This window comes from Allomuricauda sp. MMSF_3307 (assembly GCF_030733585.1).
Classification (GTDB): Bacteria; Bacteroidota; Bacteroidia; order Flavobacteriales; family Flavobacteriaceae; genus Flagellimonas.
Map to the genome: position 1 here is coordinate 344751 of NZ_JASHIQ010000002.1, position 57671 is coordinate 402421.

At 43.5% G+C, this 57671-nt stretch carries 52 protein-coding genes (1 of these 52 only partly in view); 36 read left to right on the forward strand and 16 right to left on the reverse strand.

Going from position 1 to position 57671, the window contains the following annotated elements; all coding sequences use genetic code 11:
• From RBB12_RS05960 to RBB12_RS06015, 12 genes are all read left to right on the forward strand, one after another.
• Window positions 1-1828 carry the 3' portion of a multicopper oxidase domain-containing protein gene (locus RBB12_RS05960; RefSeq protein ID WP_036385870.1) on the forward strand. The gene continues 629 nt to the left of window position 1, outside the view, so the window shows 1828 of its 2457 coding nt (coding positions 630-2457); its start codon lies off the left edge, out of view; the stop codon is at window positions 1826-1828.
• Window positions 1829-3136, forward strand: a complete 1308-nt coding sequence (locus RBB12_RS05965; RefSeq protein WP_036385867.1) for an APC family permease — start codon at window positions 1829-1831, stop codon at window positions 3134-3136.
• A 131-nt stretch (window positions 3137-3267) separates the two neighbouring features.
• On the forward strand, window positions 3268-3897 hold the full coding sequence (locus RBB12_RS05970; RefSeq protein WP_207037063.1) for a DUF3347 domain-containing protein: 630 nt from the start codon (window positions 3268-3270) through the stop codon (window positions 3895-3897).
• Window positions 3898-4356: a heme-binding domain-containing protein gene (locus tag RBB12_RS05975; RefSeq protein ID WP_036385864.1), complete on the forward strand. Its 459-nt coding sequence runs from the start codon at window positions 3898-3900 to the stop codon at window positions 4354-4356.
• 339 nt (window positions 4357-4695) lie between these two features.
• The gene (locus RBB12_RS05980; protein WP_136565995.1) at window positions 4696-5193 is read left to right on the forward strand and encodes a YybH family protein; all 498 of its coding nucleotides are present in this window, start codon (window positions 4696-4698) and stop codon (window positions 5191-5193) included.
• Entirely contained in the window at window positions 5193-5894 is a 702-nt protein-coding gene (locus RBB12_RS05985; protein ID WP_067035945.1) for a PepSY domain-containing protein, read from the forward strand. Before RBB12_RS05980 ends, RBB12_RS05985 begins: the two co-directional genes overlap by 1 nt.
• Before the next feature lie 321 nt (window positions 5895-6215).
• Window positions 6216-6755 carry a helix-turn-helix domain-containing protein gene (locus RBB12_RS05990; RefSeq protein ID WP_081894514.1) on the forward strand — a complete coding sequence of 180 codons (540 nt, stop codon included), beginning with the start codon at window positions 6216-6218 and terminating at the stop codon, window positions 6753-6755.
• A 204-nt stretch (window positions 6756-6959) separates the two neighbouring features.
• Window positions 6960-7184, forward strand: coding sequence for a heavy-metal-associated domain-containing protein (locus tag RBB12_RS05995; RefSeq protein WP_288978077.1), 225 nt, complete (start codon window positions 6960-6962; stop codon window positions 7182-7184).
• Window positions 7185-7295: 111 nt separating this feature from the next.
• Window positions 7296-7859 (forward strand): DUF305 domain-containing protein, encoded by a 564-nt coding sequence (locus RBB12_RS06000; protein ID WP_036383513.1) that lies wholly within the window; start codon window positions 7296-7298, stop codon window positions 7857-7859.
• A gap of 297 nt (window positions 7860-8156) precedes the next feature.
• Window positions 8157-10415 (forward strand): cation-translocating P-type ATPase, encoded by a 2259-nt coding sequence (locus tag RBB12_RS06005; RefSeq protein ID WP_306013263.1) that lies wholly within the window; start codon window positions 8157-8159, stop codon window positions 10413-10415.
• 27 nt (window positions 10416-10442) lie between these two features.
• The gene (locus tag RBB12_RS06010) at window positions 10443-10652 is read left to right on the forward strand and encodes a heavy-metal-associated domain-containing protein (RefSeq protein ID WP_051947607.1); all 210 of its coding nucleotides are present in this window, start codon (window positions 10443-10445) and stop codon (window positions 10650-10652) included.
• Window positions 10653-11631: 979 nt separating this feature from the next.
• Entirely contained in the window at window positions 11632-13908 is a 2277-nt protein-coding gene (locus RBB12_RS06015) for a hypothetical protein (RefSeq protein ID WP_306013262.1), read from the forward strand.
• A 149-nt stretch (window positions 13909-14057) separates the two neighbouring features.
• Here RBB12_RS06015 and RBB12_RS06020 read toward each other — a convergent pair whose 3' ends face one another.
• The 5 genes from RBB12_RS06020 to RBB12_RS06040 form a co-directional block, all read right to left on the reverse strand.
• The gene (locus RBB12_RS06020) at window positions 14058-14735 is read right to left on the reverse strand and encodes an ABC transporter ATP-binding protein (protein WP_306013261.1); all 678 of its coding nucleotides are present in this window, start codon (window positions 14733-14735) and stop codon (window positions 14058-14060) included.
• 10 nt (window positions 14736-14745) lie between these two features.
• Complete coding sequence (locus RBB12_RS06025) at window positions 14746-16008, reverse strand: FtsX-like permease family protein (protein WP_306013260.1); 1263 nt, start codon at window positions 16006-16008, stop codon at window positions 14746-14748.
• The gene (locus RBB12_RS06030) at window positions 16005-17090 is read right to left on the reverse strand and encodes an efflux RND transporter periplasmic adaptor subunit (protein ID WP_306013259.1); all 1086 of its coding nucleotides are present in this window, start codon (window positions 17088-17090) and stop codon (window positions 16005-16007) included. Before RBB12_RS06030 ends, RBB12_RS06025 begins: the two co-directional genes overlap by 4 nt.
• Window positions 17091-17198: 108 nt before the next feature.
• A complete protein-coding gene (locus tag RBB12_RS06035; protein WP_306013258.1) occupies window positions 17199-17612 on the reverse strand; it encodes a response regulator in 414 nt (137 codons plus the stop codon).
• A gap of 9 nt (window positions 17613-17621) precedes the next feature.
• A complete protein-coding gene (locus RBB12_RS06040) occupies window positions 17622-19433 on the reverse strand; it encodes a sensor histidine kinase (protein ID WP_306013257.1) in 1812 nt (603 codons plus the stop codon).
• A 509-nt stretch (window positions 19434-19942) separates the two neighbouring features.
• Here RBB12_RS06040 and RBB12_RS06045 point away from each other — a divergent pair.
• The 10 genes from RBB12_RS06045 to RBB12_RS06090 all read left to right on the forward strand — a co-directional run bounded on the left by RBB12_RS06045 (window position 19943) and on the right by RBB12_RS06090 (window position 31365).
• Window positions 19943-20932: an AraC family transcriptional regulator gene (locus RBB12_RS06045; RefSeq protein WP_306013256.1), complete on the forward strand. Its 990-nt coding sequence runs from the start codon at window positions 19943-19945 to the stop codon at window positions 20930-20932.
• A gap of 103 nt (window positions 20933-21035) precedes the next feature.
• Window positions 21036-21536, forward strand: a complete 501-nt coding sequence (locus RBB12_RS06050; RefSeq protein WP_306013255.1) for a DUF1772 domain-containing protein — start codon at window positions 21036-21038, stop codon at window positions 21534-21536.
• A 20-nt stretch (window positions 21537-21556) separates the two neighbouring features.
• The gene (locus RBB12_RS06055) at window positions 21557-21958 is read left to right on the forward strand and encodes a DUF5367 family protein (RefSeq protein WP_306013254.1); all 402 of its coding nucleotides are present in this window, start codon (window positions 21557-21559) and stop codon (window positions 21956-21958) included.
• A 54-nt stretch (window positions 21959-22012) separates the two neighbouring features.
• A complete protein-coding gene (locus tag RBB12_RS06060; RefSeq protein WP_306013253.1) occupies window positions 22013-22858 on the forward strand; it encodes an NmrA family NAD(P)-binding protein in 846 nt (281 codons plus the stop codon).
• A 93-nt stretch (window positions 22859-22951) separates the two neighbouring features.
• Window positions 22952-23251, forward strand: a complete 300-nt coding sequence (locus tag RBB12_RS06065) for a hypothetical protein (protein ID WP_306013252.1) — start codon at window positions 22952-22954, stop codon at window positions 23249-23251.
• An 8-nt stretch (window positions 23252-23259) separates the two neighbouring features.
• On the forward strand, window positions 23260-24951 hold the full coding sequence (locus RBB12_RS06070; RefSeq protein ID WP_306013251.1) for a serine hydrolase: 1692 nt from the start codon (window positions 23260-23262) through the stop codon (window positions 24949-24951).
• Window positions 24948-26726 (forward strand): hypothetical protein, encoded by a 1779-nt coding sequence (locus RBB12_RS06075; RefSeq protein WP_306013250.1) that lies wholly within the window; start codon window positions 24948-24950, stop codon window positions 26724-26726. The genes RBB12_RS06070 and RBB12_RS06075 overlap by 4 nt, the downstream gene beginning before the upstream one ends.
• Window positions 26727-26732: 6 nt before the next feature.
• Window positions 26733-27677, forward strand: a complete 945-nt coding sequence (locus RBB12_RS06080; RefSeq protein ID WP_306013249.1) for a hypothetical protein — start codon at window positions 26733-26735, stop codon at window positions 27675-27677.
• A 35-nt stretch (window positions 27678-27712) separates the two neighbouring features.
• Window positions 27713-28168 (forward strand): GNAT family N-acetyltransferase, encoded by a 456-nt coding sequence (locus RBB12_RS06085; RefSeq protein ID WP_306013248.1) that lies wholly within the window; start codon window positions 27713-27715, stop codon window positions 28166-28168.
• 185 nt (window positions 28169-28353) lie between these two features.
• Window positions 28354-31365 carry a VPS10 domain-containing protein gene (locus tag RBB12_RS06090; protein ID WP_306013247.1) on the forward strand — a complete coding sequence of 1004 codons (3012 nt, stop codon included), beginning with the start codon at window positions 28354-28356 and terminating at the stop codon, window positions 31363-31365.
• 77 nt (window positions 31366-31442) lie between these two features.
• Here the strand turns inward: RBB12_RS06090 and RBB12_RS06095 are convergent, their stop codons facing one another.
• Together RBB12_RS06095 and RBB12_RS06100 are read right to left on the reverse strand one after the other, a co-directional pair.
• Window positions 31443-31661, reverse strand: a complete 219-nt coding sequence (locus RBB12_RS06095; protein ID WP_293282067.1) for a hypothetical protein — start codon at window positions 31659-31661, stop codon at window positions 31443-31445.
• Window positions 31662-31670: 9 nt separating this feature from the next.
• Window positions 31671-32168, reverse strand: a complete 498-nt coding sequence (locus tag RBB12_RS06100; RefSeq protein ID WP_306013246.1) for a DinB family protein — start codon at window positions 32166-32168, stop codon at window positions 31671-31673.
• A gap of 224 nt (window positions 32169-32392) precedes the next feature.
• Between RBB12_RS06100 and RBB12_RS06105 the strand changes: the two genes are divergently transcribed.
• From RBB12_RS06105 to trxB, 12 genes are all read left to right on the forward strand, one after another.
• On the forward strand, window positions 32393-33355 hold the full coding sequence (locus tag RBB12_RS06105; protein WP_306013471.1) for a helix-turn-helix transcriptional regulator: 963 nt from the start codon (window positions 32393-32395) through the stop codon (window positions 33353-33355).
• Between the two features lie 9 nt (window positions 33356-33364).
• Complete coding sequence (locus RBB12_RS06110) at window positions 33365-33976, forward strand: alpha-ketoglutarate-dependent dioxygenase AlkB (RefSeq protein ID WP_306013245.1); 612 nt, start codon at window positions 33365-33367, stop codon at window positions 33974-33976.
• Window positions 33977-34068: 92 nt separating this feature from the next.
• On the forward strand, window positions 34069-34899 hold the full coding sequence (locus tag RBB12_RS06115; protein WP_313882855.1) for an endonuclease/exonuclease/phosphatase family protein: 831 nt from the start codon (window positions 34069-34071) through the stop codon (window positions 34897-34899).
• Between the two features lie 183 nt (window positions 34900-35082).
• A complete protein-coding gene (locus tag RBB12_RS06120; protein ID WP_127141510.1) occupies window positions 35083-35538 on the forward strand; it encodes a (2Fe-2S)-binding protein in 456 nt (151 codons plus the stop codon).
• Window positions 35539-35556: 18 nt separating this feature from the next.
• Window positions 35557-37758, forward strand: coding sequence for a xanthine dehydrogenase family protein molybdopterin-binding subunit (locus RBB12_RS06125; RefSeq protein WP_306013244.1), 2202 nt, complete (start codon window positions 35557-35559; stop codon window positions 37756-37758).
• A gap of 467 nt (window positions 37759-38225) precedes the next feature.
• Window positions 38226-39680, forward strand: coding sequence for an arginine decarboxylase (locus RBB12_RS06130; RefSeq protein WP_179384089.1), 1455 nt, complete (start codon window positions 38226-38228; stop codon window positions 39678-39680).
• A gap of 19 nt (window positions 39681-39699) precedes the next feature.
• A complete protein-coding gene (gene speB, locus RBB12_RS06135; protein WP_179384088.1) occupies window positions 39700-40635 on the forward strand; it encodes an agmatinase in 936 nt (311 codons plus the stop codon).
• Entirely contained in the window at window positions 40628-41602 is a 975-nt protein-coding gene (locus tag RBB12_RS06140) for a deoxyhypusine synthase family protein (protein WP_293289166.1), read from the forward strand. Before speB ends, RBB12_RS06140 begins: the two co-directional genes overlap by 8 nt.
• A 2-nt stretch (window positions 41603-41604) precedes the next feature.
• Window positions 41605-41913, forward strand: coding sequence for a hypothetical protein (locus RBB12_RS06145; RefSeq protein WP_179384086.1), 309 nt, complete (start codon window positions 41605-41607; stop codon window positions 41911-41913).
• A 29-nt stretch (window positions 41914-41942) separates the two neighbouring features.
• The gene (locus tag RBB12_RS06150; protein WP_306013243.1) at window positions 41943-42728 is read left to right on the forward strand and encodes an RMD1 family protein; all 786 of its coding nucleotides are present in this window, start codon (window positions 41943-41945) and stop codon (window positions 42726-42728) included.
• 12 nt (window positions 42729-42740) lie between these two features.
• Complete coding sequence (rimK, locus tag RBB12_RS06155) at window positions 42741-44111, forward strand: 30S ribosomal protein S6--L-glutamate ligase (protein WP_179384084.1); 1371 nt, start codon at window positions 42741-42743, stop codon at window positions 44109-44111.
• A 542-nt stretch (window positions 44112-44653) separates the two neighbouring features.
• Window positions 44654-45625 carry a thioredoxin-disulfide reductase gene (trxB, locus tag RBB12_RS06160; protein ID WP_306013242.1) on the forward strand — a complete coding sequence of 324 codons (972 nt, stop codon included), beginning with the start codon at window positions 44654-44656 and terminating at the stop codon, window positions 45623-45625.
• A gap of 62 nt (window positions 45626-45687) precedes the next feature.
• Here trxB and RBB12_RS06165 read toward each other — a convergent pair whose 3' ends face one another.
• The 8 genes from RBB12_RS06165 to RBB12_RS06200 all read right to left on the reverse strand — a co-directional run bounded on the left by RBB12_RS06165 (window position 45688) and on the right by RBB12_RS06200 (window position 53230).
• On the reverse strand, window positions 45688-46131 hold the full coding sequence (locus tag RBB12_RS06165) for a hypothetical protein (RefSeq protein WP_179384082.1): 444 nt from the start codon (window positions 46129-46131) through the stop codon (window positions 45688-45690).
• Window positions 46132-46326: 195 nt separating this feature from the next.
• Window positions 46327-47373, reverse strand: a complete 1047-nt coding sequence (locus RBB12_RS06170; RefSeq protein ID WP_306013241.1) for an aminotransferase class I/II-fold pyridoxal phosphate-dependent enzyme — start codon at window positions 47371-47373, stop codon at window positions 46327-46329.
• The gene (locus RBB12_RS06175; protein WP_306013240.1) at window positions 47373-48383 is read right to left on the reverse strand and encodes a dipeptide epimerase; all 1011 of its coding nucleotides are present in this window, start codon (window positions 48381-48383) and stop codon (window positions 47373-47375) included. The genes RBB12_RS06170 and RBB12_RS06175 overlap by 1 nt, the downstream gene beginning before the upstream one ends.
• A gap of 58 nt (window positions 48384-48441) precedes the next feature.
• The gene (locus RBB12_RS06180) at window positions 48442-49389 is read right to left on the reverse strand and encodes a hypothetical protein (RefSeq protein ID WP_306013239.1); all 948 of its coding nucleotides are present in this window, start codon (window positions 49387-49389) and stop codon (window positions 48442-48444) included.
• A gap of 118 nt (window positions 49390-49507) precedes the next feature.
• Window positions 49508-50230, reverse strand: coding sequence for a head GIN domain-containing protein (locus RBB12_RS06185; RefSeq protein ID WP_306013238.1), 723 nt, complete (start codon window positions 50228-50230; stop codon window positions 49508-49510).
• A 168-nt stretch (window positions 50231-50398) separates the two neighbouring features.
• Entirely contained in the window at window positions 50399-52135 is a 1737-nt protein-coding gene (locus RBB12_RS06190; RefSeq protein WP_306013237.1) for a PspC domain-containing protein, read from the reverse strand.
• A gap of 9 nt (window positions 52136-52144) precedes the next feature.
• Window positions 52145-52474: a PadR family transcriptional regulator gene (locus RBB12_RS06195; RefSeq protein ID WP_036385693.1), complete on the reverse strand. Its 330-nt coding sequence runs from the start codon at window positions 52472-52474 to the stop codon at window positions 52145-52147.
• Window positions 52475-52747: 273 nt separating this feature from the next.
• A complete protein-coding gene (locus RBB12_RS06200; protein WP_179384077.1) occupies window positions 52748-53230 on the reverse strand; it encodes a DUF4870 domain-containing protein in 483 nt (160 codons plus the stop codon).
• A 169-nt stretch (window positions 53231-53399) separates the two neighbouring features.
• On the opposite strand from RBB12_RS06200, the gene RBB12_RS06205 reads away from it, so the two are divergent.
• Both RBB12_RS06205 and RBB12_RS06210 read left to right on the forward strand, forming a co-directional pair.
• Complete coding sequence (locus RBB12_RS06205; RefSeq protein ID WP_306013236.1) at window positions 53400-53855, forward strand: DUF4442 domain-containing protein; 456 nt, start codon at window positions 53400-53402, stop codon at window positions 53853-53855.
• A 167-nt stretch (window positions 53856-54022) separates the two neighbouring features.
• Window positions 54023-54823: a TIGR00266 family protein gene (locus RBB12_RS06210; protein ID WP_179384075.1), complete on the forward strand. Its 801-nt coding sequence runs from the start codon at window positions 54023-54025 to the stop codon at window positions 54821-54823.
• Window positions 54824-55909: 1086 nt separating this feature from the next.
• Here RBB12_RS06210 and RBB12_RS06215 read toward each other — a convergent pair.
• Window positions 55910-57646 carry a BspA family leucine-rich repeat surface protein gene (locus tag RBB12_RS06215; RefSeq protein WP_306013235.1) on the reverse strand — a complete coding sequence of 579 codons (1737 nt, stop codon included), beginning with the start codon at window positions 57644-57646 and terminating at the stop codon, window positions 55910-55912.
• Window positions 57647-57671: the final 25 nt, after the last annotated feature.

Below are 57671 nucleotides of genomic sequence, written 5' to 3' on the forward strand. Positions count from 1 at the left end.
ACTAGGTGCACAACTCAAATTTTGGCGAGATCGTATGGAAGGAGCGGATATTGCGGATATCTACTACCCCGCATTTTTGACCAATGGGAAAACATTGGCCGAATACCCTGATTTCAAACCAGGGGAAAAAGTGCGGCTCCGGTTCGTCAATGCCTCTGCCTCCACCTATTATTGGATGGATTTCGGTGGCGGTAACCCCATGGTGGTTTCCGGGGATGGTGTCGATGTGGAGCCTGTTTCCAAAAGTCGTTTTCTTTTTGGCATTGCCGAGACCTATGATGTCATCGTGACCGTTCCTGAAGGCACTTTGGAGGTAACGGCCACGGCACAGGACGGCTCCGGGCATACCTCGTTGCATTTAGGGCAGGGAACGCTTTTTCCCGCAACGACCATCGATAGGCCCGACAAAGTGGCGATGATGAAACAAATGGCCCAAATGGACATGAAAATGGGAGCTCCGGCAATGGCCGGCAACAAGAAGAAAAATACACCCGAATATTTGATGCAAAAGTATGGGATGCAGATGGACATGAAGGATGGCAGCATGGATATGGGTATGCACAATGGGATGTCGATGGATAAGACCGAAATGAGCGGTCAAAAGGATAAACCCATTGCGAAGATGGATGATAAAAGGCCTATGAATGCGAATGAAGATCATAGGCACATGGAGATGGATAAAAAGATGGGGGATATGGCAGGAATGGAAAAGGATTCAACGTCAATGAAATCCACCGGACATAAGGACAAGATGGAAAACCCTATGGTTCAGACTATGCCAATGATGCAGAAAGACACTTCAGCTTTTGATTACGATACCCGTAAAACGTATTTCAACTATGACTTCTTAAAAGCAAAGGAAAGTACTACCTATAATGCCGATCTGCCCGTCAATGACATTCTGTTGAACCTGACGGGAAATATGCAACGGTATATCTGGAGTATGAACGGTGTGCCACTTTCAGAAACCGATAAGATCAAGATCAAAGGTGGGGAAGTAACCCGGATCACCCTCAACAACCTGACCATGATGCACCATCCGATGCACCTCCATGGGCATTATTTCAGGGTCATCAATGAGAATGGTGAAAAGTCACCCTTGAAACATACGGTCAATGTGCCGCCCATGCAGAAAGTGGTCATCGAATTTTATAATGAAGAGTACGGGGATTGGTTTTTCCACTGTCATATCCTCTACCACATGATGGGGGGCATGGCCAGGGTTTTCAGTTATGATACCCCAAGGGATCTGAGGATGAAGGATTTTCCTGTTCAAAAGTTGGTAGATGAAACTGACCATTATTATGCTTGGGGTGCTGCCAGATTGGGTTCCAATTTTAATGAACTCTTCCTTGTTTCAAGTAATATCAGGAATGAATTTGGGGTACGGGCAGAATTTGACTACGACCAAAATGCCGAGGTGGAAGTCAATTATAACAGGTATCTCAATGACTGGGTACGGGTCTATGCAGGGGTAAACACGGAAACCTCCATCCCTGATTCCTATGACCGTTTCAATACAGTGGGACTGATAGGGGTCAAGTATTTTACCCCATACCGCTTTAATATGGATGTGAGTATGGACCACCAGCTGCGTCCAAGAATAAGGTTGGATAGGGAACTATTGCTTTTTCCCAGGATTTTCCTCGAGGGGGAATATGAATTTCGGGCCGATTTTGGATGGGTCAACGATTTGGGGAATTCATCCTATGAAAGTGAGACCCAATGGCTGGTAGGGGCCTCCTATATCCTTTCACGTAATTTTTCAATCCAGGCCAATTACAACAACCGATATGGTTGGGGCGGAGGCCTGCTAGCCCGTTTTTAAATGGCAGAATACAAAAAAAATAGCCTGAGTCTGACCAATACCATTGCTTTGGGAACCGGTGTGATGATCGGTGCGGGAATTTTTGCGCTCTTGGGTCAGGTTGCCGAACTCTCCGGCCAATGGTTTCCCTTTGCTTTTTTAATCGGGGCAGTCATCTCAGGTTTCAGTTCCTACACCTATGTCAAAATGTCCAATACCTACCCCTCTGCCGGGGGCATTGGCATGTACCTCAAAAAGGTTTACGGTAAAACGGCCTGGACCGCTACCGGTGCACTGCTGATGGCCCTTTCCATGGTCATCAATGAGAGTTTGGTGGCCCGGACGTTCGGGACCTACGTATTGGAGCTTTTTGATGTGGAGTCGAAAGGATTCTGGCCCCCGATCCTTGGGGTATTGTTGTTGATCACAGCCTTTATTGTCAATGTGATGGGAAACAAAGCTATCGGGGGATCGTCCTTGGTCATGGCCATACTAAAAATCGGCGGGATAGCGGTTTTTGCCATTGGTGGCCTTTGGGCAGCTGGATTTACCTTTGATCAGGTCGTTCCTTCCCAGTCCTTGACCGAGCATTCCCTGGTGGATTATTTGGGGGCATTGGCACTGTCGATATTGGCCTATAAGGGTTTTACCACCATTACCAATAGTGGGGATGAGATCGTCGATCCCAAACGTAACGTGGGACGGGCCATTGTCATTTCTTTGGTGATATGTACCCTGGTCTATCTCATGGTGGCATTTGCGGTCTCTTCCAATCTTTCCATCCAGGAAATCATTGCGGCCAAGGACTATTCGCTGGCCGAGGCATCCAGACCCGCTTTTGGAAAATATGGGGTCTGGTTCACCGTTGGTCTGGCGATCATATCCACCGTTTCCGGGGTCGTTGCCAGCATTTTTGCCGTTTCCCGGATGACCACCATGCTCACTGAAAAGGAATTGATACCACATCGACATTTTGGGATTCCCGGGGACATACAGAAACATATGTTGGTGTATACCGTGGTGATTGCCATAGGGCTCACCATGTTGTTCGATCTGAGCCGGATCGCTGCATTGGGGGCCATCTTTTATTTGATCATGGATATCGGGATCCATTGGGGGGTCCTAAACAATCTGCGAAAGGAAATCGGTGCAAATCCCATTATCCTCATTACGGCCCTTGTGCTGGATGTACTGGTGTTGGGCGCCTTTATTTGGTCAAAGGCCGGTAGTGATCTTTTGGTGGTCATTGTTGCCCTGGTATTGATGGTGCTTATTTTTTTCGGGGAACGATTGTTTTTGGGGAAAAAGCGTACGGTCGAGGAAGAATAAGGGTAGAGTGCCTGCGTGGGAGAAATGGAAAATTAGATGAAAAAATTAAAATAGCAACAATAATGGGGGATAATACAAATATGCCGACCCTGGGCAATCAAAATGAGGAATTAATCTTAAAATCAATTACAATGAAAAGAACAACAGTTACATTAAGTACAATTGCCATTGCGCTTTTGACCATTACCGTGATTTCCTGTAAGGACGGTAAGAAGGAAACAAATGACAAGGAAGGAGCCCATATGGAGATGGGAACGGAAGAGGGCCATCACCATGAGAGCACTGCAGGGGAAATGGACCACGGGACCATGGACCATGATATGGGTTCGTCCGATGCACAGGGCACATCCGTGATCGATAGCTACCTCCAACTGAAGAATGCCCTGGTGGCGGACAATAAGGATGAAGCGGCCAAATCGGGCCAAGCCTTGGCCAGTGCCTTGGGCAGCTTTGATATCAGCGGATACGATGAACAGCAACAGAAGGAGCTGTCCGATATCATTGAAGTGGCCAAGGAACATGGGGAGCATATCGCCAAAAGTGATATCGGTCACCAACGGGAACACTTTGAGGGACTGGGCAAGGATATGGTCGATTTTATTGCCATAACCGGGACTTCCAAAACCTTGTACCAACAATTCTGCCCCATGTACAACAACAACCAAGGAGGAACGTGGCTCAGCGCAAGTAGCGAAATCCAGAATCCATTTTTTGGAAGTAAGATGTTGACCTGTGGTAAGGTGCAAAAGGAAATCAATTAAATGAAAGTACTGAAAATCATAGTATTGGTAGTGCTGTTGGGATTTGTGGGCATCCAGTTTGTGCCCACAGATCCCAACTTGAGCGATGTGGTTCCCGATACGGACTTCATGTCGGTGAACCAGGTTGCCAAGGATATCGAACACGATTTGCGGGTATCTTGCTATGATTGCCACAGTAACAACACCCAATACCCGTGGTACAATAAGGTCCAACCCATCGCCTGGTTTTTGGAAGAACACATAAAAGAGGGAAAGGAAGAACTCAATTTCAATGAATGGGGCGACTATTCGGATCGAAGAAAAAGGAGCAAACTAAAGTCCATCGCAAGTCAGATCGAAGACGATAAGATGCCCCTATCTTCCTATACCCTGATCCATAAGGATGCAAAATTATCGGTGGAAGAGAAAGAACGGATATTGACCTTGGTAAATGATCTAATGGAAGAATTGGATAATTGAAAATGACATGGAAATTACCCTAAAACCGGGACAAACGATATTGCTATTGTTGTTGGTCATGTCCGGTTACTATGAATGAGGAAATAAAGTCCTGAAAGGGAGGGGAACACCCAAAGTTGATTGGTTGGTGAGTTAGTTAGTTAATCGTTCCCTTCCCTTGTCAGGCACTAATGGAAAAGAAGATGAAAGATTGTTGTCGTGACAATGGACCTGTCCAGCCGAAAAAGGCCATTTTAAAAAAATGGTTGGCCCATATCCTGTATGGGATCGTCATTTCGATTGCCCTGGGAGCCTTTATCATACAATAAATACTAACCTAAACAATGCTAAAACAAACCAATGAAACGTATTACTTTACAGATTTTTCTAATGGCCGTATTTCTCACAGGGACAAGCTTTGGCCAAACAAACCCTAACAAGGAAAACCTAGACCAGGACAGGGCCGCTGTGCTGAGGATTTTGGAAAGCTATAAAGAAGCACTGCAAAATTTGACCACGGAAGGTACCTTGGAGCTTTTTGCGGAAGATTCCGAAGTTTTTGAATCCGGGGGCGTGGAAGGCACCTATCAACATTATCTCGACCATCATATAGGTCCAGAACTTGGACATTTCAACAGTTTTAGGTTTTCGGATTATACCATTGAAGTGAAGGTGGAGCTACCCTTTGCCTTTACTACGGAAAGCTATGTCTATACCATTGGCCTAAAATCGGAAAATGGAGGTGAGGGCAAAACGATCAGCAGAAAAGGGGTTGCCACCGCCATCCTTAAAAAAACGGATGGGGAATGGAAAATTGTAAAGATGCATAACTCCTCACGAAACAACGGGAAGAACTAATGGTCGGAAGAAAAACATCGATGAAGGTCAGAAAGATACATAGATATCTTGGCCTATTTATTGGGATCCAGTTCCTAATGTGGACCATCAGTGGACTATATTTTAGTTGGACGGACATTGACGAGATCCATGGAGATCAATTCATCAAGGAGCATCCGGACCAGTCAGAATTTGGGAATTTAATTGCTCCCAATGGACACGGGAACGTTAAAATCAAATCTTTGGAAATGAGAAATATAGGGGGAAGTCCCTATTATTGGATCAATGGTGGGGTTTTGATGGATGCACAAACGGGGGAGATCAAAAAGGGTATCGATGAACAACAGGCCTTGGCCGTTGCTTCACAGTATATGTTGCCCGAACTTAAGGTCAAAAGTGTCGAAAGACTCACCCAAACAGGTGGGCAGCACGAGTATCGTGGACGTCCATTACCGGCCTATGTGATCACCTATGAAACGGATGAAAACCTAAAAGCGTATGTCTCAGAGACCGATGGGTCGTTTCAACGTGTAAGGTATCGGTCCTGGAGATGGTTCGATTTTTTGTGGATGACCCATACCATGGACTATGAGGGACGGGACGATTTTAACACCATGGTTTTACGGATTTTTTCCCTGATGGGATTGATTACCGTTTTGAGCGGATTCTTGTTGTGGTATGTCAGCTCACCAACGATCAGAAAATTATGGAAAAGGCGATAGTTCAAACACATTGACATACTTATTTGGCAAAGGACTCCTGTTAGGAGCAAATAGTTGACTATTGTGCCAGTTGAACCATTTTGGGAAAAATGAGCGAACTTAGGAGGCAAAGACGAAAGAAAAAAAGGGATCTGGCGAAAAAGAAACGGGATTCGGCCAAGAAAAGAAAGGAAAAAAGAATGAAAATCCTTGGCATATTGGCCTTGATATTGATCATTATATTGGCAGTGGTCGTCATTTTTTTGAAGGCCCTGTGGAAATTCACTGCATGATATGGAAGTTGGGTCCAGTAAATCGAAAGATGTGTTGTACATCAAAAACATGGTCTGTCCGAGATGCATCATGGCCGTCAAAGGTATTTTGGACGATGAGGGCATTCCCTATATGAATGTGTCGTTGGGTGAAATAACCCTCAATGGGAAAATCACGCCTGAAAAACGGGAAGGTCTCAACGAACGACTTGAGAAAATTGGATTTACGATCATCAACGATCGTAAAGGTCAGTTGATAGAACAGATCAAAAACCTAGTGATTGAGGCGATACACTACACCGGACCCATGGAAAAGGTCAAATGGCCCGAATACCTTTCCGATGGATTGCATCTTGACTATAAGTATCTTAGTTCGCTGTTTTCCGCGGTGGAAAGCATTACCTTGGAGCAATATATCATCAACCAAAAGATTGAAAAGATCAAAGAGTTTCTTGTTTATGACGAATTGGGCTTAAAGGAAATAGCGTTTCAATTGGACTATAGCAGCGTTGCCTATTTAAGCAACCAATTTAAAAAAGTTACTGGAATGACACCTACACAATTTAAGAAAAGTGCCATACAAAATAGAATATCGCTTGATGATATTTAACCTCTACCATTAAGGGCGCAATACCTTTCCAAGGAACCATCCTCCTAAACGCTATTTAAAAAACACCTTTCTTCGCAAATGGGTCAAGGTTTGTTTTTTTTCAAACAACGCCCTTATACAGAAAGTGTTACTTTTCCCATACGTGTTGGAACCAACATTGTTGATTCTAGGTGTAAAATTGTTAAAATAAAAAATGATCACAACATGAAAAGAAGATACCAAATAGAAGGAATGACTTGTGATGGCTGTAGGGGGCACGTTGAAGAAACTCTTTTCAATGTGGCCGGTGTAGCCGATGTAGCGGTCGATCTAAAAAACGCAGAAGCTACAGTGGAGTCGCAATTTGAGGTCCCCCTTGAAAAGCTACAAAAGGCATTGGAAAATAAGGGGGGTCAATATAAAATACAAGCGATGAACAAAGCCAATTGAACCGATATACGATAACTGGGACAGGTAAATTGTCAGGCCTACAATTGGAATGGAACAATACAATACTCGAAAGTCAAGGAATAATCACAATAACCAGATAAAATTTGCACAATGGAAGATAGTCAAAGGAAATCCAATAATTATTTAAAGTTTTTTGCGATGATTGGTACTTCAATGGTCGCCATGTTTTTTTTAATGTACACCCACTCATATCAAATCATTGATCACTTTTGGTATAGTGAGACTAGATTTTTCATGACTTTGATTATGGGGGGATCGATGATCATTATTATGCTGCTATATATGCTACAGATGTATAAAGACCGACGCAAGAACATGTCAATATTAGCCTTGGGTGTTTTGTTGATTGCAGGTGGGATATGGCTGGTCAGGAGTCAGGTCACCGTATCAGGAGTCGACTACATGGAAGGAATGATACCCCATCATTCCATTGCTATTTTGACCAGTGAACGTTCTCAAATAAAAGATGTCAGGGTACGGGAGCTTGCCAATGAAATTATCAAGGCACAACGCAGGGAGATAATGGAAATGCAGTGGTTGATAAACGACATTAAGGAAAATGGAATAGTGGAAACCGAAGCAGGAAAAGAAAAGCGGCCTATTCCTAAATTCGAGGGATCGCTTAGCGAAGAAACAAAGAATCTGGCCGAATGAGAGGCGATTATTTACTACCAATGTTCTTGTTTTGCCCCAAGTTCACTACAATGGTTTGTCCTATCGAATATATTCTAAACTGATCGGTGCAAATTCTCCAAAAAAGATTGACGTGGGCGAACCTGATCTCATAGATGTTGCCGAATTCTAAAAACCACTCACCAATTAAGGTTAAGTACTTGACGAAGAAAGGTAAAGGTTGATTTTTCGGAAAATTCTACAACTCTTTCAGTAAATAACGTAACAGTGCATTTTAGGTCTATTCTGAAATTTGTACCATACAAATCGGAGTAGAAAATGGATGCAATCGATATTATTGAGGACACCGAAAGGAAAGCGAAGATGGTGTCAAAAAAATCTTTCCCGGTCACTGGAATGACCTGTGCTGCCTGTGCATCCAGCGTGGAATCCATGCTGGGCCATACCGAAGGGGTCTACAATGCCAGTGTCAACTTTGCCAACAGTATGGTCCTTGTGGAGTATGACAGTGCTATGGACCTAAGCGATCTTCAAAATGCGGTACGTCAAATCGGTTATGATATAATTGTGGATGCCGAGGATCCTACCGAAGTACAGGAAGAGCTTTCGAAAAAGCATTATGTATCCATAAAAAAGCGAACCCTTTGGTCCGCTATTTTGACACTTCCCATTTTCCTTCTGGGGATGTTTTTTATGGATTGGGTCCTGGGTAGGTGGATTTCGTTGGTACTTGCCGTTCCTATCCTGTTCTGGTTTGGCCGAAGTTTTTTCATAAATGCCCTCAAACAGGCCAGATTCGGTAAGGCCAATATGGATACCTTGGTCGCACTCAGTACGGGCATTGCCTTTTTGTTCAGTGCATTCAATACCTTTTTTCCTGAATTTTGGCTCAGTAAAGGCATGGAACCCCATGTATATTATGAGGCGGCCACAGTGATCATCACCTTTATTTCATTGGGGAAATTATTGGAAGAAAAGGCGAAATCAAATACATCCTCCGCCATAAAGAAATTGATAGGGTTGCAGCCCAAGACCTTAAAGGTGATAGCAGATGGGGAGGAAAGGGAAATCCCTATTTCTTCGGTCAAGGTAGGTCAAACGATATTGGTCAGACCGGGAGAGAAAATCCCTGTGGATGGAACGGTGTCCAAAGGAAGTTCCTATGTTGATGAAAGTATGATCACAGGCGAACCCGTCCCTGTAGAAAAGACAAAGGATGAAAAAGTTTTTGCCGGTACCGTAAACCAAAAAGGAAGCTTTCAGTTTGTAGCTGACCGGGTGGGAGGGGAGACCCTTTTGTCCCAGATCATCAAGATGGTGCAGGAAGCACAGGGGAGCAAAGCGCCCGTACAAAAATTGGTGGACAGGATTGCCGGTATTTTTGTTCCCGTGGTAATGACGATTTCAGTGGTGACATTTATCACCTGGATGTTCCTGGGAGGTGAGGACGCTTTTACCCATGCACTGTTGACCGCAGTTGCCGTATTGGTAATAGCTTGTCCTTGTGCGCTGGGTTTGGCAACCCCCACAGCCATCATGGTGGGAATCGGCAAGGGGGCCGAACACAATATCCTCATCAAAGATGCGGAAAGTTTGGAGTTGGGTTACAAAGTGAATGCCATTGTCCTGGATAAAACGGGTACCATAACTGAAGGAAAGCCTGTGGTGACCGATATGGTCTTTGCGGACCATGTGACCGATCACAGGGCCCTGGAGCAAATTTTATATGCCATGGAAGGACAGTCCGAACATCCCTTGGCTGAAGCCGTGGTCTCCTTTTTAAAAAATAGAAAGGTAAATCCGGTCGAAATTTTGAACTTCAATAGTATTACAGGAAAAGGTGTTCGCGCTGAGGCATTGGATGGAACCCAATACCTTGTGGGCAATCATAAGTTGATGGTCGAAAAAGGAATCGCCATGGATGACAACCTGGGGCACATGGTCGAAGGGTTAGAGCAGGAGGCCAAAACGGTCATATACTTTGGCGGTGGAGGCAAGGTGAAGGCGATTTTGACCATTATGGATAGTATAAAGGAATCCTCAAAGGAAGCCATACGGGAAATGCAGGGGAATGGTATGGAAGTTTACATGATGACCGGTGATAACAAGATGACCGCCGAAGCCGTATCACAACAGGTGGGTATCAAAAGCTATGAAGCCGAAGTACTCCCATCAGAGAAAGCTGATTTTGTGAAAGGGCTTCAAGAAAGTGGAAAGGTGGTCGCCATGGTGGGCGATGGTATCAATGATTCGCAGGCACTTGCCCAAGCAGATGTCAGTATCGCGATGGGCAAAGGGTCCGACATTGCCATGGATGTCGCGAAAATGACCTTGATCACCTCTGATTTAAATGCCATTCCCAAAGCGTTGAAGCTCTCCCATAAGACCGTTATAGGTATAAGGCAAAATCTTTTTTGGGCCTTTATATACAATATCATTGGAATTCCTATAGCTGCAGGGCTGCTGTATCCGATCAATGGATTTTTGTTAGATCCGATGATAGCTGGTGCCGCTATGGCTTTTAGCAGTGTATCGGTCGTATTGAACAGTTTGAGGCTTAAAACGATTAAACTATAGTAATTTTCTAATTTAAAATCGATGAACATGAGTACATTACAATTCAAATCAAATATTAAGTGCAGTGGGTGTGCCAATACCGTAAAACCATTTTTGGATAAGGTGGATGGCGTGACCGATTGGTCTGTTGACTTTGCCTCCCAAGACAAATTGTTGACCGTACAGACTACAAGTGCTACGGAAGAGGAAATCACTTCTGCTGTTGAATCGGCTGGATATCATTTGACCAAGAAATAAAGGAATGTCCAGAAGAATATATTAAATGGTTCGAATAGGGTTGGGGGTTACCTTAATCCTATTCGGGTTGTATAAGTTTATTGGATTTTTCTACACAACTTCGGTATAGGCATGGTCATTGGTAGTATTGAAAACATCGTAAGATTCAGGTATCACTGCAATCAAAACCTCTAAACTTGATTGTGTCCATCATGTAAGGTGGACCAGTAATGGCTTGGCTGGAACACTGGTGGCAAAAATCTAAATCTTGTAATTTATACAGCTAGTTTAAAAATGACAATCAAAGTTCTTATTATATCTGCTTGTCGATAGGGCGAATAGATAATCATCTTGTTTGTGATGAGATTTTGAACTCACAAAAATTCCTTTGTCTATTTTGATTTAAAATTAAATAAAACAAGATGGTGTGGTTTGATTTTAAATATCGATATTTACGTTGTGAAAATCATTATTTCACACGAAGATGTCCTATGGGATGTCCTATTTTGGGAAAATCGACATAATATTCTGGATATTAATGGGTTAGCGCCTCTTCAAGAGGTCAGTCATCCCGACTTACCTTATTTAAGTAAAATCAAAACACTGTTAATCTTATGATTTTCAGTGTTTTTTGTTTGTAGCTCATCTATCTTAAATAGCCAAGTCCACATTTTAAGTGCGCGATTCCCATTACAGCACTAAAGCGGTGCTGCGGATAAACAATTAGGGATTCTTTTTTTTAAGCCTTCTATTTCAGGGGTTTTCTCTTTAATTTTCATATTAACTTTTCACTAACTCATATCACTCCCGAAAGTGGTATCTTTAAAAACATTCAATCTGTAAAATCCTTTCAATGTTATCCAAGAATTCGATTTTGGGTTTGTTATTGTTGTTCTTTCTCGCCCTGCCACTTTTTGGACAAAACTTATCCGTCACAAGTAAAATCAAGCCCGCTTTTCAGGAATACTTTGGCAATCCGCGCATATCTATTTTTCTACACATGAACAAAAGTACTTATGTACGTGGAGAGCATATCTGGTTTAAAGGATATATGTATAATCGTGTGAAGGCAGAGCCCTTTAAGGAAGCTGTAAATGTATATTTAGGTATTTATGATAAGGATGGTAATCAGAAGGAAAAACACTTGGTGTTGAGTAAGGAGGGGCGGTTGCAGGGACAAATAGCCATAGACTCCACTTTTGTGGATGGGCAATATTATATCAAAGCCTCCACCAGTTGGATGAAGGACCTTAAGGAGGATGATTCCTTTGTTCAGCAATTTATGGTGTTGAATAGCGAATTGGTCCTTGAAAATAATAACCCTTCAGAGGATTACGATATTCAATTTTTTCCGGAAAGCGGACACTGGGTCTCCAATGTACAAAGTGTTTTGGGTATCAAAATGATTGATGAAAATGGGAATGCCGGTGCCAATATGGTTGGTATCATAAGGAACCACATCGGAGAAGAAATAGTTCGTTTCAGGACCAATCGACTTGGTTTTGCAAAAGTGGTAATGACCCCTTCTGCAAGCGAACGGTATTGGGCCACCGTGTCAAACCCTAATGGTAAGGAATGGAGGGTTCCACTCCCAGCTATCGATTCGTTGGGGCTCGTGCTATCCACCAGAAATATATCGGAAGATAGGATTCTGGTTTTGGTCGGCACCAATGCCGAGACAAAAAGGGAAATAGGTTCAAAGCCGTACAGTATTCTTATCCATAGGGATGGATTGCTCAAAAGCTTGGATGTGGTTTTCAAGGAAAATCAACTTTATGCCTCCCATATCTTGGATAAGCGCGAGCTCCATTCGGGCATGAATATTCTTACCTTGATAGATAACCGTGGAGTACCCATTGCGGAACGACTGTTTTTCAATGATAAGCAAATAAAAACCCTATCGTTGGACGCCAATGTGCAAAAAGTGGACAAAGATTCCATGGAAGTGGCCCTCTCTGGGTTTGAAAAGCGTACAACCTCTTTCGCCAGTATTTCAGTACTTCCTGTGGGCACCAAAGCCTACAATTTCAATTCCAATATCCTAAGCTCATTTTTGCTTAAACCTTATGTGCGTGGTTATATCGAAGAGTCCGACCAGTATTTCACGGATTTTTCAAAACGTGCCATGGAAGATTTGGATATGTTGTTGTTAACTCAGGGCTGGTCCAAGTATGATTGGGACAACATCTTCAACGAACCCCCTCAAAAGAAAATACAATATAGGGCCGGAATTGATGTATTCGGCTCCATTAACTCCAAGGTCCCCAAGAGTACCGACCTTTTGGTTTATGCTGGTAACCAAAGTGAACCTACCGTTATCCCATTATCGGAACAATCCGAAGCCTTTAGTTTGGACAATTATTTTGTGGAACAGGGCGAAGAGCTGAGGCTTACCTTGCTCAACAAGCGTGGCGAGCTTACCATGCCCAATCTTTTTTTGAGGTTGGATACAGGACAATCCACGGATAGAATATATGAACTGGAACCTTTTAGGGGAATAGAAAATGACGTGTTGGTGGATGGTTTGGGAGAAGTTGAACTCCAAAACTTTGTTTTACCGGAACAAAATACGATTAGCCTTGAGGAAGTAGTTGTAAGCGAAAAGAGGGGCATCAAAAGAATCACCACACCCTTTGTGTCCGAAGGTAACCTAAAAGTTGTGACCGAGGAGACGGAGGGACTCTATCCTCGATTGCTGGATATTATACGTTCCAGTGGTTTCAATGTTTGGGAGGTTCCCAACGCGGGGTACGATAGGATACGCATTACCACAAAACGGGTCTTGTCCTTTTCTTTGGTACAACCATCCCCGATTCTATACATTGACGATGTCCGTTATCCTGATTTTGATATTTTGTTGGATTTCCCCACAACTAAGGTAAAAAGCTATTATATCGATCGTACCGGGGCCATGGAAGCCGGAGGGGCAGGGGGCGTCATTCGGGTCTATACCCGCAAGGAGGGCGACGTTGGTGCCGGGCACTCAGACAAATTCACGCCGGATGAAAGGTTTTTTACGCATAGGGTATCCAATGGGTTTATGCCCGCAAAGCAATACTACACCCCCAAGTACAACAACCTGTCCAGTGAGTCCTTCCGATATTTTGGAAGCATTGGTTGGTTTCCCAACCCCACCATCAATAAAAACGGGACGTGCATACTAAAAATACCTGACTATGGTTACGACGAAATAGTATTGTTCGTAGAGGGTATGGACGAGAATGGAAGGTTGACTTCTTCCATGGAACGGGTCAGGGTATCGTCCGCAGCCCAGTAGTTTAGTTTTCTTTTCATGTCCTCCTCAGCATGGGCCAATACAAACTCAGATGGCCTCAGGGCGAAAGTTGGAGATATTGTATTCCACCTATGCAGATGCTTAAATCATCCGAGGTATTTCGCAAGCGGTCAAATGCCGGTAAATAGTTATCACTGCGACATAATTTTACCATCCTCCAATTGAACAATGCGATCGGTCCTTTTCGCAAAATCCTCATCATGGGTCACCACCAAAAGGGACAATCCTTGTTCCTCCTTTAGTTTTTTGAAGATATTGAACACATTGTCCGAGTTATGACTGTCCAAATTTCCCGTGGGCTCATCTCCCATCAAAATAGTGGGGTCGTTGATCAAAGCCCTGGCGATGGCCACACGCTGTTTTTCCCCTCCCGATATCCTGGAGGCCCGTTGATGCGCCAAATGGCCAATGTGCAGCATTTCCAGTTTTTGTTGCGCATTGTGCTCAATTTCCCCAAGGGACTTTTCCCCAAGCTTTTTGGCGGGCAACATCACATTTTCCAAAACACTGAATTCCGACAATAAATAGTGGAACTGGAATACAAATCCAATGTTCTTGTTTCGTATGCGGGACAGTTCCTTATGCGATTTACCTGTAATCAGTTGATCGTTGAGGTATAATTGCCCCTCATAATCCGTATCCATGGTAGACAAGATATAGAGCAAGGTGGATTTTCCGGAGCCGGACTTCCCCATAATGGACGTAAACTCTCCCTTTTTCACTCCAAAGGAGATATCCTTCAGCACATGAAATTCCTTTGGCTTGCGAAAGTATTTGTTGATATGTTTGGTTTCTAAAACAAATTCCATAGCCCCCATATCAAGTTCCTCGAATAATTTTTACAGGGTCAATTTTTTTGGCCCTCAGGGAGGGCAGGTACCCTGCGATAAAAGTGGACAAAAGGGCAAAAACTATCCCGATGAGGTAATAAACGGGATCGTAATTTACCGGATAGGTGGTAATCGTCGGCAAAGCGTCAGTTTCAAAAGGGGTTTGATCGATAAGGCTTGAAAGTGAAAAGCCGATCAACAGACCCAAAGCACCTCCAACGATGCCTATGATGATGGCCTGACCCATAAAAATGAGCTGCACATCATTTCCCGAAAAGCCCGTGGCCTTGAGAATCGCAATATCCTTCATTTTCTCATAAATCAACATGTTCAGGATATTGTAGATGCCAAATCCGGCTACGATCAGTAAGGTGATGGAAACTGCATAGGTGATGAGGTTTCTAATATTTGAACCCGTCTCAAACTGTGCATTGGCTTCATTGATTCCCATGGCCTGCACGTCAAACTGATTTTCCAAGCGTTTGGCCATGGATTCTGCCTGGGCAATATCCACCAATCTAATGTTGATGTCCGTAACATAATTTTCTGCCTCCCCCAAAATACGTTGTACCGTTTTTAGATTGGCAAAACTTTGTACATTATCCACCTCCGCAATCCCACTTTGATAGATGCCTACAATTTTTAGCGGGAACACGGTGCCGGATACCGTACTGATCTGTACTCTGTCTCCGGTTGATAACGACATCTTTTCGGCCAAACCTGAGCCGAGGAGAACTCCGTTAGCGTTGTTTTTCAGGTCCTCCGGAGAGCCTTCCACGATGTTATCCCGTAGATTGGACAATCTTACTTCCTCCATAATATCAACCCCTACCAAGTTTCCTCCAAGTTCCATGGAACCTGACAGATAGAAAATTTGAGCCCGTAGCTGCGGGGTTGCTCCATCTACATTGGGTTGCTTTTTGAGATAACTGAGAATGGGGAGGGCATTATGGATTTTAGTTTGGCTCAGTTTGGGTTTAATGGAGTGAACTACGTTGAATCCGTTTTGGAACGCCTCGGTCATAGTGATGGGTTGATCATCGGAGGGGCGGATTTCATTATACAAATGGATATGTGGTGTTTGATTGAGTACCAGATTATCCAGCATGGTGTTGAGCCCCGTCATAAAACTTACCAAAGTAATATAGGCACCTATTCCAAAAGTGACTCCAAGGGTGGCGGTTATGGTGGATTTCATCTTGGTAATAAGATGGGTTTTGGCAATGCCCAATATGACGCTCCAATTGATCATGGTTCGGGTGGATATAGTGCCGTATGTTCATCGATGCCGTCAAGGATTTCAACCATGGACATATTTTCCAGTCCTGTGGTTACCTGTGTTTCTCCCTCATCCGTCAACACCGTGCTACCATTGATCAGAAATGCTTTTGGAATCACCAATGCCTCCTTGGTTTCAGAAATGACAATATTGCCCTCTCCCGAAAGCCCCGGATATAATGTCTTAGGAGGGGTGTTGAATATGGCTTCCACTGTAAAGGTCTGTGAGCGCTCATCTTTTCGGGGATAGATTTTGTGCACTGTACCTTCAAATACGGTATCGCCATAGGAATCCAAGGTAATATAGACTTTTTGTCCCCTGCGCAGTTTGATGATGTCGACCTCATCCACCAACAGTTCCACAACAAACCTATTGGTCATGCCCAACGTTGCCACGGGTTCTACGGTATTGACAATTTCCCCAAGATTTTTGTACAGTGCATATACCGTTCCGTTAATCTTGCTTGTAATGGTAAAATCGTTGGTGTTGGTAAGCGAGGATCTGTAATTGTTTTCCGCTTGCCTTAACTGTGTTTCAAGTTCATTTTTGGTTCGTTCAAATTTCTTTTTTAGGGCATCGAGTCGGTTTCGGGCAAGTTCGTAGGCCAGCTTTTTATTGTCAAACTCAACTTTAGATCCTATGCTTTGGTCCCAAAGCTTTTTTTGTCGGTAAAAGTTGATGGAATCATTACCCAATTGCAACACTGCTGCTTCGATTTCATCTTTAATGCTGTTCAATACCGCCGAGGTGCCCGTATAATTCTTTTGAGCGAGTTCAAGGGCCAGTCGCGCATTTTCCTTGTTCATTTCCGGGGAAGTATTGCTGATCTGAAGCAGCAAATCCCCTTTGGAAACGGTGTCGCCTTCTTCCACCCAAATATGTTCAAGAATTCCGATGGCCACCGAATAGGCATGGTACAGACTGTCCGGCTGAACGGTCGCCGAAGCATATACAGATTCCGTCATGGGTAGTTTTTGCGGGTACGTCTTTTCCTTTGGCCCCGAACAAGCCAATAGGAGGTAGGCACCAATCACCGAAAACACAAGGTACTTCATGGTAACTAAGATGGTATATTCCTCAAAGTACCAACAAAATACCGAGTTGGGATATGAGCAAAATCAGCAAAGTCTTAGAAATTCCCTAAAACAGGGTCAAAACATGATCTACCAATTCTCATCGTATACATCTGTTAGAATTTCTGCCAACTTATCCTCAAAAACTGGTTTTACCACGTAGCCTGTAACTTGTTCAAATTCCTTGGCACGTTCCATATCGTGCGGGTCATTGGAAGAGGTGACCATATAAATGTTCACTTCTTTTTCCGACAATTTGGGCACCAATTTTTTGAACTCGGACAAAAAGCCCCACCCATCCAAATAGGGCATATTGATGTCCAGCAAAATAACTCCGGGTAGCGGGTTGTTCTCCTGTGTGCACGTTTGGATGAATTCGATGGCCTGTTCCCCATCATTAAAGGATTTTACGGAAATATCATCGGACATATTGGCCAAGATTTTCTTGGTCACGTAGATATAGACTTCGTCATCATCCACTAAAAGGATACTGGGGTTTCTCATTTCTTCTTATTAGGAATTGTTGAATTTAATTTTGAATGTGGTACCAACGCCGACCTCACTGTCTACAGTAATGGAAGCGTTCATGGCCTCCAATTGGGATTTTACTATAAAAAGCCCCATTCCCTTACCGGAAACATCCCGATGGAACCGCTTATACAATTTAAAAAGGTTGTCGCCATGTCGCTCAAGGTCAATGCCAAGACCGTTATCTTTCACATAAAGAACTTTCTTGCCGTCTTCCCAAGCGGTTTCAAAAATGATATGGGATTTTACATCGGGCCGTCGGAATTTGAGGGCGTTGGATAAGAGGTTGTGCAAAATGCTCCTCATATAAAATCTATTGCATTTTAAGGCATGCCATTCATCAAAATGATATTCGATGGTAAAGTTTTGTTCTTCCTCATCGAGAAGTCGTTCCACAAAATCCTTTTCTACGTCCTTCAACTTTAAAAGGAGGTTGACGTTCTCCAGCTCCAGCTTCCTTTGGTTCAAAATGGACACATAGGTTTGCACATCATCCGTCAGGGTCTGAATGTTGGACGAAATGGTTTCCAGTTTTGGGAACAGTTCCTCAAACGTTTTCTGGTCAGGGGATTTGCTCAAGAGGTCTACAATAATGTTCATACTGCTCACAGGAGCCTTCAGATTATGCGCCACTACGTAGTTAAAATCTTCTAGTTGCTTATTGCGAACCCTAAGTTGCTCATTGGAGCGCTCCACCAGCTTGTTGGATTCATGAAGTTTGGCCTCACTGGCCAAAAGTTCTTTGTTTTTTCTTTTGAGCTGGGCAACAAAGTTTCGTTTTTCCTTTTGGGTGTGGGCATAGCCAAAACCAATTAAGCCGATGACACCCAATGTGAGTACGTTAAAAAGAATCAAGTTTTTACGGATGGTATCCAATCTGCTCCTTATGTAGGTGGGCGGAATTTCTTGGACAATGGCCCAATCGTTATCGGAAACAATTTCCGCCATGCCCGCATAGCGGTTCATGCCCACATCCCTTTCATATCCTGTTCGCACATTTTGATAGGTCCAGAGACTCCCGTTTTCCATAAAAAAGGTATCCTTCTTAAAAATGAGGTTTTTTAGCTCCAATCTTTTTTGGATGGAGGAGTCCTTTGGGGTCATCTTATTTTGATGCGCAAGGGTATTAAAGTCAAGATTGGAGGTAATGATACGGCCATCGGTGTCCAGCAAGAAAAAGTTATCTTCAGTAATTCGTGATTTCATAAAACTGAAAATGTTGTCCATGTTAAAATTGACCACGGCCAATCCTACCTGCACATCGTTGCCATCAAAAATTTGGGTCACCCCTCGCAACACCGGTCTGTGGGGAACCTCAATCACACCATTTTCCTTATTCAGTTCAATGGGGCTCACATAGACTTGGCCTCTCTCAAGGTCCAGCCCTCTTTTAAAATAGTCCCTATCGATTTTGTTTTGCGGTTCTTTAGGGGCCATGCTGTCTCGGGCTATTCTTTCAAACCGTAACACCTCCTCCCCATGCAAGTCGATAAACCGCAATTGGTCATAAATGGGGTAACCCTGCATAATTCGGATATAGTTGTTGATGAAGGTAGCATCAAGGGGGTTAGTTTTTGAAAAGGCCTCAGGGAAGTTGATATCCGACCAAAAGGAGGTTATACTGATCAAATTGATGCTTTGATCGATCAAGTGGTAGCTTTTATTGAGAATGTTACGCTGCTGTATGGTTCCCATACTTTGTATGAGACTTTGCTTTTGTACATAACCCCAATACAAAGAGAAGATGAGAAGTGGAATGTAGAGGGCAATGGCTGTTTTTAGTATATTTCTCCACATAAAGTGCTATTTTGAATGATGTCCATCAAAGTCGGTACACGGGCATCCTTGTAAACCTTTTAATTACTTTTTTGTAGGAGAACTATAGATGAAGTTATGAATATTTTTCATAAAAAATAAATCCTATCGATTAGATGTGTTAAAATGTTGGAAATTGTAATCTGATTATGGGGATGAGGTTGCAATTATGTTAAAATCTAGGTTTTCTCTAATGATTTATGGAGCGTGGGCATAGACGAATCACTTATAGGTTTTGATAAAAAGAATAGACTGCTTATCACCAAAAGTGCTATCTATTTTGATACTATTATCCATTAAAAAATAGATAGGTCTCTAATGCACCATTCCTGCATTAGGGGATAATATCCCCAAAGATGCTTATATTGAACTTTCGAATCTTTTTTTGATCCCCTTCGACCCAAATAATGGGCATAACAAGCATTTTGGTTTACCGACAGCTTGGAGATGTTAAGGTACAAGGTGGGGTGGTCGTCAAAATTTTCATGAGGATGAAATATACCGCCGTAAGCCTTTATCGGAAAATGATGGACTGTGCCCTGAAAGAGGGGGCAGCAATGGCCTATCTCAATGCATTCAAAACACCTTATAAGGACTTGGAAGCGGTTAAAGCGGTTCCGGCAGAGGAATTCTTTGAACTCCACGAACGTTTAGATGATACCCTTGGACCTGGTTTTTCCATACGGGTAGGGCAGCAAATGAAAATCGAGGACTACGGGGTTTTGGGACTTTCGTGGCGCACTTGTTCCTATGTTGGAGAAATCTTTGAGCGCTCGGAACGGTATTTTAAGATGCTGTCCAACACCTATGTTTTTAAGGTGGAGAAGGGAAATCCCTTTTCTGTCATCCATTTATTGAGGGAACCCCACCGCAAGGGATTGGAGTTGTCTAACGAAGCCACACTTTCGGCAACGGTTGTCGTGCTTCGGGCCATGTCGGAGTCCAACATCTCTCCGACCGAAGTTTGTTTTAAACATAGTGCCCCTTCGGATATCAGTAGCTACGAAAAGGCGTTCAATTGTCCCATTCACTTCAATCAACCCCAGTATTCCATCTCCTATACCACGGCAGATTTGGCAATGCGAACGGCAAAGGCCGATGTAAGCATCAACCGCTTTTTGGTGGAGCGCGTAGAGGAGGAGACCAAGGGAATGGAAATTAATGCCAATAGAATTGCCAGCGATTGTGAAAACTTGATACAGGATGCTCTGCCCAGCGGTATCCCTAGCATACATCACATTGCAAGCCTTATGGGGATGAGCAACCGCACCTTGGCCCGCAGGCTTGCGGATAACGGAGTGTCTTTCCGGGATCTCATCAAAAAAACACAGGAGCGTATCGCTACGAATCTGTTAAGGAACAGTTCAAGAAGTATAGCCGAAATCGCCTTCGAAACTGGCTTTTCCGAACAGAGTGCTTTTAATCGCGCCTTCAAAAGATGGACTGACCTGACACCTGTGGAATTCCGTAATCAACAGTAGAACAGCGAGTTTGGCTTAAAATGTCAAAAGATTGGCAAAAAGGGTCAAGCATCGCTGACCCAATCATCCCAATTTTACACCCAGAATCAAAAACAGGTGTATTATGGATGTCTCTATCAAAACAATTTCTCTATTTGCTTCGGTCGTATTGACAGGATTATTGGCGGGTTTGTTTTATGCCTGGTCGGTATCGGTAATTCCCGGAACCCAAAAAGTATCGGACTTGTCTTATCTAGAGACCATGCAATCCATCAACAGGGCCATACTCAACCCATTATTTTTCATTGTTTTCTTTGGGAGTATTGTCGCTTTGGGAGTTGCGGCCAGTTACCAATTTCAAACGGATAAGTTGGCCTTTGGCCTGCTGTTGGCGTCATCCTTACTATATCTTTTGGGTACCATCGCAGTTACCGGTATGGGGAATGTCCCTTTGAACAACGAGTTGGAGGCCATGGACCTCTCCGCACTTGATTTGGAAAGAATTAAATCGTTTAGGGACTATTACGAAACCAAATGGAATCGGTTTCATACCATCCGTACCCTTTGTGCTTTAGCGTCCTTTTTGATATCCCTCATCACGGTATTCACAGAAATTAAATCATAACAATCAAAAAACGAACAGTCATGAAACATGTAAGAGCTATTGCGATAGGCATTTTTATCTGGATTATCGGGGTGAGCCTTTATACCTTTTCTTTTTATATCCCGATTTTGGAGAACCCTGAGCTACAAGCCAATATATTTCTGTCCATAGGCGTGGTACCGTTGGTTTGGTTCGGGTCAAAATTATACTACAGGAAAAATAACACCACCAAAGGTTACTGGTTAGGGCTTGTTTTCTTTTCGATTGCAGCGGTTTTGGATGCATTGGTCACAGTGCCCCTGTTCATAGAGCCCTATGGAGGAAGTTATTACAGTTTCTTCACCGCCATTGGCTTTTGGCTTATCGGAATGGAGTTTGTCATCACGGCAACGTGCTATTGGTACGTCGAGGTATATGGAAAAAAGGAAAAAGTCAATTCCTGATCATACCGATCATTTTTTGAAGTAGAACAAACATTAAAACTAAAAATAACAGTCATGAAAACAGAGAACATCTTAGTTATTGGCGGAACCGGAAAAACGGGCCGTCGTGTTGCAGAAAATGTAATTCAATCAGGCCACAACGTAAGGGTTGTTGGTAGAAAAACGAGCCCGGCATTCGATTGGGAAGACCCATCCTCCTATGCCGCCGCCTTAAAGGGGATGGATAGGGCCTACATCGTGTACTATCCCGACCTTGCCGTCCCGGGGTCTAAGGAAGCCATTGAAAAACTTACGGAGGCTGCCTTGCGCGAAGGATTGGAAAAGGTGGTGCTATTGTCTGGTAAAGGGGAGAAGGAAGCCGAGGCTTGCGAAGAAATTGTGGCCAATTCCGGTTTGAACTATACATTGGTACGTGCTTCTTGGTTCAACCAAAACTTTAGTGAGGGCGCTTTTTTGGAGTTCGTATTGAACGGTCAAGTGGCCCTGCCGATGCCAGAGGCGGAGATTCCTTTTGTAGATGCCGACGACATCGCCGATGTAGTGGCCAAAGTGTTAGTGGATGATCGCTACAACGGACAGACCATTACCGTAACCGGACCCCGAAAAATGACCTTTGGGGAGGCTGTGGAGGCCATGGCCGCAGGAATCGGAAAGGAAATACAGTTTCACCCCATCACCATTGAGGAGTTCAAAGCGGGAATGAAACAGGCCGGATTGCCCGACTCCTATGTTTGGCTCTTCGGATACCTGTTCCAAGAGGTATTGGGCAACCCGGACAATCAAGAAATATCTTATGATGTGGAAGAAGTTTTGGGACGGCCTGCCACTGATTTCAATACCTACGTAGAAAAAACCGTAGCCACAGGGATTTGGAACCAAGACCTCTCACATACCGTTTAAGGGAGGGTAATGTTTAAAACGGCAACTCGACCTAACCGTTGGAATTAATCACGCACGTACCAAACTGGTTTGGTACGTGCTAAACATAAATGTATGACCAAAGAGGAACGAATTGCAATGATAAACGTTAGCTGGGAACTGCACAATCAAATAGAAACGGCCTATGTACAGTACCCTGCCCAAAAAAATGATGAAGCCTGGTTGGAAAAACAGCGTTTGCTTTTGGCCGATATGGCCCTTCATCTTTTACAAACCTCTATAAACCCCGAAGAGGTTAAGTTGGATCGATTACGGGACAACTTGCATGCGATTTTGACTATTTCAGATCAGTTTTTGCCTGAGGTTGGTTTGAAAAAGATGACGGACAACCTTTATTCGGATACGAAAACCTAAATTAGAAAATGAGAACAACTTTTAAATTTATAACGTCCTTACTGCTTGTTTTAAATGCTGTTACTTCATATGCTCAAAACATTGGTGAGGAAATCAATATCCATCGCATATCCATAAAAATTGATAGCCTTTTAAGCCATTATAATGCGAACGAACCAGGTGTTGCGATTGGTTTGGTAAAGAACAATAAGTTGGTCTATGAAAAGTACTTTGGTATGGCCAATCTTGATTATGGGATACCAATTAATAAAGAGACTTCTTTTCATGTAGCTTCCGTATCCAAACAATTCACGGCATTTGCCATCCTCTTGCTAGAAGATGAGGGAAAACTGTCTTTGGATGATGATATTAGAACCTACTTGCCCGAAATGCACGATTTTGAGCCTAAAATAACCATTGCCCATCTCTTAAATCACACCAGTGGACTAAAAGATAAATACAACCTATTGCGCCTCTCAGGCTGGACGCTGGATGATGTCATTACCAATGAACAAGTATTGGAGCTTATCTTCAATCAAGAGACCTTAAATTTCAAGCCTAACGAAAAACATATGTATAGTAATGCCAACTATGCATTGTTGGCCGAAATAGTAGCTCGCGTATCGAAGATGTCCTTTTCAGAATTTACGCATCAACGCATTTTTGAGCCCCTACAGATGTATGATTCACAGTTCGTAGATCAGCAAGGACAGGTGGTTAAAAACAAAAGTCTTTCCTATCTCAAAGTTGATTCAACTTACGTAGAAGATTTGTTCAATAACTTCAGTGTAGGTGCTACCAATTTGAACACAACGATTACAGATTTGAGTAAATGGGCTATAAATTATCAGATAAAAACAGTTGGTAACGAGAATATCTTCAGAAAAATGAAAACCTTACGGCATTTGAATAATGGGGAAACTTATGGCTATGCTAATGGTCTGTTCATCAACAACTATAAAGGATTCAGACGCCTCGAACACAGTGGTCAAGATGCAAGTTATCAGGCGTATTTGGCAACCTTTCCAGAATTGAACTTCAGCGTGATTTTCACCAATACAAACGGTGAAATCAATGGTGCCAGGATGGTGTATGATATCATGGACATTTGTTTGGAACAATATGTGGATGATGAAACGCTCGAAAGCCCAGCGGTTGCAAAGTTGACCCATCAAAGCCCTGTATCAATTAAACCTGAAGAGTTAATGCAATATGAGGGTCATTATTGGGATGAAGGTGACAAATATTCCAGAGAAATAAAGGTGGAAAACGACACCCTGCGTTTCATCACAAAGAATGGCAACACTGCGTTAGTGCCGGTGGGCGAACATGCTTTTGAAATGGATATTGACGACTATTTGGGTATCTCATTTGCAGACAACAAGATGACCATCACACTGGATGATGGCTATCAAATCGTTTCGGAAAAATATACTCCCGCAAATTACAATGCTACGACACTTGAAGAGTTCACAGGAAAGTATTACAGTTCCGAGTTAAATGCCTATTATTCGTTTTTCATTGAAGAAGAACAGCTAACAGCAAAACACACAAGACTTGGGGACTTTCCATTAAAAGCAATCAAAAACGACTATTTTATTGGTCATAAAGGGTCGTTTCTGAAAGTGGTCTTTGTAAGAAACGCTGCTAAGGATGTTCTTGGATTTGAAGTATCGAGCAGCAGGGCGAAAAATGTATCGTTTACAAAATTGAAATCATGAAAAAACCATATTTTATATTTCTTCTCTTATTGTTCCTGTTGTTTTCTTGTACCAAAGAAACCTCATCTAATTTGATGCTGTTGGATGCCGATATTCCAACAGACACGCCTCTGATTTTTGGGGAAGGAATTATCTCTACCGACGGTTATGAGTTTGCCATCACCTTTAGTCCTGAAATGGACGAACTCTATTTTACACGTAGACAACCAGAAAAGGACAATGAAGTTTATACTATGAAATTGTTTGATGGTAAGTGGTCAAACCCAGAGCCGGCATTTTTTACCGCATCTGAAGGCTGGGATTTTGAACCTCATATCAGTCCAAATGGTGATAAACTCTATTTTGGAAGTACAAGACCACTACCTGACTCTTTAAAATCAAATGGGTTGCATCAATGGTACAGCACCAAAACTGAGAATGGATGGGATGTTCCTATTCCGTTAGAACCTCCATTTAGGGACAAATCCATCATCATGTATTTAACCTCATCAGAAAATGAGAACCTATATTTTACGACTGGAGAAAAAGGAGATGCTCCAGAAGATTGGGTGATTTATAATTCGATAAAAGAAGATGGTCAATACCAAAGCATTGATAGAATGGGAAAGGAAATTAACGCTACTGGTAAATGGGTGGCCCATTCCTATATCGCTCCAGACGAAAGCTATATGATATACGACTTTAAGAGTGATTCAGGTTATGGCGAAAGTGATTTATACATCAGCTTTAACCAAAATGGAACATGGACCAAACCCCATAATCTAGGACCTAAAATAAACACTGACCAAACAGAAATGGCAGCAAGCGTATCACCCGATGGTAAGTATTTATTTTTCCATAGAGGAATTGAAAATAAAGGCAATATTTATTGGGTAGCATTTGATGCTATAAAAGAAAATTTATTGAAAAAGTTGGACTCAAACATAGAAGCTGGTAAAAATAAGGATGGGAAATCATATCGTAATAACTCATCAGTCTTGGAAACTGTTTATTTTGGTGAAAAGCCACCCGAATTAATACCTAAACCTTTTAACCCTAAAATTATATCATCATCCGGGAGGTTCGAAGGTGGCAGGTTTTCACCAGATATGAAGGAATTCTATTTTTCAAGAAAAAACAAGGAATATAAAAAGCGTAATTTTTATGTGATTCGATTTGATAATAACCATTGGGGCGAAGAGTCTGAGATAGATATAAAGTGGCCAATATTTTCAACCGATGGAAATACAATGTATACAGGAAAGAGTTACAGAGAAAGAAATGATGAGGGTTGGTCAGAACCCAAAAAACAAGGTGAATTCTTAAAAGATATGGCTCATGGTATGTCGGTTTCATCAAATGGAAATTTCTTTTTTGCTGTTTATAAAACTGAGGACATGGGTATAAATGGCTCTATTTACACTTTTTCTGATAGATACGAATATCCAATGAAATTGAGTGGTGCGATTAATACGGGTAAATACATAGCTCATCCTTATGTAGCGCCAGACGAAACTTATTTAATATGGGATGTAGTAAGGGAAGATGGATTTGGCCAGGCCGACATCTATATTAGTTTTAAACAAAAGGATGGTACCTGGCTACCTGCAATAAACATGGGAGATAAGATAAATAGCCCTGACCAAGAAAGTGGTGCTAGCGTCACCCCAGATGGTAGGTTTCTTTTCTTTTCTAGAACAAAGAAAAAAATCATGGAAGATGGCAGTTCATATGAGATGGTGAAACCTTATTGGGTGGATGCACAGATTATTGAGGAACTCCGACCTAAACAATAACAAACAATGAATAAAAAATATTTTCTTCAATCCGTAATAGGAATAAGTTTAATGTTAGTTGGCTGTCAACAAACGAATTCTAATTTGGATTATTTTAATCAAATACCACCAGCAAATACGCCGAAATTATTTGCGCCGACCATAGTTAATACCGATAGCATTGAAATCAATACGGTATTTAACACATCATTCACTGAACTATTTTTTACAAGAATCATTGATAAAAAATTTGTCATTCACCATTCTGAATTCTTTGATGGTAAATGGAGTATCCCACAACCCATACAAATGTTTGCAGAGTATGAAAAGGAGTCAGTTGCCATTGATCCTTCTATCAGCCAAGACGGAAAAACCATGTATTTTCTTGGTATAAGTCCAGAAGATAACTCCAACAAATCCAAACCTGACATCTACAAAAGCCAGAAAATAGATGGTAATTGGCAATTGGCCACAAAAGTTGGCTATCCCGTATCCACTCAGGAATATACAGAATCGTACCCTGTTGTGGTCGCCGATGGCAGCTTGTATTTTACATCCAACAGACCTGGTGGCCTAGGGAAAGGAGATATCTATCGTGCTCAATATTTAGGAAATGGAAAGTTTGATACACCAGTGAATATTGGTCCAGAAGTCAACTCTGAAAAAGGAGAAAGAAGCACTTATGTTTCACCAGATGAAAGTTTTCTGATCACTGCAAATACGTACACTGATGAAAAAGGATTTGCGGTCTCGTTCAAGAAAAATGGCAAATGGCAGAGACCTGTTCCTTTTGATCTTGGTGAGAATATAGATGAAAATTGGGTGTACTATTGCCCTTATATGTCACCAGATAACAACTATTTTTTCTTCTCAAAAAGATATAGTTCCCCTCCAAACAGTGGCTGGAACGGGGTTACAAAAGGAGAAGTATACTGGGTAAATTCCGATGAAATTTTCAAAAAAGATAATTGAAAAGGAGTTGATAAGAATTAGGACTGGTAATGATCATGAACTTCAGAAAAGCAACCATCAAGGACGTACCTAACATTGTTCAAATGATCGCCGATGATGCTTTGGGAAGTACACGGGAAAAGTATACCATCCCTTTGCCACAAACCTATTATGATGCTTATGAACGCATCGACTCTGACCAAAACCAAGAACTTACTGTGGTGGTAAACGAAAAAGATGAAGTCATTGGAGTTTTTCAAATGACGTTCATTCCCTATCTGACCTACCAAGGTGGTGTTCGTGCCCAGATTGAAGGGGTACGCGTGCACAAGTCGTATCGCAACCAAGGTGTTGGAAAAACCATTTTTCAATGGGCTATCCAAATAGCAAAGGAACGTAATGCCCATCTATTACAGTTGACCACCGACAAAAAACGTCCAGATGCCATCCGTTTTTATGAATCTCTAGGGTTTAAAGCCAGCCATGAAGGCATGAAAATGCATTTTCAATAATTACCATAGTGATTTTGCCCGGAGTGACTTCAGAAATCATTTTGATCTACTCCTCAATGGGTACACCATAAAAGGCGATTCAAATCGAACGGTCTATTAAAAAATCCGGCAATTCTATTCTGTCCGTTTCAGATTGGCTAGGTATTTAGTAGATTTGGGGTTCAACCAAACTATTCAACTGACTCATGAGCTTAAAGCAACGTTCTTTTTCCTTTCTTTTTTCATTTTTACTGAGTGGTGCCCTTTTCGCACAGGATTTTGAAGCCTTGCAATACCGTACCATTGGACCTTCCCGAGGAGGTCGTGTAACTACAGTAACCGGAACTCCTCTGCAACAGGGAACCTTTTATTTCGGGGCCTCTGGTGCTGGGGTATGGAAAACCGAGGACTATGGCACCTCTTGGTATAATGTTTCTGATGGCTTTTTTAAAACACCTTCTATCGGTGCGATTGAAATCGCTGCCAATGATCCCAACATTGTCTACGTCGGAACGGGTTCTGACGGTATCCGAAGTAATATTATCTCTGGTAAAGGAGTGTACAAATCCATAGATGCCGGCAAAACATGGGAGCACATCGGCCTGGAGAATGCGGGCCAGATTGGTGCCGTGGAAATAGACCCCACCAATAGCAATATTGTTTGGGTGGCGGCTATAGGAAACGCCTTTAAACCCAACGAAGAACGAGGTGTTTTTAAAACTACCGATGGCGGAAAAACCTGGGAAAAAGTATTGTATGTTTCCGAGGAAACGGGCTTTGCCGACTTGGAATTATTGCCAGGCAATCCCAATGTAGTGTACGCAGCCGCATGGAAAGCGCGAAGGACCCCATGGACCATAGATTCTGGGGGTAAAAATAGCGAAGGTGGCATCTATAAATCAGTAAATGGAGGAAAGGATTGGGTGAAATTGGAAGACGGACTCCCAAAAGGTTTGATCGGTAAAATTGATTTGGCCGTGTCCCCAGTGGATTCCAGCATCCTTTACGCCGTTGTTGAAGCCCCGGGAGACGACCGAGGATTGTACAAATCGGTGGATCAAGGAAAATCCTTTGTCCATGTTTCGGATGATGAGCGATTGGTCAACCGACCATTTTACTATACCAATATTGAGTTGGACCCCACCAATCCCGATATTGTGTATTCCAATGCCAACCCATTGATCAAATCCGTGGATGGGGGCAAGACTTGGACACGCATGAGTGTCCCCCACGGCGATAACCACGATATATGGTTGAACCCGGATAATCCCGATTTGTTGATCCAATGTAACGATGGAGGTGCCAATGTATCGCACAATGGCGGAAAAACATGGTCCACACAATACAACCAACCTACCGCGGAGATCTATCAAGTGGCGGTGGACGACCAATACCCCTATTGGGTCTATGGCGCTCAGCAGGACAATACCACCTTGGCCATTCCCAGCATGGCGCCTTCGGCAACTTCTCCAATAAATGGACCGGTGATGTTGGATGTAGGGGGATGCGAAACCGGACCGGTGATCCCCATGCCGGGCAACCACTACATCGTTTACAACAATTGTAAAGGACGCTTTAGCGTATACAGCAAGAAAACAGGACAAAGCCGTGAATATTCCATTGGGGCATCCAACATTTACGGACACAATCCAAAGGATTTAAAATACAGATTTCAGCGGGTGGCACCCATCCATGTGTCCCCTTACGACCCCAAAACCGTTTACATGGGGTCCCAATTTTTGCACAAAACCAGCAACGGTGGCCAAAATTGGGAAATTATCTCCCCCGACCTTACGGCCAATGAACCCGATAAACAAGTAATTTCCGGTAATCCCATTACCCGTGACATTACAGGCGAAGAATATTACAGCACCCTATATTCCATCAGGGAATCGAAAATCAGCAAGGGCTTGATTTGGACCGGCTCCAACGATGGGGTGATCTCTGTGACCAAGGACGGCGGGAAAACATGGAAGAACGTCACACCCAAAAAAATGCCCAAAGGTGGTAGGGTGGAGTCTGTGGAGCCATCACAGTTTAATCCGGCCAAGGCCTACATCGCCGTGGACCGTCATTTATTGGGCGATGAAACACCCTATCTCTATAAAACCGATAACTATGGGGAAAGTTGGGAGCTCATCAGTACTGCTTCCAATGGAATTCCTTCCGATTATACCACAAGGGTTTTACGGGAAGACCCAGTGCGTGAAGGATTGCTCTACGCTGGAACTGAATATGGAATGTTTGTGTCTTTTGACGATGGCACTACGTGGAAAAAATTCCAGCAAAACCTGCCCGTCACCCCCATTACCGATATAACCCTATTCCGAGGGGATTTGGTATTGAGTACCATGGGCCGCGGTTTCTGGATCTTGGACAAAGTGACCACGCTTCAAGATGAAAAAATCACACAATTGGGTGATAGTCCTGTATTGTTCCAACCCGACGACACCTATCGCTATCAAACCCCATGGGGAGGTGATTTCCCAAATTACCCATCAACCAGTGTAATTATTGACTACTACTTGCCCTCTGATGTCAAGGACGGGGTGAGCCTGCAAATTTTGGATGCCCAAGGCAAAGAGGTAGCCACCATTGTCAGCGACTCCACCCAGTTGAAATCCACTTCGGAGAAAGTGGAGGATATGAGCCTGAGCATGACCTTTGTCTACATGGATGAAAAATTGGAAACCAAAAAGGGCATCAATCGTTTTGAGTGGAACTTGGAACAAAAAGGGGCTTGGGCGAAGAACAAAAGAAGACGTTACCGAAATGGCCCCATGGCCTTGCCGGGCAAGTACAAGGCCAAGTTGACCGTTGGTAACCAATCTTTCGAAAAACAGTTTGAGATTCTGATGGATCCGAAATTGGAGGATGATGGCGTTACCATGGCCGATTTGCAGGCCCAACAGGCCCTTCAGTTAAAGGTGATAGATTTATTGTCGGAGGCTCGAATGCTTCAAGATAAGGTAGAGGAAAAGATAAAGGAACTTGAAAAAGCAAATGCAGGCGAAAGTCAACTTCAGCCATACAAAGATATTTTAAAGGAACTCAAAAATGATGAGGGCGCCTATCCCGAGGTGGTAATGGTTGCCCAAATTTCCTATTTGTATTACATTTTAAGTAGTGGCGACAAAGTACCCGGGCAAGAAGAAAAAGACCGTTACCAAGAATTATTGACCCAGTTCAATGCACTCAAACAAAAAGCCAATTTATAATTTGGACCTGGTCTGAAAGGTATACATCATTCTGAAGCCCCGCTTTTTGGCGGGGCTTCAGTGTTCTTTGATGAGCTTCAATGCAATTCTTCACAATAAAACCCCTGGTTTTTCAGGAGTGAAGCAATCGTTGGAGCGTGAAGGCTTTGTGTTTCCACCCGAAGAATTTTATCGCAATCCTCCAAGTCAAAGTTCCAGCACCCATTGCTATTGACCAACTTGTTCAACCAAGGACGAAGTTGGTTCACTTCGCCCTTTTGTTTTACCGAGGTTTTGAATACGAGTATAGTCTTCATGGCTTCGATTTAATCGCGATCGTAAAAAAACGGTGGTTCAATCCCCAAGGAACGCAGGTAAACATACCCCTGGGCTCGGTGGTGCACCTCATTGTCAATAAAATAAAGGATAGAGGATTGCACAGAACCTTCGTATTGGCCAAAAAGTTTCACGTGCTCTTGATAGCGAGCTTCCGAAATTTTTGCCCACAGCTTGTTGATGTCCTCGGTGTCTTGGTCCCATTTTGCCAAAAACTGGGCTTTGGTATTCCCAAAATCCCGGTGCTCATCAAAATCTCCGACTTTACCGGAAACAATTTCAATGAGTCCGGGAACCGCAATGGCGAAAAGCTCTTTCACCATCTCGGAAAAGGGTCTCATCCCACCGATACTATAGGTGAAAAACTCTTTTTCGGGAAATGCCTCGATGAGTTTTCGTGTAAGCCGCCTGTGACCTTGGTAATGTTCCAAGAATTGTGCGGGGGTAATGACTTGGGCCGATGTTTGTTCATTAATGGTGTTTTCCATGAAATTGTGATTTAAAGGTTTATTGTTTCTGAAACCAAAATTAGGAGGGGTGGGTGACAGCCATGTGTCAGTAGTAAAAAACAACATCAAAAAAAATCGTGTTGACAGTCCGTTGTCACTGGTCAACCCTAGTTTTATCAAATTATAAATGATTACATATGAGCTGGAAAAGAACTCCCATCCACGGATTGAAATCCTATCTTTGGGATATAGCTCACACAATTATGGGAATGGACACCGTAAAACGTTTTGACCGAATAGTAGCCATTTTGGTACAGTTACAAAGTAAGCGTATTGTTAAGGCCCAAGAGCTTGCAGACCGTTTTGAGGTTAGTTTGCGGACCATTTATAGGGACATCAGAACCCTCGAAGCCTCCGGCGTGCCCATTGTGAGCGAGGCCGGGGTGGGCTACTCCATCATGGAGGGCTACCGTTTGCCCCCAGTGATGTTTACCCGGGAGGAAGCGGGAAGTTTTGTGGCAGCCGAAAAACTGATGCAAAAATTTACCGATAAATCCTTAGGGGCCTATTACGAATCTGCCATGTTCAAGCTCAAATCCGTATTGAGGGGCAAGGAGAAGGATTGGGTGGAAACATTGGAGTCCCAAGTATCCATAGTTCCCGGTCAGGTGTTGTTCAATGCTGAGGTGCCCGATGCCCTGGAAATTTTGTTCGAGAGCATTGCCGAACGCAAACAGGTATTCCTGCGGTACGAATCCCTTCGGGAAGAAGCACCCTCTGAACGCCGCATTGAGCCAGTGGGCCTTTTTCATGAAAACGGTTTTTGGTATATTCTGGGCTACTGCCATCTGCGGATCGATTATCGTCATTTTAGGACAGATAGAATCCATAAAATCAACAGAACATCTTTGGATTTTATCCTAGAACACGGTACTATGGACGAACATCGCCAGAAAACCGAAGCAGTGGAAAAAACCAAAGTGAGGATAGTGGTGGATAAATCCGTGGCCAAGTATATTCGCGGACAGTGCAAATATTACGGGCTGATTTCCGAACACACCAAAGGTGACGAAGTGGAAATGACCTTTATGACCACCGATTGCCATAACGGTTTTGCACGTTGGTATCTGATGTTTGCCGACTATGCGACCATAGTGGAACCCCAAAAACTCAAAGATCGAGTGGGAGAAATATTGACCAATAGCCAAAAAAGATTGTTGACCTAAAAAAAGGAAATGGATTTATTTACGGAACAGATTGATCCATCCAAAAATTGGTTGCCCAAGGATGGGGTAGTGAACTATTTTGGCCCGATTATACCGTTGGAGCAAGCCGATGACTTCTTTAAAATCCTTGCGGATACCATTCCTTGGGAAGCGGATGTGGTGCACATGTTCGGCAAGCGCATCGTAACCAAGCGAAAAGTGGCCTGGTATGGTGACCAACCTTATGATTACACCTATTCCAACAGTACCAAAAAGGCGTTGCCATGGACTCCCACACTAAGGGAACTCAAGGAAATGGCCGAAAACCTGACCAACGAAACCTATAATTCATGCCTGTTGAACCTGTATCACACAGGAGAAGAGGGGATGGGTTGGCATACGGACAACGAAAAGGAACTTAAAAAGAATGGAGCCATAGCCTCCTATAGTTTTGGGGCGGAACGCAAATTTGTATTTAAGCACAAAACCACCAAGGGAAAGGTGGAATTGCTGTTAGATCACGGAAGCCTGCTGGTGATGAAAGGCGCAACACAAAACCATTGGTTGCATCGTTTGCCGCCCACCAAAAAGGTGGGGTCTGCTAGAATTAATCTTACGTTTCGAACAATAATATCCCAATAGATCAATAGGAACAATTTAATGATACGGTAATGGAGGATAGCTGCATGTTTCGGCAAGACCTCTTATCTTGCATCAGCGTTAATACAAACATCGTGAAGCACATTCCTTTTATTCTTTTTTTCTTTGGATTGATGGTACAGGCCAATGCGCAGAGCATCGACCTGATTTCCTATAATATCCGGTTTGATAATCCGGGAGACGCGCCCAATCATTGGGACAACCGAAAGGATTTTTTGATTTCCCAACTCAACTTTTATCGGCCCGATGTATTCGGTATCCAAGAAGGATTGATTCATCAGGTAAAAGAAATTGATAATGGTCTAAAAGAGTACGCCTATTTTGGGGTGGGTCGTGACCATGGGGATGAGCGCGGGGAGCACACCGCGGTTTTTTACAACACCACAACGGTGAAACTCATCGAACAATCCACCTTTTGGTTGTCCACCACTCCCGAAAAGCCATCCAAAGGCTGGGATGCTGCATTGCCCCGAACATGTACCTACGGTCTTTTTGAAAAAAGGGAGGATGGCACCCGTTTCATGGTTTTCAATACCCATTTTGATCATGTGGGTGCAAAAGCTAGGGAAGAAAGTTCCAAATTGATTCTTGAAAAAGCCAAGGAGCTGAACACTGAGGATGACCCCGTGGTTATTATGGGAGATTTCAATCTGGAAAGTGATAGCAAAGGGGTTCAGGTAATCTTGACCGCAATGGCCGATGCCCACATTGCAGCAGGAACCAATGCTTTTGGTCCAAAGGGGACATTTAATGGGTTTAAATTTAATGAGCCTGTGGAGCGGAGAATCGACTATATTTTTGTTTCAGATGACTTCGAGGTGCTTAAAAGTGCCATTTTGAGCGATTCCAGGGATACCCGATATCCTTCCGATCACTTGCCTGTTTTTGCCCGATTGGCCTACTAAAAAATAAAGCTTGGCTTGTTGCATTTATCACAGTCCAAATACCAAATATGGCCGAGTTATTTATACTGGTTTTAAGTAAGGACAAAAAACCAAAAAACAATGTTAATTTTAACAGGATGTTTAGGTTTCTCCACTCATTTTAGACAATAAATCTTTAACTTGAAGGACAATTAATCAACTCATATGGCTTCATTTACACTCAACATTAATGGAAAACAACAGGAGGTGGATGTAGATCCGTCTACACCCATGCTCTGGGTTTTAAGAGATCACCTCAATTTAGTGGGAACAAAATATGGATGTGGTATCGCACAATGCGGTGCTTGCACGATTCATTTGGATGGAACGGCAACAAGGGCTTGCATGCTCACCGTGTCTTCCGTAGGAAATTCGGAAATCACTACGATAGAAGGATTATCGGAAGAAGGCGATCATCCGGTCCAAAAAGCTTGGTTAGAGGTGGATGTGCCTCAATGCGGGTATTGTCAGGCGGGTCAGATCATGACCGCTTCCGCACTTTTGGAGAAAAATCCAAACCCGACCGACGAGGAAATCGAAATGGCCATGAACGGTAACATCTGCCGTTGTGGTACCTATACCAGAATCAAGAAAGCCGTCAAGCTAGCGGCCAAATCATAAATCCAAAAAACAGTAATCATGACACTTGTAAAGACTAAAATAGGACGACGCGCCTTTATTCGGAATGCAGGACTGGCCAGTGGTGGACTCGTTATTGGGTTTAATTGGTTGGCTTCTTGTAAAATGACGCCCGAGCAGGTCAACAGCCTGCCCAAGGAGTGGTTCGAACTGAACGGCTTTTTAAAGGTGGGCGACAATGGTTTGGTAACCATTATGTCCCCAAACCCTGAAATAGGACAAAACGTAAAAACATCCATGCCCATGATCGTGGCCGAAGAGCTCGATGTGGCCTGGAAAGACGTTATAGTGGAACAAGCACCCCTAAACACTGCTATCTTTACCCGGCAGTTGGCCGGAGGTAGCCAGTCCATCCGACAAGGGTGGGAAGGTTTGCGAATGGCCGGTGCTACCGCAAGATATATGTTGAAAGAGGCGGCAGCTCAGGCATGGGGCGTGCCAGCCAACGAAATCACCACTAAAGATGGAACCCTGACCCATGAAGCCAGCGGAAAATCGGCCGGATATGGTGAAATGGCCTCTGCTGCAACGAGCATTGAAGTGCCCGACGAAGTGGAACTCAAGGACAACGATAGTTTTTCCATTATCGGTACCGACAAAAAAAACGTGGATGGTAAAGCCATTGTAACCGGTAAACCCTTGTTTGGATTGGATGTATACAAGGAAGGTATGTTGACAGCGATGATCGTTCATCCCCCTGCGTTCGGAATGAAATACAAGGGAATGAACGCCGATGCCGTAAAAACAATGCCCGGAATCAAAGATGTTTTCCACTTTGAGGTCTATCCTGAAGGCATGGAAAAACAATGGTCCGATCAAGGAGGTATTCCAGAATTGGTGGCCATCGTAGGGAACAGCACTTGGGAATGCATGCAGGCAAAAAAAGCGCTCAATGTAGAGTGGGAGCAAGACTCCATGGCCGAAAGCACCTCCTATCACGAAGAGTCCTTGGCCCAACTGTTGGAAAAGCCCACAGAGACTCCTGCAAGAAAAGATGGTGATGTGGATGCGGCTTTCAAAAAGGCGGCAAAAATTGTGGAAAGCACCTATTCGGCACCTTACTTGGCGCACAATACCATGGAGCCCATGAACTTTTTTGCACATGTTACCCCAGAAAAGGCTGAACTTTTAGGGCCCATACAGACCCCGGAATTTGCAGAAAAATCTTTGGCTGCCCGTTTGGGCATGCCCTTGGAAAAAATAGATATCATGATGACCCGAATGGGCGGTGGTTTTGGTCGTAGACTTTATGGCCCGTTCGTTATCGAGGCCGCCGTGATCTCCCAAAAAATGAATGCACCCATAAAATTGGTGTACACAAGGGAAGATGATATGACCCAAGGTACATACAGACCCTCTTATAAGGTTAAGTACAGGGCCGGGCTGGATGAAAATGGCAATTTGATTGCATGGCATGTACGAGGCGCAGGAACCAACGATGATTTGGTTTTCGAAAATCGTTTCCCAGCGGGTGCCGTGGATAATTACCTGGCAGAAAAGCATAGCTTGTCCACCAATGTAACTACTGGAGCTTGGAGAGCACCACGATCTAACTTTATTGCAGGGGCCGAACAAGCCTTTATGGATGAAGTGGCCGAAGCTGCCGGAAAAGACCCATTGGAATTTAGATTGGAACTTTTTGATAGGGCCATCAACAACCCTGTGGGCGATCCGGAAAAGAACGATTACGATCCAGAACGATATGCAGGCGTCCTTAAGTTGGTCAAAGAAAAAGCCAATTGGGGTACCGATACGGGCAAAGCGCGTGGGGTAGCGGCCTATTACTGCCACAATTCCTATGTTGCACAAGTACTGGAACTGGAAGATGGGGGCGATATGCCCAGAGTGGATAAAATCACCTGCGCTGTGGATTGCGGAATTGTAATCAATCCACTGGCAGCCAAAAACCAGATTGAAGGAGGTATGATCGATGGTATCGGTCACGCCACCTACAGTGCCCTGAGCTTTGAAAATGGTAGACCGGAGCAGTCCAATTTTGATACCTATCGACTCATTCGTCACTCCGAGGCACCTAAGAATATTGAGGTGCACTTTGTGGATAACGGTATCGACCCGACTGGGTTGGGAGAACCTTCCCTGCCCCCGGCAATAGGTGCATTGTCCAATGCACTGTACCAAGCAACGGGAAGACGCTTTTACAAGCAGCCATTCATTAACGACAAGCCACCATTGGTAGGTTAGGCAGTACCGTTCAACATATTTTTAAAAACCTAAACTGGTCAGTAGCGTTTTGTTACTGGCCAGTTTTGCTTTTCACTAATCGTCATTTTTATTTTTAAGACATAAAATATTGATAATCATTGGTTTGTGTTGATGAATTTTTTATGTAAAAAAACTTGCAGTATTGGATTTTTAGTTATGTTTGCCCCATAAATGAGTCCAGCCAAATTGGACGCATTGCCTATAAGCTTTGAAGACTTTTTTCATGTTCGGGCTTTTGGGGATAAGAAAGTCTACCCAACAAGCCGTCTTAAGAACAAGACACCGGATACACGGGCTGACTTTCGAAAAACCACATGATATCAGCCGTGATATTTCACGGATTCCCTACTTTGTACCCTATACCGTATTTGAATTTCGTATTTGAGAAATGGTGATTTTTCTGGTTCTATATTTCTCACTATCTTTTATTCAACAACGAAATTTAAATGAAAACAAAGTACATCGATCTGATCGAGCAAACCTATGATTTCCCACAAGAGGAATTTCAATTGAACAACAACAGACTGGAGTTTCACGGTATTGATCTATTTGGATTGGTCCAAAAATATGGTAGCCCCTTAAAGTTTACCTATTTGCCCAAAATATCCGATAATATCCAAAGGGCAAAGGGTTGGTTCAATGCAGCCATCAAAAAGCATAAATACGCCGGTAAGTACCATTATTGCTACTGTACCAAAAGTTCCCATTTTGAGCATGTCCTCAACGAGGCCTTGAAAAACGACATCCATATTGAGACCTCGTCAGCCTTTGACATCAACATTGTGCAGCACCTGAAGAAAGCTGGTAAAATTACCAAGGATACTTTCGTGATCTGTAATGGTTTTAAACGAGATCAATACATCAACAACATCGCTGGATTGATCAACAATGGTCATAGGAAGTGCATTCCCATTATCGATAATTACGAAGAAATCAACTTGTTGGGCGAAGCCATTGATGGCAAGTTCCAGATCGGGATTCGGATTGCATCCGAGGAAGAACCCAAGTTTGAGTTTTATACCTCAAGACTGGGTATTGGTTACAAGAATATTGTACCCTTCTTTAATCAATCCATAAAGCCAAATGAGCAAGTTGAGCTCAAAATGCTCCATTTCTTCATTAACACGGGAATTCGCGATACCGCCTATTATTGGAACGAGCTGCTCAAATGTTTGAAGGTGTACATCAACCTAAAAAAGGTGTGTCCTACGTTGGATAGCCTTAATATAGGAGGTGGGTTCCCCATCAAAAATTCCTTGGCATTCGAGTATGATTATGAGTATATGGTGGACGAAATCATCCATCAAATTGGTCAGGCCTGTCAGGAAGCAGGAGTGGAGCCTCCCCATATTTTTACCGAATTCGGAAGCTTTACCGTGGGCGAAAGTGGTGGTACCATTTACGAAATCCTCTACCAAAAGCAACAGAACGACCGCGAAAAGTGGAACATGATCAATTCCTCCTTCATCACAACCATGCCGGATTCTTGGGCCATAAGCAAAAGATTTATCATGCTGCCCATCAACCGCTGGAACGACGAGTACGAGCGTGTGCTTTTGGGCGGACTTACCTGCGACAGTGACGATTATTACAATTCGGAACAGCACATGAACGCCATTTATCTGCCCAAATATCGAAAGGACAGGCCACTTTACATTGGATTTTTCAATACAGGGGCCTATCAAGAAACAATCGGTGGATTTGGAGGATTGCAGCATTGTTTGATTCCTCATCCCAAACACGTTTTGATCCAACGGGATGAAGAGGGCAACCTAGAAACATCGGTTTTTGCCGAACAACAGACAGCTGGAGAGTTCCTGTCCATTTTGGGTTACGAAAGCAAGGATAAGACAGATGAATTGGTTGAAGCCGATGATGTGTCGGTATCTAGCAATAATTGAAAAAGAAATCAATAAAAAAATGAAAACAGAAAGAACATATGCCGGTATTCCAAAGGAATACGGTTCGGCCGAAAAGGCCAAAGTAGTATTGTTGCCCGTTCCCTACGATGGTACCAGTACTTGGGGCAAAGGTGCGGACAAAGGTCCGGAAGCCTTCTTGGAAGCCTCGGAGAATATGGAAATCTATGATATTGAAACGGATAGCGAAGTGTACAAACAGGGCATTTATCTAGCCGATACCCTGGATGGTTTTGATACACCCGATGCTATGGTGGAATCCGTTCACAAAACGGTGAAGGATTACATCAACCGAAATAAAATGGTAACCATGTTTGGTGGAGAGCATTCCATTTCCATTGGAGCGATCAGGGCATTCAACGAGTGTTTTGAAGATCTTACCGTTTTGCAAATCGATGCCCATGCCGACTTGCGAAAAGAATACGGTGGCACCAAATACAATCATGCCTGCGCGTTGTACGAAGCCAATGAGACCACCAATTTGGTACAGGTGGGGATTCGTAGCATGGACCACACCGAAACCTTGGTGATGGACAGGGACAACGTATTCTTTGCCCATGAAATGGTTTCCGATGATTTTTGGATGGATGCCGCCTTGGACTTGATGACGGACAACGTGTACATTACCTTCGATTTGGATGCCTTCGACCCATCCATACTGCCATCGACCGGAACACCGGAACCTGGTGGGCTGTTTTGGTACGAGACCCTCGACTTTTTGCGCAGGGTTTTCAGTGAGAAGAATGTCGTAGGTTTTGATATCGTGGAACTATGCCCCAATGATGTGGACCGCTCGTCAGATTTCTTGGCAGCGAAGCTCTACTATAAAATGTTGAGCTATAAATTTTCAAACAATAACGAATTTATGGATGAAAGTTTTGAGGACGATGACGACTTCAAAAAATCCAAAAACAATTTAGAAGATTACGATGAGTAACAAAGGAGAAATATCAAAATTCATACAAAAATACTTTTTGCACTTTAACTCGGCCGCCCTTGTGGATGCCGCTAAAGGGTACGAAGATCAACTGGGAAAAGGTTCAAAAATGTTGGTGTCCTTGGCCGGCGCCATGAGTACAGCTGAACTTGGGAAAATCTTCGCAGAGATCATCCGTACCGATAAAGTCCACATTGTCTCCTGTACCGGGGCCAATCTGGAGGAGGACTTGATGAACTTGGTGGCGCACTCCCACTACAAAAGAGTGCCCAATTATCGGGATTTGACCCCCCAACAAGAGTGGGATCTATTGGAAAATGGCCTCAACCGTGTAACCGATACTTGCATTCCGGAAGAAGAGGCTTTTAGACGACTTCAGAAGCATATTTATGATATTTGGAAAGAGGCCGATGACAAAGGAGAACGTTATTTTCCGCATGAATTTATGTACAAACTGCTGTTATCCGGGGTTTTGGAGCAGTATTACGAAATAGACATCAAAGATTCGTGGATGTACGCCGCAGCGAAAAAGAACCTGCCTATCGTGGTTCCAGGTTGGGAAGACAGTACCATGGGGAACATTTTCGCCAGTTACGTGATCAAAGGAGAATTAAAGGCCAGCACCGTCAAATCCGGTATCGAGTACATGACCTTTTTGGCCGATTGGTACCAAAAAAATTCGGAAAACGGGATAGGTTTCTTCCAAATTGGAGGTGGTATTGCAGGGGATTTCCCCATTTGCGTGGTGCCCATGTTATACCAAGATCTGGAACAGACCGACACCCCTTTCTGGAGCTATTTCTGCCAAATTAGTGACTCAACCACAAGTTATGGCTCATACTCCGGAGCTGTTCCCAACGAAAAGATTACTTGGGGCAAGCTGGATATCGACACCCCAAAATTCATTGTAGAATCCGATGCGACCATCGTGGCGCCTTTGATTTTTGCTTATTTACTAGACATGTAACCATGAGGAAAGGACAAACCCCCGCTTTAAAACGAGTGATCGTAGATTTTAAGAAATTGGACAAGCACATGCTCAACCTTCTGGTGGAAAAATTTCCCGATGGTTACGATGATGACGATATCGTGACCTACAGGAACGCCAATAACGAGGTGGTGGAGTGTGTTGAAGTCCGTACCGAGGACACGGCCTATCTGGTCAAGGTGAGCAAACGATTGGTCATGGCCATGGAGGATTTTGATGATTCGGACAACGATTCCGAGGACGAATCCGATTTGAACACCGACGAACTGGAAGGTTCCGAGGAGGAATAGTTGTAACAATAACATCATATTTTACCGAAATGGCATCAGAGGCATTGGCCCTGCATCTTGCCACCAGTATCAACATAACTGCGTGCAGGAAAGCCTTGGACAAAGAACTGATTGTAGGGGATAGGGACGAGCTTTTCTATTCCGATGCATCGCGTTACCTCTATATATTCAGGTATGGGGTGGTCTCGTTTTTTGGGTATTCGGAGTCCGAAATAGCCCAACTTTTGAAGGAAATTGAGCCCTATTGTGAAGAATGGCGTCCATCCGACATCAACGAAACCATGGAAATGGAGTTGGTGTCCGATCGGGAAAACGCAACCATAGAAAATGAAAAGGTGCTGCTGCCAAAATCAAACGTAGAAGGCATACGTTTGGCCCTGTTACATTTGTCGCAGTCAGTGGCATTGGATTATTATGCAGGTCTGTCCGAACAGGCCATGAAAGAGACCCGCGAGCATACCACCTATTTGGAGGAAAACGGAAAATTGGACATCGGCGGCAAAAAGCTAAAGCGGCATATTGCAAAAGTATTGAACATAAACAACCAGATTTCCGAAAACCTGTATATTTTTGATTCCCACGAAGTAGTTTGGGAAGATTTGGAACTGGACCGATTGGATAAGGGCCTCAAACAAATCTTTGACCTAAAGGAAAGGTATAGGAACATAAAGGAACAAGGACATGTGATCAAGGAAAACCTGAGCCTCTTCATGAACATAATGGACCACAGGGAGAGCAGTAGGCTCGAGTGGATTATTATTATATTGATTTTGGTAGAGGTGGTAGACTTGTTCATTATGCGATTAATCAGTTAAAAAGACAGTATTTTGAGCGATATTAAAGTTTTGGGCAGCGAAGAATGGTGCCGTTTCGATGATTTGGGAATTCCGGCCATAAAGGCCAGAGTGGACTCTGGGGCAAAAACATCATCCATCCAAGCCAGTAAGATCAAAGTATTCAACAAAGGATTGGAAGAATGGGTTAGGTTTGAGGTCAATCCCGTTCAAGACAATAGAAGCATAGGAATTCTTTGCCAAGCCAAATTGGTCGATGTACGAAACGTAAAAAGCTCGGCTGGTATCGGTGAAGAACGACCGGTGATACGGACCAAAGTAAATATTGCCGGTAATGTGTTTGAAATAGACCTTACCTTGGCCAATCGGGATACCATGGAGTATCGGATGTTATTGGGCCGTGAAGCCATGAATGGAAGATATCTGGTAGATCCTTCCCAAAGTTTTCTTCAAGGGGATATTACGGACGATGAGTTGGAAGAGAAGTACAAGCCATATACCACAGAAAAAAAGGGCTTGCGCATAGGGCTTTTGGCCAGTAATCCCAATTTGTACAGCAACAAGCGCATTATCGAGGCTGGCGAAATGAGAGGTCACAAAGTCGTCTTTTTAAATGTGGAACATGTGTATATGAAGTTGGATGCGGCCACCCCCGAAATCAGATATCGCGGAGGGAACATTTTGGACAAGTTCGATGCCGTGATTCCCCGAATCAAACCTGCTGTCACCTTTTATGGCTGCGCCTTGCTGCGACAGTTTGATACCTTGGGCGTTTATTGTTTGAATTCAGCTGACTCTATTGGTAGATCTCGTGATAAATTATTTGCCTCACAATTGTTCTCCAAAAACGATATTCACATCCCAACAACGGGCTTCGCCAAATCCCCGATGGATACCAAGGACCTTATCCGTATGGTGAGCGGTGCCCCTTTGATCATAAAATTATTGGAGAGTACCCAGGGCAAAGGGGTAGTGTTGGCAGAGACCAACAAGGCCGCAGAAAGTGTAATCAATGCCTTTAAGAGTGTACAGACCAACATCTTGGTACAGGAGTTTATCAAAGAGGCCAACGGACACGATATCCGTTGCTTTGTGGTGAATGGCAAGGTGGTGGCCTCCATGCAACGGACTGCGCAAAAAGGCGAGTTCCGTGCCAACATCCACCAAGGAGGAGCGGCTTCAAAGGTAAAAATCACTCCAGAAGAGCGTAAATTGGCTATCAAATCCGCGAAGGTTTTCAATTTGGATGTGGCCGGTGTAGACCTTATTCGTTCCAACAAAGGACCATTATTGTTGGAGGTAAACTCTTCTCCCGGTCTGGAAGGTATCGAAAATACCACCGGCAAGGATATTGCCAATGTAATGATCGAAACCATTGAGCGTAAACTGAAATACAAGCAATAATTTTGTTTTTTTGATTAAATAGCTGGAATTCAACATTTTGCTATTTTTGTCATATTTTCCTACGCAAGGTCCAAAAAACGCATCGATCAATTCAAAAGGGGCATCCGTCAATTCAGAAGGCCCATCCGTAAATTCACCCACTAAAAATCCAACGGGCAGCACTATGTTTGTACCAGATAACGAAAGCTGCCAAGCTTGAGTTAAAACCTTAAATAGGATTGGGGTGATTTATAGGGTACTAAGTGTTCTTTACCTGACATCTTATTTGTTAACAAGGTTTACGTTGCTCCAAGGGGTTTTTTGAGGTTGAGCCCCTTGGTTGTAACGGTTTCTAAGATCAAATATATGTTCCCATAAATTTGACCTACTTTTTCGGAAAGGAGCCGGTCCATCCGGCTCCTTTTTATTTATGGGCTTTTTTTGCCCGAGAAAGGTCCTTCACCCCAATTGTTTACATCTTTTAAAAAAACTGGAAAACCTGATGGTGTAAGTTTTTGGACAAAAAACCTACTTTTGTAAGGTAATTTATCAGGAGAAGATTTATGTCAGAACAAGTGGAAAGAATCAAAACATTGATTATCGGATCGGGTCCAGCAGGGTATACCGCTGCCATTTACGCCTCTAGGGCGGATTTAAAACCAGTTTTATATACGGGAATGGAGCCCGGTGGCCAGTTGACCACCACTACTGAAGTGGACAACTTCCCAGGGTACCCCGAAGGAGTGGATGGTCCCACCATGATGATGCAGTTGCAACAACAGGCCGAAAGGTTTGGAACGGACGTGCGCATAGGTATGGTAACCGCAGTGGAGTTGAGCGATGAAGTAGGAGGTATCCATAAAATTACCGTGGATGATAGCACACAGTTGGAGGCCGAAACTGTTATTATTTCAACCGGAGCATCCGCGAAATATTTGAATTTGCCCAGCGAGCAACGTTTAAGGGGCGGAGGTGTCTCTGCTTGTGCCGTTTGTGATGGCTTCTTTTATAAAGGACAAGAGGTCGCCATTGTTGGGGCAGGGGATACTGCCGCCGAAGAGGCATCCTATTTGGCCAATATCTGTACCAAAGTGACCATGCTCGTCCGTAAGGATTACATGCGTGCCTCCAAAGCCATGCAACATCGCGTGAACAGTTTGGATAATATTGAAATCCGATACAATACAGAGGTTGAAGAAGTATTGGGCGAACAGGTGGTAGAAGGCGTTCGTGTGGTGAACAACGAAACAGGGGAGAAGGAAGATATCCCTGTAACAGGACTGTTTATTGCAATCGGTCACAAACCGAACACGGATGTGTTCAAGGGACAATTGGATATGGATGAGACAGGCTATATCATCACCCAGCCCAAATCCACCAAAACGAACAAACCCGGCGTTTTTGCCAGTGGCGATGCACAGGACAAAATCTACAGGCAGGCAGTTACCGCGGCCGGTACGGGCTGTATGGCGGCCTTGGATGCCGAACGCTATTTGGCAGCCGTGGAGAGCAAAGAGCTTCAGGCTTCGGAATAGATTTTGACTATGAGACACAAAAAAAGGCACTGATTTCAGTGCCTTTTTTTTGTGATTGTAATTTAATCAATCCGCTTGTAATTTTCGGAAAACGTTCGGTTACCCTCCGAATCAACCGTAATTTGGCTGAAGGAGTCCTCGTTTAAAATGAGTTCAAATGTAAAGTTTCTCATGGTATCCAAGGCCTTCATCATGTCGTCGTCCCCGTATTCGATAACCTCAATCAACGAGTTGTCAGTTACCTTGTATGATCCGTAGCCAAACCTTCCGTTGGGTTCGTCCGGAACATATCGGGTCCACATAATTTTCTCCTTGGAATACATTTTAACCTGTCGGTAACCATCCGATTTTTCAATCGTATCTATGACGTTTTCGCCGTCATAGTTGTAAAAACTCTCTAATTCCCACGTTCCTTCAATGCTAGGGCTGTTTGGATAAGGTCCTGTAAAGCTTACTGCCATCAAGAGAACCAGGATAAATGCGAAAAGTAAAACTGATTTTTTCATAGTGCCCTACCTTTTAAGTTCCTAAATGTGATATCTAAAAGGTAAGAATAAATTTTAACAATATTAAATTATACCCCATATAAATTATGTAAAGTGTATTTTTAAGTGTTTTTTGTTGATAAAACCATAATGATAATTCAGTTTTACTGAAGAATATAACAGGTAGGAAATTGGGTGGAGGCCATAGCACGTTTTTTAGGGCAACAAAGTGTCCAACGCAATCCAGAGTTGTTCTATATCTTTTTTGGTATGATAGGCAGATAGTACAATGCGGCTGACCAAAGGTCCGTTCGCATCCGGGTAGTTGAAATTGGTGAACAAAAATCCCTTTTGTTCCAATCGCGAAGCCAAGGCGGCGTTCTGGAATTCAAATGTGGGATGACCCGGTAAATGAACAAAGAAGCTCGGGGATTTCAACTGGGAACGAAAATGATGATAGTTTTCCCCTAAAATACGTAAGCGTTCCGAATAAAGGTCCTTAGCTCCCAATAGCGTGGCCATAAAGGCTGGTGATGCAGGACTGGCACCACCAAAAAAGGGGGTAGATTCCAACACTTCGATGTCCGTTGAATTCCCAAATACAGCTCCTGCCTGTATCCCCATGGCTTTTCCAAGTGAACAGCAGACCAATAGCTTTTGTGCCCCCAATGTTTGTAGCATCCCAAAACAACCGTTTCCATTACTCCCAACAAGACCGATACCGTGAGAGTCGTCCCCCACCAAAATCAGTTGTTCCAAAGGTAGTTGGCGTAATCCATCAAAGTTGGGGTACAGTTTACCGGAAAAGTCGATGGTATCAAAAAGGATAACAGGGGCCAAAGCGTTTTTGGATAATTTTTGGGAAACCAAGGTTTCCAATTCATCAAAACTTTGAGTTGTCATTACCCCATTAATGCGAAGCGCAGTGTGCGCATCGGGGGTTGCAATGACCGGATGCCCCTTTTTGATAAAATGATCAACGACCAATTGTGCAGCCAAATAGCCGCTGGACATACTCAAACAGCCCTCACTGCCTACCCAATGGGCCAAGTGGTCTTCCGTTTCTTTATAAATGTCCAATGCAATGTTCGCTTTGCGCGAAGCGCCGTAGTGCATGCCAAACTTGGATACATTTGTAAGGTAAAGCTCCTTGAAGGGAGCATAATTTTGAAGGCCTAAATAGGCCGTACCTCCAAAATAGAGGTAGGATTGTCCATCAATTACGATTTCCCTATCCGGTATGCGCTGAACCGAATGTGCCATTAGAGCAATTCTATGCCGCTACCGGGCAGTTCTGGAAAAACGACTCGTCCACCTTCCAAAATGGTTACACCCGTGGCAATATCGCTTTTTAACAGCATTGCGCCATCCATATCTACATAGTCCAATTGCGGCAATAGTTGGGCGATGGCCGATATACCTACAGTAGACTCTGTCATGCAGCCCACCATCAACTGTAGTCCGAGTTCTCTGCCTTTTTTGATCATGCGTCGCCCGGGCGTCAAACCACCACATTTGGTCAGTTTGATATTGATTCCATGAAAATAGGGCCCACATCGCTCTACATCCTCCTCCACAATACAGCTTTCATCGGCAATTACGGGAAGTACCGACTTTTCTTTTACCAGTGTCATACCTTCCCAATCATCAGCCTTGAGGGGTTGTTCCAAAAATTCCACGCCCAATTCTTTCAATAATGGTGCATTTTTAATGGTTTCCTCCGCCGTCCATGCGGTATTGGCATCAATTCGGAAAATACTATCGGTGTGCTTGCGCAGTTCGCGCACTATGGCGACATCATCAGAAGTACCCAATTTGATTTTGTACAGGGGCCAAGGTTTTTCTTGCAGTTTGGCTACCATTTTTTCGATGGTATCTATACCAATCGTGTAATTGGTCATTGGATATTTGTCAACAGAGGTACCCCAAAGCTCATAAAGCGGTTTTCCCCGAAGCTTGCCGTACAGGTCGTTGGCGGCCAAATCCAAGGCGCAAAGGGTAAATTTATGGAGATGGAGTGATTCCAAAAACTCGTAAAACCTTTCCGGAGTGTCAAAATCATAGGCTTCAATTTGACTTCTGACGCCTTCGATTTCGGCCATCATCCCTTCAATGGTAATTTTGTAGTAATCGTTGGAAGTCGCTTCCCCGTATCCTGTTTTGCCATTTAGGGAGAGACCTACAATCAGAGTGTCTTGTTCGTCCCGTGATTCCCTGGAAATGGTAAAGGTATGGGCAAGTTGGAGTATATATTTTTTAAGGACTATCTGCATCTAGAGATTAAATATTTTAAGACCAAAATATAACATATTTACTTAGTCATGCTTTTCTTCAAATATCATTTTTGTTTATTCTAGCAATACATTTTGAATTTTTGAAGGGTTCGAATAAGGCAATCGATGATTGCTCCATCATTTTACTTAATCTAGCTTTTCCTATTTTTTCTGATAGCTCAGTATTTCCGTATAATTCACTGATGTTTTTTGCATCTCTGAACTTGTCAAAATCTTTACTATTGGGCAATTGATTTTTAAAATTCCGAAGCATATCTTCAATTGCGTTTATCAAACGTAGTTTTGATTTATCATCAAAAACGACATAATAAAGGCTCTCTTCGTATCCTTCTTTTGTATTCTGTTTGTTTTGAAAGTTTAATCCTTTGTTTCCATGAATACTTACTGCAAAAAGCTCCGTGTTTAATTTTGTATAAAGTGTTTGTCCTGTCCAGTCTTCCTCTAATTCGAATTCTTCATTGTTATAATAGAGGTTAAGAATGAATAGTGCTGATAGAATATGAATAAGGTTTTCAAGATTAGCTTGTTCTATAAATTTTGCTCGATCATGTTTTATGTTTTGATAGGCAATATTCCAACGATAATGTTCTTTTCCTTTTCTCGGGTTCAATATCTTAGAAAATGGTTTAAAATCAGTCTTAGAAAGATGAATATTTTCAGAGCTGATTTTAATAACTTTCTTACTCAAACTCCATTTCTTATCTAGAACCTTCAAGGCATCATCATAAGTTAATCTATCATTCTTCTTGCCCCCTTCTTTATAATAAAGCTCTTTCGATATTGACTCAATCTCGATGGCGGCTCTTAAAATCAATTCAGAAATTTTATAGGAATAAGTTTTTAGTTGATTATCATCGATAAAGATATTGAATGATAATTTCGTAAATTCTTTTTCTAGATTTACGTAGACAGGCCAAAAGATGTTCGATTTTTCGTTTTTTAAAGGAAAAATCATCTCATAATTAGGAGATGATTTTTTGGCCATGGTCAAATTATTTTAATAACTTCTTTTACTTGTCTAAGATAGGACTTCACCAAGACATAATAAAGACAAAAGCCCACCGAAAACTCGGCGGGCCTTTGCATATTTAAAGGGAATTGGATTAATATTTGCTCACGCTTCCAGAGACGGATTTTTTGGTCTGTACGCTGGCATCACCGGTGTACCGTATGTCTGCTCCGCTGCTGGCATCGGCCACTAGGGATTCTGAAACGTTTACCGAAATGTCGGAACCGCTACTGGCATCTGCATTGCACCTTTTTACCATAAGGTCCTGCGCCTTAATATCGGAACCACTACTTGCATCGGCAAAAAGGGCATCTGCCTGACCTGATATTTTGATATCGGCGCCGCTACTGGCATCGGCGGAAACTTCTCCGGCAACCAGCTCTACGTGCAAATCGGAACCGCTACTGGCATCCAGTTCAATATTCTGGGCCTTAACTACATTTTGTGCGATAAGGTCGGCCCCACTGGAACTCTCCAAAGCTGTGATTTCCGGTAAGGTTACGTAAACGTTTTTGGTGGCCCTGCCAATGTTTTCGATGGCATGGATTCGTAATCGTCCATCTTTGATATCGGTTCCGATAAGGTCGATAATGTTCTCGTCGGCCTCCACGGTGATATTGAATTCGGAACCTTGGGTAACAAATACGTCTATGCCCTCCGAGGCGGACACCACGTCAAAGTCTTCCTTTACATCGCGGCTTTCTTCCACGATTTCACCGTTTCCGGTTTTTCCATTGCCAAAATTCACATCCATCATGCAGGAGGATGCGAAGAGGGATAGGAGTACGGCGATTGCTAATCTTGCTAGTGTTGTCATGATTGTTGTTTTTTTATGCTCAGCTTGACTGGGTATATCTCAGCTTGACTGGGCATCTTGATTGATGTTGAGATTGATTTTAAAATTACTGAAACAAATTCAGTGTAAATGTCTGATAATGTGCTTTATTTTGGTATTTAAATCTACTGAATTGACGAAATAAGCGACTCAATTGTTACTTTTTTCGTTGGCCTTCACTTTTACGCCGTCTTCATTGATCTTCATCTCAAAGGAATCTTGGTCGTCCTTAATGTCGATATCGATACCATCTTCGTTGATAATGATCTTGCCCTTGCCGTTTCTATCCTCTTCGTCGTCATCTTCGGGGCAATCCAAGCATTGCAACTCTCCGTCGTCATCCATCAACCAGTATTGGCCTGCAATACCGCTTCGGTAGTATCCTTGGTCGTTATCGATTCCCCTGCCAATATAGCGGCTGGTGTTGTCGTCGAAATAAACGGTCTTCCCCTCTGGAACATAAATGGTAACGGTCACTTCTTGGTTACGGGCTTTGTTTGATGTATCCGTGGTCAAATACTTGTCCAGTAGGATCTCGTTGCCAGTTAGGCTATACCCGTAGGAGATGTTTTTGGCTCGGTCCCTCGCGGCCAAGGTGGAGTTTCCATCGGCATCTTTTCGAATATTGATGCTGATGGAGTCACTTTCGGCCCTTCGTATTTTGATATCCACTTCGTCCGATATCAAAATCCGATTGTCGTTGTCGTCATATCCAAAGGTCATTCGGCCAAAATGGATATCTTCCCGGTCGTATTCCCTAAAACCGTCCTTCATGGTGATCATCAAGGTGTCGGAGGGTATTTCGAAAGCCAGTTCTGTTCTTTCGTTTACACTTCCGGTGTACGAGAACTCAGCAGCTTGCCGTATGCCGAACACAATCAAGGTGCCCACGGAAATCAGCCAGAGACCCAACAAAGCGAATTTGGCGATATTTCCGATGGATTTTAGGTTGTTCACCAAAATCTTCAAACCTAAATATAGGACGAAGAAGAACGGAATGCCTACGGCGAAAAACAACAGGATGGATACCAACCAAACCGGCGCGCCGGAGGTGTTCACGATTTCGTAAAAATCTACACCTGGTACATTTACGGCATCGAACATACCTACGGTAAACAGTCCGAAGAACAAGCCTACCAGAGTGGATGCCCCAATAATGATCAACAATATGCCTATGAACTTGCCAAATACCTTGAACAGGAACAGGATAATGTCCCCGATGGTATCGAAAAAGGTCTTGGAGCCGCTTTTGACCTTGTTGCCCACTTTTTCGTAGTCAACGTTTTTTACTTTGTCTGCAACATCATCAAACCCCTCTTTAACTTTGCGTTCTATATTGCTGATGTTGACGGGCTCCCCCCGCATGTCCAATTTTTGGGAGGTAGTGGCGGCCTCGGGAACCAAAATCCATAGCAGGATGTAGGCGATGAGCCCAAAACCACTGGTAAATACGGCCAGTAGGATAAAGATTAGCCTTACCCAGAGGGCATCGATGCCCAAATAGTGTTCCAAACCGGCACAAACACCACCAATATATTTATGGTCGATGTCGCGGTACAATTTTTTGGCCCGGGTTACGGGTTGTGCGTAGCTCTTTTTGGGTTCGTCCTCAAAAATGTCCTCGTCCACCATGTAATCTTCGGGCTGTCCCATTACATCAATTACCTGATCTACCTCTTTGTTGGTGATCACTTGGCGTTCGTTTTCCATTTTCTCGAGAAAGAGTTCGGCTATCCTGGCCTCGATATCGGCAATGATCTCGTCGCTGCCCTTGGTACCGGAAAAGGAGCGCTTTATGGACTCCAGGTACCGTCTCAGCTTGTTATACGCGTCGTCGTCGATATGGAAGAGCGTATTTGCTAAATTTATATTTACTGTCTTGTTCATTTTTTGATTCTATTTTGTGTTGGTTACCAGATTGACTGCATTTCTAAGTTCATCCCAGGTGCCGTTGAGTTCGTTGAGGAACAACTGCCCTGTTTCGGTGAGCGCGTAATACTTGCGGGGAGGTCCCGATGTGGATTCTTCCCAACGGTAGTTGAGCAGTCCCGCGTTCTTTAGCCTTGTGAGCAAAGGGTATATGGTACCTTCCACTACTAACATCTTTGCGTCTTTCAAGGCTTCCAGAATTTCTGAGGCATACTTGTCGTCATCCTTTAAAATGGACAAGATGCAATACTCCAGAACCCCCTTACGCATTTGTGCTTTTGTGTTTTCTATGTTCATAATTTCATGGTTCTAAATTTATGCTGAACTGGGTTCGGCATCTGATTAACAGTTTTTTCTTGTTCTCCAAACTTGGTTTGGTTTCGTTTCCACTCCATTCCCCTGAATTGGGCAGGGGAGTGGAAACGGTCCTTTGATTGATGATTGTTTCTTTCGTTTTTTGATTGACCCTTTGCTTCGACTACGCTCAGCATAAACTCGCTCAGGGCTAGTGATTAAACTCCTTTTTCTTTGATTGATGATGAATGCTTTGGAGGTGATGAAGCTCCTATATTATTTGATGAATTTTATGGTAAATGGATATTTGAAATATTCCCCTTCGTTGGTTCGTATCGTGGCCAAGATGGTAAATACGATGTTCACCACAGCCAAGGCTACTTGTAAAAAACCGGATATGCCTACGGGCCAGATCAGTCTCCCAAACCTAAAATCGTCACTGTCGATATGAATGTTTAGGTTGTTAAGGTCGCTTAACCCGTGGAACCCGAAAAAGTTCCAATCGAACAAGTCTGGCCAAAACCCGATAAAAAACGGAATAGTGACCAAACCTGCCACGATGGAGTAAAGCAACATACTAATCTGAAAGTTGAGCGCCTGTTTGCCGTTGTAATCGACAAACGCGTGCTCTTTTTTGTTGGCGGTCCACAAGATCAACGGAAGTATAAAATTCCCAAACGGGATAAAGTACTTCGAGAACATGGACGCGTGGATGATCGCGGATAAATTTCGTTCGTGTTTGGTGATAGTAGTTGCCATTTTTTGATTGCTGTTTTTTGATTGTAAAAGGGTTAACCTATTAGCTTACGATGCAAATATATATCCAAAAGATGGTACTATGCAAAACAAAGTACTATAATTTAACATATAATTAACAATAATAGATAACTTCTTTTTACCTATTTTTAGGCTGACATAAATCAAGGATATGGCACTGACACCCAGTAAAATCAATATGTTCACATTTATGAAGCTACCCTCGGCATGGTTGTGCGGAGTGCGTCTAAAATATATTGACGAAAAAAAGGCTACAACCACGGTAAAGCATAAATGGATCAATCAAAATCCATTTAAATCCATGTTTTGGGCCGTTCAGGGCATGGCTGCTGAACTAAGTACGGGCGCATTGGTGATGAACGAAATCCAGAAGAGCGGCAAAAAAGTTTCCATGCTCGTAGCGAACAACAAAGCCACTTTTACCAAAAAAGCTACGGGACGCATCAATTTTACCTGTGAGGATGGCGAACTGATTGCCGATGCCATTAAAAAGACCGTAGAAACAGGAGAGGGGCAAACGTGCTGGATGAAAGCCGTAGGGGTCAACCAAGATGGGGTAGCCGTGTCTACTTTTCATTTTGAGTGGACCGTCAAGGTGAAGGCGTAGCAGGGGTAAAGGGTGAATGCTTAAAGGTCAAACTTTCATTAATGGTGAAAGGATTTTTTATTGAATGTAACAAAACCCAAAACAAAACAACATATAAATACAATAACAACTTACCCAGCGAAGCTGAAAGATACTCAGTCAAGCTGAGCATAAAAAACAATCAAAAAATGAACGCACACGAAATAGACTACCACATTTACGGCGAAGAAATGCAATATGTGGAAATAGAATTGGACCCCCAAGAAGCTGTTGTGGCCGAAGCGGGCAGTTTTATGATGATGGACCAAGACATTAAAATGGATACCATTTTTGGTGATGGGTCCAATCAAGATACCGGGGTTTTGGGTAAACTCTTTTCCGCGGGTAAACGCTTGCTTACCGGCGAAAGTCTGTTTATGACGGCTTTCCTCAATATAGGCCAAGGAAAAAAGAAGGTGAGTTTTGCCTCGCCCTATCCTGGAAAAATAGTGCCGATTGACCTATCCGAAAAAGGCGGGAAATTCATTTGCCAAAAAGATGCTTTTCTCTGCGCCGCCAAGGGCGTTTCGGTAGGTATTGAGTTCTCCAAACGTTTGGGACGTGGTTTCTTTGGCGGTGAGGGCTTTATCATGCAAAAACTGGAAGGCGATGGAATGGCGTTTGTACACGCCGGCGGTACCATGGCGAAAAAGACCTTGGCAGCAGGGGAGACCTTGCGTGTGGATACAGGCTGTATTGTTGGTTTTTCGCAGACCGTGGACTACGACATTGAATTTGTAGGCGGCATCCGAAATACTGTATTTGGTGGTGAGGGACTCTTTTTTGCGACCCTTCGAGGCCCGGGAACTGTGTATGTGCAATCCTTACCATTTAGCAGATTGGCCAGTCGTGTATGGGCCGCTGCGCCACGAGGTGGTGGAAAAGACAAGGGTGAAGGCAGTATCTTGGGTGGATTGGGTGACCTTTTGGATGGCGATAATCGGTTTTAGTTTTTAGTTTTTAGGAGACAGGAGACAGGAGACAGGAGACAGGAGACAGGAGACAGGAGACAGGAGACAGGATTCAGTTGGCAGTATGCAGTTGTTGGTTTTGTAGGATAGTGTGTCAGTTCGAGTGTTTTTTGGCGGTTTTTGAAAAAAAAGAGGCAAAAAATGTATCGAGAAACTTGTTCAGTGGGGTGTTAAGAATCAAGAATCAAGATCCAAGAGAGAAAAGACCATAGAAAATAGACTTGGTTTGATGGGAAATAGTCAATAGGCAGTTGACACTAATTTCACGAATTAGCACGAATAGGGCTCTTTGTCATTTCGAAACGAAGTGAGAAATCTATTGGGAGTCCGAAGACCGAAGTTGGGAGTTGTGAGTTTAGGGTTGCGTGTTTCGCATTGCGTGTTAGTAGGTAGTTGACACTAATTTCATGAATGAGCACGAATAGGGTTCTTTGTCATTTCGAATGCAGTCGAGAAATCTTTACTAGAACCGGGAGCCAAGAATCAAGACTCAGGAGAGAAAAGACGATAGAAAATAGAATTGATTTGGTGGGCAGGTGGAAGACCGAAGACCGAAGACCGAAGTTGGGAGTTGTGAGTTTAGGGTTGCGTGTTTCGTATTGCGTGTTAGTAGGTAGTTGACACTAATTTCACGAATTAGCACGAATAGGGTTCTTTGTCATTTCGAGCGCAGTCGAGAAATCTTTGATGGACGTAGGAAGTCGGAAGTAGCGTGTTACGAGTTAGGAGTAGGCAGTAGGTACAGGGTCGCTGAGCGTTGGCCATTGAACGTTAGCCATTGAGCGAAGTCAAAATGAGTCGAAATGAGTCGAAGCGAACTACTTACTAGCTAAAAAAATTCCGTATCTCCCGCCAACTGGTAGGAGTACGGAAAGATGCTGTAGTACAATTAAGAATGAGATTCCGAAGCAAGTTCGGAATGACGGCCCTGCAACCGCACGGAATAATACTGAAACCTGCCTTTGCCGCAGGCAGGCGAGTTCAGCACAAAGAAAACCACCGGAAACCCGAAAGTCGCCGATGGTTAACTGTGCCCAAAGGGCTGTAGATCGTATTGACTAGGGGTTAGTTACATTCCAATTGTAAATCACCTCCAGTAAAGTTCCAGTTGTTATTTGCCAGCACTCCTAACGCTTCGACAACCTCTGGACCACAAATGGTTCGTGTGCCCATTCCAACAGTCAAACCGCCAGGTCCTCCATTGGTGCTTACGTAATTGGCCCAGCCAAGTATGGTTGCGTTCATGCTTTCGATGCTCATCCCATTATCTCCATTAAATAAACCTGTCAAATTTGGTTCGCTTACGAACTCCCAAGCCCCTAAGTTTTGGTCAAAGGCAGCTGCATCCCGAAGCATATTGCTCATGTCGGTCACACTACTTACATCCCAACCACCGATGTCTTGGTTAAAGGCGGTAGCTCCATCAAACATGTTGCTCATATTGGTAACGCTGGTTACAGTCCAACCAGAAATGTCTTGGTTAAAGGCTGTGGCTTGCTTAAACATAAAACTCATGTTAGTCACATCATTTACCACCCAACCGGAGATATCTTGATTAAAGGCTGTTGCGCCTTGAAACATAAAACTCATATCGGTAACATTGCTGACGGTCCAGTCAGAGATATCTTGATTGAAGGCAGGGGCAAACATAAACATCTCAGCCATATTGGTTACATTACTTGTATTCCAATTTCCAATTTTACCGTTGAACTTTTCAGCACCTACGAACATCGATTTCATACTTGTTACTTTAGATAAATTAGGAACATCATTAGCACTGAAGCCTTCCAGGTTTGGACAACCAGTAAATGCAGCAGTCATGGTTTGCCACTCTCCAGTCCCCCATTGTACGACATCGACCAATGCATCCCTTGATTCCTGTAAACCATCGTCCGGCAAAAGATTATTTTGTACATGATACATTTGAATCGCAGGAAAGGTACCTTTAATGGCTACCAAGTATTCTCCTTCAGCTAAGTATTCATGGGAAGGAAATCCTTCTGTTAGGTTTTCATCCTCAGAATCATCGCCCCAATTGATACTGTAATCATAATTATAGCTGTCGTTGGTTCCGATGGTCAGAGTTTGTCCAGCAGATACGTTAAACTTAAGTATAAAAGAAGCTGGATCATCAAACAAGCTTTCGATCACATTGGTCACCGTAATGACAACCTTGAACTCTACTGGTTCGTTGCTGCCATCGCTTACGCTTAGGGTCAGGCTGTGCTCTGTGGCGGTTTCAAAGTCGAGGTTTTTACCCTCGGCCAAGGTAATTTCCCCATTTTCGGCCACTTGAAAGAGTTCGCTCTCGTCGGTCACGAGTTCAAAGGTCAATTCGTCCTCATCACCATCGTTGGCTTCCACGGTTCCGATCACATCGCCCACGGCTACGTCCTCGGACACTTCAAAGTTTTGGTCTTCGGCTGTTGGTGCTTCATTGGTCGGGTCCACGCCGTTTACGGTCACGGTAAAGTTAGTGGTGCTTGTTGCGGTCTTTCCGCCTACGGTCACGCTCACCAAGCCCGTTGTGGCCCCTGTGGGCACGGTGGCCTTAAGCTGGGTAGCCGTGGCTGCGGTTACTGTCGCCGTAGCGGTACCAATTTTCACGGTGTTGCTCGTCTTCGTAGTGCTAAAATTGGTACCGTTAATGGTAATCTCAGTGCCTACCGGCCCAGAGGGCGGTGTAAAGTTGGCAATGGTAGGGGCTCCTGCAGGTAGCGGAGTGCTCGGTCCGTCGTCCTTGCTACAGGACCACAATACGGTAATGGCCAATACGGACCATAACAATTTTTTGTAATTCATGATTAGAGTTTTTAGAAATAAGGAG

Bases quoted from the DNA above. Each gene is read 5' to 3' on its own strand.
- RBB12_RS05965 (WP_036385867.1), top strand. From the start codon at position 1,829: ATGGCAGAATACAAAAAAAATAGCCTGAGTCTGACCAATACCATTGCT.
- RBB12_RS05970 (WP_207037063.1), top strand. From the start codon at position 3,268: ATGAAAAGAACAACAGTTACATTAAGTACAATTGCCATTGCGCTTTTG.
- RBB12_RS05975 (WP_036385864.1), top strand. From the start codon at position 3,898: ATGAAAGTACTGAAAATCATAGTATTGGTAGTGCTGTTGGGATTTGTG.
- RBB12_RS05980 (WP_136565995.1), top strand. From the start codon at position 4,696: ATGAAACGTATTACTTTACAGATTTTTCTAATGGCCGTATTTCTCACA.
- RBB12_RS05985 (WP_067035945.1), top strand. From the start codon at position 5,193: ATGGTCGGAAGAAAAACATCGATGAAGGTCAGAAAGATACATAGATAT.
- RBB12_RS05990 (WP_081894514.1), top strand. From the start codon at position 6,216: ATGGTCTGTCCGAGATGCATCATGGCCGTCAAAGGTATTTTGGACGAT.
- RBB12_RS05995 (WP_288978077.1), top strand. From the start codon at position 6,960: ATGAAAAGAAGATACCAAATAGAAGGAATGACTTGTGATGGCTGTAGG.
- RBB12_RS06000 (WP_036383513.1), top strand. From the start codon at position 7,296: ATGGAAGATAGTCAAAGGAAATCCAATAATTATTTAAAGTTTTTTGCG.
- RBB12_RS06005 (WP_306013263.1), top strand. From the start codon at position 8,157: ATGGATGCAATCGATATTATTGAGGACACCGAAAGGAAAGCGAAGATG.
- RBB12_RS06010 (WP_051947607.1), top strand. From the start codon at position 10,443: ATGAGTACATTACAATTCAAATCAAATATTAAGTGCAGTGGGTGTGCC.
- RBB12_RS06015 (WP_306013262.1), top strand. From the start codon at position 11,632: ATGAACAAAAGTACTTATGTACGTGGAGAGCATATCTGGTTTAAAGGA.
- RBB12_RS06020 (WP_306013261.1), bottom strand. From the start codon at position 14,735: ATGGAATTTGTTTTAGAAACCAAACATATCAACAAATACTTTCGCAAG.
- RBB12_RS06025 (WP_306013260.1), bottom strand. From the start codon at position 16,008: ATGATCAATTGGAGCGTCATATTGGGCATTGCCAAAACCCATCTTATT.
- RBB12_RS06030 (WP_306013259.1), bottom strand. From the start codon at position 17,090: ATGAAGTACCTTGTGTTTTCGGTGATTGGTGCCTACCTCCTATTGGCT.
- RBB12_RS06035 (WP_306013258.1), bottom strand. From the start codon at position 17,612: ATGAGAAACCCCAGTATCCTTTTAGTGGATGATGACGAAGTCTATATC.
- RBB12_RS06040 (WP_306013257.1), bottom strand. From the start codon at position 19,433: ATGTGGAGAAATATACTAAAAACAGCCATTGCCCTCTACATTCCACTT.
- RBB12_RS06045 (WP_306013256.1), top strand. From the start codon at position 19,943: ATGAAATATACCGCCGTAAGCCTTTATCGGAAAATGATGGACTGTGCC.
- RBB12_RS06050 (WP_306013255.1), top strand. From the start codon at position 21,036: ATGGATGTCTCTATCAAAACAATTTCTCTATTTGCTTCGGTCGTATTG.
- RBB12_RS06055 (WP_306013254.1), top strand. From the start codon at position 21,557: ATGAAACATGTAAGAGCTATTGCGATAGGCATTTTTATCTGGATTATC.
- RBB12_RS06060 (WP_306013253.1), top strand. From the start codon at position 22,013: ATGAAAACAGAGAACATCTTAGTTATTGGCGGAACCGGAAAAACGGGC.
- RBB12_RS06065 (WP_306013252.1), top strand. From the start codon at position 22,952: ATGACCAAAGAGGAACGAATTGCAATGATAAACGTTAGCTGGGAACTG.
- RBB12_RS06070 (WP_306013251.1), top strand. From the start codon at position 23,260: ATGAGAACAACTTTTAAATTTATAACGTCCTTACTGCTTGTTTTAAAT.
- RBB12_RS06075 (WP_306013250.1), top strand. From the start codon at position 24,948: ATGAAAAAACCATATTTTATATTTCTTCTCTTATTGTTCCTGTTGTTT.
- RBB12_RS06080 (WP_306013249.1), top strand. From the start codon at position 26,733: ATGAATAAAAAATATTTTCTTCAATCCGTAATAGGAATAAGTTTAATG.
- RBB12_RS06085 (WP_306013248.1), top strand. From the start codon at position 27,713: ATGAACTTCAGAAAAGCAACCATCAAGGACGTACCTAACATTGTTCAA.
- RBB12_RS06090 (WP_306013247.1), top strand. From the start codon at position 28,354: ATGAGCTTAAAGCAACGTTCTTTTTCCTTTCTTTTTTCATTTTTACTG.
- RBB12_RS06095 (WP_293282067.1), bottom strand. From the start codon at position 31,661: ATGAAGACTATACTCGTATTCAAAACCTCGGTAAAACAAAAGGGCGAA.
- RBB12_RS06100 (WP_306013246.1), bottom strand. From the start codon at position 32,168: ATGGAAAACACCATTAATGAACAAACATCGGCCCAAGTCATTACCCCC.
- RBB12_RS06105 (WP_306013471.1), top strand. From the start codon at position 32,393: ATGGGAATGGACACCGTAAAACGTTTTGACCGAATAGTAGCCATTTTG.
- RBB12_RS06110 (WP_306013245.1), top strand. From the start codon at position 33,365: ATGGATTTATTTACGGAACAGATTGATCCATCCAAAAATTGGTTGCCC.
- RBB12_RS06120 (WP_127141510.1), top strand. From the start codon at position 35,083: ATGGCTTCATTTACACTCAACATTAATGGAAAACAACAGGAGGTGGAT.
- RBB12_RS06125 (WP_306013244.1), top strand. From the start codon at position 35,557: ATGACACTTGTAAAGACTAAAATAGGACGACGCGCCTTTATTCGGAAT.
- RBB12_RS06130 (WP_179384089.1), top strand. From the start codon at position 38,226: ATGAAAACAAAGTACATCGATCTGATCGAGCAAACCTATGATTTCCCA.
- speB (WP_179384088.1), top strand. From the start codon at position 39,700: ATGAAAACAGAAAGAACATATGCCGGTATTCCAAAGGAATACGGTTCG.
- RBB12_RS06140 (WP_293289166.1), top strand. From the start codon at position 40,628: ATGAGTAACAAAGGAGAAATATCAAAATTCATACAAAAATACTTTTTG.
- RBB12_RS06145 (WP_179384086.1), top strand. From the start codon at position 41,605: ATGAGGAAAGGACAAACCCCCGCTTTAAAACGAGTGATCGTAGATTTT.
- RBB12_RS06150 (WP_306013243.1), top strand. From the start codon at position 41,943: ATGGCATCAGAGGCATTGGCCCTGCATCTTGCCACCAGTATCAACATA.
- trxB (WP_306013242.1), top strand. From the start codon at position 44,654: ATGTCAGAACAAGTGGAAAGAATCAAAACATTGATTATCGGATCGGGT.
- RBB12_RS06165 (WP_179384082.1), bottom strand. From the start codon at position 46,131: ATGAAAAAATCAGTTTTACTTTTCGCATTTATCCTGGTTCTCTTGATG.
- RBB12_RS06170 (WP_306013241.1), bottom strand. From the start codon at position 47,373: ATGGCACATTCGGTTCAGCGCATACCGGATAGGGAAATCGTAATTGAT.
- RBB12_RS06175 (WP_306013240.1), bottom strand. From the start codon at position 48,383: ATGCAGATAGTCCTTAAAAAATATATACTCCAACTTGCCCATACCTTT.
- RBB12_RS06180 (WP_306013239.1), bottom strand. From the start codon at position 49,389: ATGGCCAAAAAATCATCTCCTAATTATGAGATGATTTTTCCTTTAAAA.
- RBB12_RS06185 (WP_306013238.1), bottom strand. From the start codon at position 50,230: ATGACAACACTAGCAAGATTAGCAATCGCCGTACTCCTATCCCTCTTC.
- RBB12_RS06190 (WP_306013237.1), bottom strand. From the start codon at position 52,135: ATGAACAAGACAGTAAATATAAATTTAGCAAATACGCTCTTCCATATC.
- RBB12_RS06195 (WP_036385693.1), bottom strand. From the start codon at position 52,474: ATGAACATAGAAAACACAAAAGCACAAATGCGTAAGGGGGTTCTGGAG.
- RBB12_RS06200 (WP_179384077.1), bottom strand. From the start codon at position 53,230: ATGGCAACTACTATCACCAAACACGAACGAAATTTATCCGCGATCATC.
- RBB12_RS06205 (WP_306013236.1), top strand. From the start codon at position 53,400: ATGGCACTGACACCCAGTAAAATCAATATGTTCACATTTATGAAGCTA.
- RBB12_RS06210 (WP_179384075.1), top strand. From the start codon at position 54,023: ATGAACGCACACGAAATAGACTACCACATTTACGGCGAAGAAATGCAA.
- RBB12_RS06215 (WP_306013235.1), bottom strand. From the start codon at position 57,646: ATGAATTACAAAAAATTGTTATGGTCCGTATTGGCCATTACCGTATTG.